This window comes from Actinomycetospora cinnamomea (assembly GCF_003096675.1).
GTDB lineage: Bacteria > Actinomycetota > Actinomycetes > Mycobacteriales > Pseudonocardiaceae > Actinomycetospora > Actinomycetospora cinnamomea.
The window spans coordinates 226,470-281,605 of sequence record NZ_QEKW01000007.1; the positions used below are offsets into that span (position 1 = coordinate 226,470).

The window sequence follows — 55,136 nt, forward strand, 5'->3', positions numbered from 1 at the left end:
TCTCTTCATCGAAGGAGACACGATGACCCCGACATCGTATGGCGGACCCGGCCGCGAGGCGGCCCCCGTGAGCGGCTTCTCCGACGCGGCACGTCAGTACCTCGCGGACCGCGCGGTCGACGAGGAATCGGCCCCGTCGCTGGGCATCGAGCCCGTCGCCGACGTCACCGATCTCCCCGAGGGACTCGGGAACTACCCGACGCCCGGCTTCACCGCCCGCTGGGACGACCCGCACGGCGAGGAGCCGCCGGTGATCCAGTACCACGCCGACGAGCCGGGCGACTTCCCGAAGTACGGGTTCGTCCGGGGTGAGGGCCCCGGGCTCGGGCTGGTCCGCGAGGCCACCGGCCGGCCCCGCCTGATCGCCATCGTCGAAGGCACGAGCCAGGCCCGAGCGCTGGCCCGCTACGCGCCCGACGACGTCACGGTGCTCGCCATCCCCGGCTGCTGGGGCTGGTCGCACGAGGGCACGCCGACGCCACGGCTGCGGTACGTGAAGGGCCACGACGTGCTCGTGATCCTCGACGGCGACGCCGCGAGCAACCTCGACGTCTACGAGGCGGGGATGGCGCTCGCCGCGGCGCTGCGCAGCTACGGCGCCGCGTCGGTGTACTTCCCCCGGTTGCCCGTGAGCGGGAAGTGCGGGGTCGACGACTACCTCGCCTCGATTCCGGAGGGCGACCGTGGGTGAGCGCGCCGAGCACGTCGCACGCCTGCTCACCCTGCCGGACACCGCCCGTGAGCTGACGCGACTGGAGAAGCCGGCCGACCGGCGGCCGAAGCCGAAGCGGAAGACGGTCACGCCCGTCGGCGACGACGGCCTGCCGTTCCACGACGACGACCGTCTCGCCGAGGCGTGGGCCAAGGGCCACGCCGACCGCTTCCGGTGGCTCGACGGGGAGGATGTGTGGCTGCGCTACCGGCTCGGCCGGTGGGAGCGCTGTGGCCCCTCCGCGGTCAACCTCAGCGTCCGCGAGCACATGCGGGCCGTCGCCGAGGCGTACGAGGCGCGCGCCGAGATCGCCGGGGACGACGAGGACGCCGAGAAGCTGCGCGCCGTGGCGACCGGGCTGCGCTCACACCGCCGCGTCGGCAACGTCCGGGCGATGGCCGAGGGCGCCGCGCCGCTGCTCGTGCGTCCCGAGCAGCTCGATGCACACCCGCGGCTGTGGGCGGCCGGCAACGGCGTGGTCGACCTGCTCGACTTCGAGTTCCGCGAGCCCGACCCCGACCTTCTGCTCACCAGCGGCTCCGACGTGATCTACGACCCGACCGCGACGTGCCCGCGCTTCGACGCCTTCCTCGACGAGGTGCTCCCGGACCCCGGAGTGCGCGAGTACGTGATGCGCCTGTTCGGCGTGGCGCTGTTCGGCGAGGTGCGCGCCGACGCGCACGTCTTCCCCGTGTTCATCGGCGAGGGCCGCAACGGCAAGGGCGCCCTCATCCGGATCATGGAGCACCTCTTCGGCGCTGCCGCGGTGAAGGTCGAGGCCGCCGCCCTGCTGGAGCGCAAGTTCGACAAGCACTCGCAGGAGGTCGCGAAGCTGCGCGGCAAGCGACTCGCGACCGCCGAGGAGACCGACAAGCGCGTCCGGCTCAACGTGGCTCGGGTGAAGTCCTGGACCGGCGGCGACCGGCTCGTCGGCCACTTCATGCGGGAGAACGACATCGAGTTCGTCCCGAGCCACGTCCTGATCATGGCGACGAACAACCGGCCCGAGGTCGACCCCGACGAGCGCGCCTTCTGGTCTCGCTACCGCGAGGTGCCCTTCGAGGTGTCCATTGAGGGCCACGAGGACCCGACGCTGGAGCCCCACATTTCCGACCACGAGCTGCCCGGCGTGCTGAACCGGGTCCTCGCCGGGGCTCGCGACTACCTGGCCCGCGGCCTCGCCGCGCCCGCGGCGGTCAAGGTGGCGACGGCCGAGGCGCGCTCGGAGTCGGACTACCTCGCCCGCTTCGTCGAAGAGTGCCTGACCTACACCGGCGACGACGACGACCGGCCGACGAACGCCGAGGTGCGCCGCGAGCTGGTCCGCTGGATGGCCGTCTACGAGCGCGGGGTCGAACCCCCGAAGGATCACCAGCTCACCTCGACACTGCGCGCGCTGCTCGGTGTCAACACCGACGACCTCCCGAAGCGGGGGCGTGCCCTCGGCGCCGGTCGGACGGGGCGCATCGAGCGCCGATGGTTCGGCGTCCGGCTGGTCGGTGTTGCCGGCAAGGCCACCGGTGTTGACGGCGTGTTGCCGGGCCTGCCGGGCGACCACGCCGACGAAACCGCAGTTCAGGGCGACGGTGTTGCCGGGCCGCGACGTAATCGCGGTGGCGAGCGTGAGCGTGATGGCTCTGCGTCGGATGTGACTCGACCATTCGATGACAGAGGTGTGCCCCATGCCCCCCATGCTCACGACCACCAACGGCACGGGCGCGATCCTGCCGGCCGACGTCCGCGAACTGATCATTCTCCCGCTGCGGGAGCAGTCGGTCGCGATGCAGTGCGCGACCGTGATCACGACCGGCGCCCACGAGGTCCACTTCCCCCGCCAGACGAGCGAGATCGAGGCTCAGTGGGCCGAGGAGGGGGCCGAGCTGGCCGTCGACGACATCTCGTTCGACGAGGTGACGGTGCGCCCGAGCAAGGTCGGCGCGATCACCAGCGCCTCGAACGAGCTCATCGCCGACTCCTCGCCCGAGGCCGCGGCGCTCGTCGGCGACTCGATCGCGGCGGCGCTCGTGAACGCGGTGGACAAGGCGTTCTTCGGCGCCCTCCCGGCCCCGGCGCCGTCCGGGCTCGGCGCGCTCGCCGACGACGACGTGATCCTCATCGGCACCGACCACTCGGGCCTCGACCCGTTCGCGAAGGCCGTCAGCGACGCCGCGCAGGTCGGCGCCACGCTCACGAGCTGGGTGATGAACCCGGCGACGGCGCTGACCTACGCGCTGCTGCGCGAGGGCGAGGGCTCGGAGCGCACGCTGCTCGGTGTCGACCCCGCGATGCCCACGCGCCGGCTCATCGAGGGCCGGCCGATCCTCGAGACCCGCCACGTCCCCGAGGGGCTCGTGTGGGGCGTCCCGGAGGCTCGGGCGTACGTGGTGCTGCGCGAGGACGTCCAGGTGGACACGAGCCGGGACGCCGCGTTCTCGCGCGACGTGACACTCCTGCGCGGGACGCTTCGGATCGGCTTCGCCCTCGACACCGCGCCCGGCCTGGTCAAGATCGCCGACATCTCGGGCTGATCGAAGTGCTACTCGGCGTCGCCGACCTGGAGGCGTACCTCGGCCAGGAGGAGATCGATCAGTCACGGGCCGCGCTGCTGCTGACGATGGCCGAGCAGGCGGCCGAGACGATCGTGCGCCCGCTCCCCGAGGGCGCGGCGTGGGTCGTGCTCGACGTGGCGGCCACGGCCTACTCGGCCCCGACTGGACCCGGTGGCGCTGCTGCTGTCGGTCCCTTCTCGGGTCAGGTGGCGCCGGGCGGTGTGTTCCTCTCGAAGCGACAGGCCGAGGCGCTGCGTCGTCTCGCGAACCGTGAGTCGGCTCGCGCCTTCACGATCGACACGACGCCGGTCGTGAGTCGCTGGCCCCGAGCACGACAGCAGTGGGGCGAGCGAGCCATGCGCTCGCGATGAGGGCCGCTCGTCGTGGTCCTTGCGCGGGGATGCCACGACGAGCCACGTCGGGCCGCACACCCGACGACCCGGTGGCCGCGGTGAGGCGAAGCGCCGCGGCCACCGGGACCCCTGGGGAGGGACCCCCTGGCCCGGGGGACCGAGATCGCCGGGAGGCATAGCCCGGCCCCTTGTGCGTGCAGCACGCCTTGAGAATCGACAGGAGATCGACGATGCCGGATCAGACGGCGCCGAAGGCGCCCAAGGCGCTCGCCAGCGCCGGCCGGGCACTCTGGCGCGCGGTGACGGGCACCTACGAGCTGCGTCCCGACGAGCTGCGCACCCTGGAGGACGCCGCCCGCGAGTGCGACCTGATCGAGCGCCTGGAGGAGGCGCAGCGCGACGCGCCGCTCACGGTGAAGGGCTCGCAGGGTCAGCAGGTCGCGAGCCCGTTCGTCTCCGAGCTTCGTCAGCACCGCGGCGTCCTCGCCGGGCTGCTGCGCGGGCTGCACCTCCCCGACAGCGATTCGAGCGGCGGGCTCTCGACGGAGTCGGTGTCGGCGGCGGCGCGCCGGTCGGCGCGTGCCCGATGGGACGGGAAGCGTCGTGGCACGGCTTAGGGGCGACGACGGCGGCGGGCCGGTGCTCCCGCGGCACCTCGCCGAGTACCGCGAGGTCGACTGGCTCGACGTCCCCACGCCGGGCAACTTCGGGACCGATCAGCACCGCTACGTCGACCAGAAGCGCCGCTCGGCGTGGACGGCGGCGCGGCACCGGTGGCTCATCGATCACGGGCTGGTCGACGCATGAGCACGCCGATCGATCCGTCGACCACGTCGACCAGCGCGCCGACCGGCCTCGACCGGGCGCTGCTGGAGTGGCTCGGCTTCGACCTCGACGACGTCGCCGAGTGGTGGGCCGGCCGGGAGTCGTGGCCGTCGCCGATGCGCGTGCTGGTCGACGATCTCGCGTTGCGCGGCGTCGACACGGTCGACGAGATGTCCGAGCAGGACCGGCACCGGCTGCGCGTCGCGGACCGCGTGAGCGAGGTGCAGGAGGGCTACCGACGGCGCTTCGTCACCGGGATGCGTCGGCCTGGCCCGGGTGGGCGGTCGGTCGCTCGCCACCACGACGAACGACGGTTGTGACCAGCGAGATGAAGACCGAGATGTTCCGCGGCACCTCGGCGCTGTCGGGGGTGCGTGCGAAGCTCACATCCCTGACGATGCGCCATGTCGAGGCGCGCGTGGTGACCGATGGAGAGCGCTGTGGCACGGGACCCGTTCTGGATCACTGACCTCCATCGAGATCGCGACATCGAGATCACTGTGCCGCTGTCCGAGGAGGCCGTCGACTTCTTGCGTGAGGTGCACACCCGCGGGACAACGTCCAAGACGGCTGAGGGGCGGCGGGTGGAGTGCCGAGCCCACGACAACGACGGGCGGCTCGCCGAGTTCCGAGACGCTGATGGCCGCGTGCACGACATCTGGATGTACGTGAAGGAGCGGAACGGTCGACTGCTGCTCTGCCACTACCCCTTCGATCGCAAGGACGTGCGCCTCGCGGACCACGACTTGACGGACGTGGAGGGTCCGGCCCACCGGCTCCTGAAGGACATCTGGCAGCAGGCCTACGAGGACGGCGGATGCACGGTCCAGCAGGAGCGCCGCCTTGGGAATCGCCAGTTCGACGTCTGCGCAGAGCGGAACGGAAATCTCTACGTCGTCGAGAGCGACCACACCACCCGCAGCCTCGCGACCGCGCGACGCAAGTGGGATTCGGACCGCGCCCTGGGCGTGGCCGCCACCCTCTTCTGCGCCGACCGCCCGAACCCCCCGTATGCCAACCGAGTCCCGCACACCGAGGTCAACGAGCTGCCGATCAGGCGGCCGCACCCTCGCCACCTGCCGATCGCCCGAGGCCCTCGGGTGATCGAGTTTCTTCGCTGCCGGGCCGGCGGTCCGTGGCAGCGCTGCCCGGAGCTACCCAAGGGCAGCAGGGCTACGTACTGCGGCAAGGAGCACCCTTGGTTCACCCCCTGGGTGGAGCGCGGCTCCTTGACCGTCGGGGATGTCGGGGAGCGACTTCCGATCGGTGACCTGGTCATCGTTCGCCCGGGAAGGCAGCGGATTGAGGCGTGCGTAGTCAGCGCCGAGGACGGGCGCGCGCTCGACGAGTACCTCGATGGCGCCATCGCTCCTCTGCACGATGATCCCGCGACCCGCACCAACCCGCACACGCGCGTCGTCACCGCTGAGGAGATGGCAGCGCGTGTGGCGGTGCCAGCACCGCGACAGCCGAGTTGGGGCGAAGACCGGCCGCCGGCCACCGTCGGCGCCCACCCGAACCCTCCGCTCGCCGGGCCCCCGTCTCGCGCCACAGGCCAATGTGAGAGGTGCGGACGGCCAGGGGTGCCAGACGCGCCTCGCGGGGCAGACCGACTCATTCACGGTCGGTGCGTGAGGTGCGCGTACCCCGGCGGCGACGCGCCAGACTGACCACAAGTGCGCGCCCGGAGGATCAACACGAGGCGAGGTCAGCGGCCTGCCCAGGTGTTCTCGATCAGCCTGGCCGTCTTCCTCTTTGGGGTTGCAGCGCCCCGCCCGTCGGAGCCCAGGGTCAGCACCACCGACGCCTTGAGCAGAACCGCGACTCGCCGTCGTCATCGTCTTCCTCCACCTCCACGTAGGTGTCGCCGTTTGGCTCGGACGACGCCGACGTGGGGGGTGTGCTCGAGACCGTCGGCAGAGGACACGCGGCGAGACGGTTGTCAGCTCGTTGGTTGACGAACACGTCGGCGTAGTTCTCGCCCCGCGGGGTGTAGACGTCAGCCTCTACGAAACCGGGGGGTGCGGTGCCGGGCGCATCGCGAGTGAGCGCGCGAGTGGCCGTGATCGTCTTCCCGAGCACCAGCCGGGTGGCCAGCGCCAGGTCGGCGTCGTGTTCACACTGGTCAGTAGCCGGAGAGCCGTTCATGCGGGTGACGTGAGCCCGCCGGCCGTCCGCGAACACGAGGTTGGCAGGCGATAGGACCTGGGTCACAACAGCAGTCGGTGATGGTGGCGCCGCGGTTGCGCTGTTCTCCACGATGGGGCGTCCCGTGGCGCAGCTCTTGACCCATAGGGCGATCAAGAGGATGACGATAATGATGGCGGCCCACTTCAGCCCGCGACCGGTGCTCACTTGACTTGGCCGTGGAGGCGGATGGACGCCGTTGACCATGTGTCACTGCTCCCCCCGAGCTTGGCGGCTGCGACCGCAGCTGCATTGACTGAGGCATCGGTCGTTGGGACGCGCGCATTACGGCCCGTTGTTGTGGGCCGGGTCGGCAACCGAGTGAAGATTGCCCACCCGGAGGGCCGGTGCCGGGCACGGCAGGATCGTCGTCGTGGACGAGGACAAAAGGTGCCAGTCGGTCGTGTTCGTGTGTTCGGGCAACATCTGCCGCTCCCCGGTCGCCGAGAAGATCTTCCGCGCCCGGCTCGCCGAGGCGGGGCTGGAGGACGCGGTGACCGTGTCGAGCGCGGGCATCGGCGACTGGCACGTCGGCGAGCCCATGGACCGACGCGCGGCCTCGACGCTGGAGCGCGCCGGCTACGAGACCACCCACACCGCGCGGCGGATCGACGCCGGGCAGCTCCGCGCCGACCTGCTCGTGGCCGCCACCGAGGACCACGTGCGCGACCTCGTCGCGAACGGCGCCGACCCCGAGCGCGTCGTCCTGCTGCGGGCGTTCGACCCCGAGGCGCCCGAGGGCGCCGAGGTGCCCGACCCGTACTACGGCGGACCGGGCGGGTTCGACGAGGTGATCGCGATGGTCGAGGCCGCGATGCCCGGGCTGGTGGAGCGGGTGCGGTGAGCTCGGTCGAGTCGCTGCTGGCGGGTCCCGCTCGCCGCGGCGTGCAGATGACCACGCTCGACGACGGCACCGAGGTGGTCGTCAAGTCCGGCGAGCCGTCGGCGATCGCCGCCGAGGCCGCGGGCCTGCGCTGGCTGGCCGAGCCCGGCACCGTGGGCGTGCCGTCGGTGCTGGGCGAGGCCGAGGGGCGGATGGTGTCGACCCGGGTGCCCGAGGCGCGCGCCGACGACGCCGCTGCGGAGCGCTTCGGACGTGGGCTGGCCGCGCTGCACGCCGCCGGCGCCCCGGCCTTCGGCTCCCCGCCGCCCGGCGGGCCGGTGCACGCGTGGATCGGCGAGGCGCGGATGGTCAACGAGACGGGCGCGGACTGGCCCGCCTGGTACGCCGCGCACCGCGTCCTGCCCTACGCCCGCCAGGCCTTCTCCGGCGAGGACCTGGCGCTGGTCGAGCGGGCGTGCGCCCGGTTCGGCGACGTCGCCGGCCCGCCCGAGCCGCCCGCGCGCCTGCACGGCGACCTGTGGACCGGGAACGTGCTGTGGGTCGGTGACACGGCGTGGGTGATCGACCCCGCGGCGCACGGCGGGCACCGCGAGACCGACCTGGCGATGCTGGCGCTGTTCGGCGCGCCCGGGCTGGAGAGGATCCTCGCCGCCTACGACGAGGCCGCCCCGCTCGCCAACGGCTGGCGCGACCGCGTGGGCCTGCACCAGCTCTTTCCGCTGCTCGTGCACACGGTGCTGTTCGGCGGCGGTTACGGGGCGCGGGCGCTGTCCGTCTGTGAGCGGATCTCACGTTCATGACCGCGACATCCGCTCACGTAACCTGAGCCCGTGCGGTTCCTGCTCCGGCCCGGGTGGATCGCGCTGACGCTCGCCGTGGCCGCGTTCGCCTTCGCCTGCTACTACCTGCTCGCGCCGTGGCAGTTCCACCGCGGCGACGAGCGCGACAGCGTCAACGCGGCGCTCGCCCGCGGGGTCGCGACGGCGCCGGTCCCCCGCAGCGACCTCGTGGCCCCCGGCACCGCGCCGCCGGCCGAGGCGGCCTGGCGCCAGGTCGTCGTCACCGGCACGTACCGCCCCGAGGGCGAGGTGCTCGTGCGCCTGCGCAGCGTCGACGGCCACCCCGCGATGGAGGTCATGACACCGCTGACCACCACCGCCGGCGAGACCGTGCTCGTCGACCGCGGGTACGTGCGTACCGACAGCGCCGGCACCCTCCCGCCGATCCCGCCCCCACCCGGCGGCACCGTGACCGTCACCGGCTACCAGCGCCTCGACGAGGGCGCGCCCAGCCGGCCCATGGTCGTCGACGACGGCCGGCGCCAGGTCTACGCCGCGAACGCCGCGGCCGTGTCCGAGGCCGGCGGCGTCCCGGCGAGCCCGGGATACCTCCAGCTGCTCCCCGACCAGCCGGGCGTGATCACCGCCGTCCCGCTGCCCCCGCCCGACCCGAACCCGTCGTACTCCTACGCCTGGCAGTGGCTGATCTTCGGGCTGATGGCCGTCGGGGCGTGGATCTACTTCGCGCGCCTGGAGTACCGGCGCGCCCGCGGCCTCGACCCCCGCCCCCGGCGCGACGACCAGGACCCCCGCGACGCCGCCGACGGGACGCCGTGGGACGCGCGCCCGACGAGCACGGAACAGAAGCTCGCCGACCGCTACGGGCGGCGCTGAGCGGGGGCTCCCCCGATGTCCGACGCGAGCGTGGCAACCACGCCGAGCAGGGCCGTGGCGAGCCCGACGAGGCGGGACAGGCGGACGGCACGGGCGAGGTCGGGGACGGCTGGGGGGCGGCCGTCGCCGAGCACGGGCCGGTCCTGCACGCCGTAGGGGTACACGGTGCGCCCGCCGAGGCGCAGGCCGAGCGCGCCGGCGAACGACGCCTCCACGGGCCCGGCGTTGGGGCTCGGGTGGGCCGGGGCGTCGCGGCGCCACGCACGCCACGCCGCCGCGGGACGCCCGCCGACCAGCGGGGCGCACGCCGCGGTGAGCAGCGCCGACACCCGCGCGGGCACCACGCCGGCGATGTCGTCGGCCCGCGCCGAGGCCCAGCCGAAGCGGGCGTACCGCGCCGAGCGGTGCCCCACCATCGCGTCCAGGGTGTTCACCGCCCGGTGTCCCAGCAGGCCCGGCACCCCGGCGAGCGCACCCCACACGAGCGGCGCGACCACCGCGTCCGCGGTGTTCTCCGCGACCGACTCGAGCGCCGCGCGGGCCAGGCCGTCGGCGTCGAGGGCGGAGGGGTCGCGCCCGCACAGGTGGGGCAGCCGGTGACGGGCGGCGGCGACGTCCCCACGGTCGAGCGAGGCGCCCATCGCCGCCCCCTCGGCCGCCAGCGACGTCCCACCCAGCACGGCCCAGGTGGCGAGCGCGGTGAGCCCGGCGTGCACGGCGGGGCGTGCCCGGCGTTCGGCCAGGACGCCCAGGCCGACCGCCCCGCCCACGAGCGCCGCGGCGTAGGCGACGCCGGGGCCGCGTCGGTCGGCCCACCACCGCCGCTCCAGCCACGTCGCCACCCGGCCGAACGCCGCCACCGGGTGGCCCCGCCGTGGGTCGCCGAGCAGCGCGTCGGCGAGGACCCCGAGCGCGAGGCCCAGCGCCCGCGTGCGCGCGAGGGGCACGCTGCGCAGGGGCCGGCGCCCGTCGATCATGCGCACCGTGCCCCTCGCGAGCGCGCTGTGACGACGTCGACCCCGCACGCCGCCATGATCGCAGGCGGTCGCGTGACAGGGTGGTCGCCGTGGGTTTCAGCGACGAACTCTGGACCTCGGGCGCCGGGGTGTACGAACGGGTCCGCGAGCACCCCTTCCTCACCGGGCTGGCCGACGGGACGCTCCCCCACGCGGCGTTCCGGCACTTCGTCGTGCAGGACGCCCACTACCTACGCGGGTTCGCGCGGGCGCTCGCCCTCCTGGGGGCCCGCGCGCCCGGCGAGGCCGACACGGTGATGTTCGCCCAGCACGCCGCCGGCGCGATCGCGGCCGAGCAGGACATGCACGCCGAGCTCGCCGACGCGCTCGGACTCACCGCCGAGCAGGCGGCCGCCGAGCCGGTGGCCCCCACGACGACGGCCTACACGAGCTATCTCCTCGCCACGTGCCACGGCGGGTCGTTCGCCGAGGGCCTGGGCGCCGTGCTGCCGTGCTACTGGATCTACGCGCGCGTCGGCGAGGCGCTGCTCGAGGGGTCGTCCCCCGACCCGCTCTACGCCCGTTGGATCGCGATGTACGGCGGCGAGGAGTTCCAGGCCGTCGTCGACGCCGTGCTGGCGCTGACCGACCGCCTCGGGCCGGCCCTCGGCGACGCCGAGCGCGAGCGCGTCCGCGAGCACTACGTGACGACCTGCCGCTACGAGTGGATGTTCTGGGACGCCGCGTGGCGCCAGGAGACCTGGCCGGTCTGAGCCGTCACCCCGCGGGTCGCCGCAGCACGAACCGCGTCTCGACGACGTGGGGGGCCGTGCCGACTCCGAGCCCCGGCGCACTCGGGACCAGCGCGTTCTGCGGGCCGGCGAACGCGACGACCTCCCAGCCCTGCTTCCCGAGGCGGTTGAGCTGCTCGGCGTACACGCGGGCCCAGGCCACCCGGTAGGGCCGGTACTCCTCGAGGATCAGCTCGCCCGAGGGCCCGATCGCGTAGATCTGCCACTCGGCGCTGTCGCCCCGCTCGCCCGCCGCGGCGTCGCCGTCGTCGAGCCCCACCGCGGAGATCTCCAGCGTCGCGTACTCCCAGCAGGCGTCCACCGGCCGACCCTAACCGCGCCCTCGGCTCAGGACGCGCGCCGACCGCGGCGCCCACGCGGCGCGCCCTCGAGGGCGGCGGCGCGCGCGGTCTCGGTGGCCCGGACGGTGGCCCGCGCCGCGCGGGCCGTCCGCGCCCGTCGCAGCGCCGACGTCCGTCCCGCCGCCGGTCCCCCGCGGACGCGCTCCGGTGCCGTACCCAGCGTGGTGATCGTGCGCCCCGACCCCGCGGGCGGCGTGGGGCCCGGGTCGGTCAGCAGGACGCCGGCCATCTTGACCAGGAGACCGCCGACGATGAGGGCCGGGCCGAGGACGAGCGCGCCGGGCACCCCGAGCGCGAGCACCGCGATACCGGCGGCGAGGAGGAGCAGGCCCCCGAACAACAGGAGAGCAGACCGCACCCCGCCACGCTACGTGGTACTCGAACGCTCAGCAGGGGGCCGATCGGGGCAACGCACCCGCGCCGGCGGCGATGACGATCGCACGACGGGGTCGTAGGCTGGCGCGAACCGTCTGGGAGGACACATGGAGTTCGCGGTCCGCTACGTCAACGGCCCCCTGCAGGGCCAGGGCGCCATCACGGTGCCCGACGACGCCGGGGAGGAGCCCCCGCTGCTCCAGCGGATCCCGCTGCCGAGCCAGGAGCACGGGCTGCGGCGCACGGTGTCGGACAGCGTCGGCGCGCAGCAGCACGTCATCTACGAGCGGACGAACTACAACGAGGCCGGCGAGTGGGAGTTCACGCTGGTCCGCATCGAGTAGGGCAGGATCGCCCACCGTGTCCACCGAGCGCACCGGCACCGGCCCCGAGACCGAGACCCCGGGCGTGCTGCGTCCAGCCGTCGCCGACGACGCCGGGCGGGTCGCCGCGATCTTCGCGGGCTACGTCCTGCACTCGATCGCCACGTTCGTCGAGGACCCGCCGCCGGACGACGTCTGGCGCGAGCGCATCGCCGACGCCGGGCGGGGGCGGCCGTTCCTCGTGGCCGAGGTCGACGGCCAGGTCGAGGGCTTCGCCTACGTGGCGCGGTTCCGCCCGCACGCCGCCTACCGCTACACGGTCGAGGACTCGATCTACATCGCGCCGGAGGCCGCCGGGCGCGGGCTGGGCTCACGCCTGCTCGCGGGCCTCCTCGAGGCGCTGCGCGGCACCGAGGTCCGCCAGGTCGTGGCGGTGATCGCCATGCTCGCGGGCGCCCGGCACGACACCCCCTCGACGGTGCTGCACCGCCGGCTGGGGTTCGTCGAGGTCGGGCGCATGCCGTCGGTGGGCTACAAGACCGGCCAGTGGGCGGACACCGTGCTCATGCAGGCCGACCTGCGCCCGGACGGCTGAGCCGGGGCGCCCGCGGGCCGCACCCGGTGTCGGGCGCCCGCGACCGGGATACGGTCTCCTCGTGGCGGCATCCCAGGCACCCGAGGCACCCGAGGCCCCCGACCCCATCGTCTTCGTCCTGTTCGGGGCGACCGGCGACCTGGCCCGGCGCCTGGTCCTGCCGTCGTTCTTCCGCCTCGCACTGGAGGGCCTGCTGCCGGCGGAGTGGCGCCTGATCGGCAGCGGACGTCGCCGCAAGACCGACGACGAGTTCCGCGACGACGTGCACGCCGCGCTCGAGGAGTTCGGCTCGACGAGGCCGGCCGACGGGCCGTGGCACGCGTTCTCCGCGCGGCTGCGCTTCGCCGGCGGCGGCTTCACCGCCGACGACCCGGGCGACCTCCTCGACCGCATCGGCGAGGCCCGCGACGAGATCGGCGCGGACGCGCGCCTCGTGCACTACCTCGGCCTGCCGCCGCAGACGTTCGCCGACTACACGCGGGCCATCGGGGCGCACGGCGTCGCCGAGGGCGCCCGCGTGGTGTACGAGAAGCCGTTCGGGACGTCACTGGAGGGCTTCCGGGCCCTCGACGAGGTCGTGCACGACGTGCTCGACGAGTCCCAGGTCTTCCGCATCGACCACTTCCTGGGCAAGGAGGCGACGCAGGAGCTGCGGGCGCTGCGCTTCGCCAACGGGCTGTTCGGCAGCTCCTGGGACCGCCACCACGTCGCCGCGGTGCAGATCGACGTGCCCGAGACCCTCGACGTCCGTGACCGCGCCCAGTTCTACGACAGCACCGGCGCCGCGCTCGACATGCTCGTGACCCACCTCTTCCAGGTGGCCGCCGAGGTGGCGATGGAGCCGCCGGCGTCGCTGGACGCCGACGACGTCTCCGAGGCCCGCGCCGAGGCGGTGCGCGCCTTCCGCCCGCTGACGCGCGACGAGGTGGTCCGGGGGCAGTTCGACGGCTACCGCGACATCCCCGACGTCGCCGCCGACTCCACCACGGAGACGTTCGTGGCCGCCCGTCTCTGGATCGACAGCGAGCGCTGGCGCGGCGTGCCGTTCCTCCTGCGCACGGGTAAGCGGATGGCCGCGAGCCACCAGAAGGTCAACCTGGTGTTCCGTGACCCGGAGGACTGCCCGCTGCCCGAGGGCGGGCTGCCGCACCGCGGCAACGTGCTGTGCTTCGACCTCGCGGGCGACGGCGCGCTGGCGCTGTCGATGAACGTCAAGACCCCCGGCGCCACGATGGAGCTGGGCACCGCGTGGACCCAGATCCCGCTGGACAGCCTCTCCGGCGGCGACCCGCTGCCGCCGTACACGCGGTTGATCCACGACGTGCTGCTCGGCGACCGGGCCCTGTTCACCCGCCCCGACGGGCTCGAGGACGTGTGGATCGCGGCCGCCGACGTGCTCGACGACCATCGGCAGCCGGAGCCCTACGAGCCCGGCAGCTGGGGACCGAAGGACGCCCAGCGCCTGGCCGAGCCCGTCGGCTGGGTGCTCCCCGGCTGACCCCACGTGCGTGATCTTCCGAGCTATAGCTCAGAAGATCACGCACGTGGGTCGTCAGTGCTGCGACGCCGGCTCGCCCGCGTACTCGGGGCCGGCGGCCTGGCGCTCGGCGGGGTCCTCCGCCGTCTGGTCCTGGGACGCGCCCTGGATCGCGCGCCACACGGCCTCGGGGGTCAACGGCATGTCGATGTGCCGCACGCCCAGGTGCGACAGGGCGTCGACGACGGCGTTGTGCACCGCCGGCGTCGAGCCGATCGTCCCCGACTCCCCGATGCCCTTCGCGCCGATCGGGTTGAGGTGGGTCGGGGTCTCGGTGTTCGACACCTCGAACGAGCACAGGTCGGCCGCCGACGGGATGACGTAGGACGCGAGGTTGCCCGAGGTCGGGTTGCCGTCCTCGTCGTAAGTCACCCGCTCGTAGAGCGCCTGCGCGATGCCCTGCGCGATGCCCCCGTGTTGCTGGCCGGCGACGAGCATCGGGTTGAGGATGCGCCCCGCGTCGTCGACGGCGACGTGGCGACGCTGGCGCACCATGCCGGTGTCGGTGTCCACCTCGACGACGGCGATGTGCGAGCCGAACGGGAAGCTCGACTGGCCCTGCTTGAAGTCGAGCTCCTCGAGCAGCGGGCCCTTCGCCCCGTCCTCGGAGCCCGTCCCGTCCTCGGCCGCGGTGGCCACCTGCGCCCAGGTGATCTCCCGGTCGGCGATGCCGCGCACCCCGAAGCCGCCGTCCGTCTGCTCGATGTCCTCGACCGCGGCCTCGAGCAGGTGCGCGGCGATCTCGCGGGCCCGCCCGACCAGCTGCTCCGAGGCGTTGTGGATCGCGCTGCCGCCGGTCTGCAGCGAGCGCGAGCCCAGCGTCCCCGCCCCGCTGCGCACCAGCGCGGTGTCGGACTGGACGACCTTGACCTTCTCCATCGGCACCCCGAGCACCCCGGCGGCGAGCTGCGCGTACGCGGTCTCGTGGCCCTGCCCGTGGGCGCTCGTGCCGGCCATGACGGTGAAGGTGCCGTCGGGGTGGGCCTGCGCCGAGCCGTACTCGCCGTCCAGGCCGAGCGGCGCGGTGACCTCGACGTACGACGCGACGCCGATGCCGAGCACGGTCGGCCCGCCCGCGGCGCGGCGGCGCTCCTGCTCGGCGCGGAGGTCGTCGTAGCCCGCGGCCCGCTTCACCGCCTCCAGCGCCTTCTCGTGCTCGGCGTTGTCGTACTCGGCGCCGGTGAGGCTGGTCATCGGGAACGCGTCGGGCTGCAGGAAGTTCTTCCGCCGCATCTCGAGCGGGTCGACGCCGATCTCGTCGGCGGCCATGTCGATGATCCGCTCGAGGAGCTGCGTGGCCTCGGGGCGCCCGGCGCCGCGGTAGGCGCCCGTCGTCGTGGTGTTGGTGGTGACCGTCCTCCACGAGAAGTCGATGGCGGGGATGTCGTAGACGCCCTGGGCCATCAGCTGCGTGAGGCTCGGCAGGATCGTGCCGACGGCCGGGTACGCGCCGCCGTCGCCGGTGACCGACGCGCGCAGCCCGACGATGCGCCCGTCGCGCTTGACGCCGAGCTCCACGTGCTGCACCTGGGCGCGGCCGTGGACCATCGAGAGCATGTTCTCCGAGCGGGTCTCGGTCCAGCGCACGGGGCGGCCCAGCACCATCGCCGCGCGGGCCGCGATCGAGTACTCCGGGTACGCGGTGGCCTTGGGGCCGAACCCGCCGCCGACCCGGGGGGCGATGACGCGGACCTGCTCGGCGTCCAGCCCCAGATCCGACGCCAGGGCGTCGCGCGCCCCGTGCGGGGTCTGTACCGAGAGCCAGAGGGTGACGCCGTCCTCGGGCTCACCGGGCACGGCGACGCAGGCGTTGGGCTCCATCGGCACGCCGGCGAGGCGCTGGTTGTGGAAGGTGCCGGACACGACGACGTCGGCGGTGTCGAAGATGCCCTCGACCTCGCCGGTCCCGGCACCGGCGACCACGTTCGACCCGTGCTCGGAGAAGACCACCGGGGCGTCCTCGGCGAGCGCCTCCTCGATGCCGACGACCGCGGGCAGCGGCTCGATGTCGGGGAACACCGCCTCCGCGGCGTCGAGCGCCTGCCCGGCGGTCTCGGCGACCACCGCGGCGACGATGTCGCCGACGAAGCGCACGCGCCCGCGCGCCAGCGGCGGGCGCGACATCGCCTCGGGGACGACGCCGGGCAGGCCGGGACGGTCGGCGATCTCGAGGTCGCCGTCGGTGTAGACGCCGACCACGCCCGGCTTCGCGCGGGCCTCCTCCACGTCGACGCTGTTCAGCGTCCCGTGGGCGATGGGGGAACGCACGAAGACGACGTGGTACGCGCCCTCGATCGGCAGGTCGCCGGTGTAGCGCTCCGCGCCGGTGATGAGCCCCTGGTCCTCGGTGCGCTTCACCGAGTGACCGAAGATCGAGCCGGACCTGGGCGGGGTGATGGTCATCGCCGGTGCTCCTGGGTGTCGAGAGTGATGGTGGCGGTGATCGAGGGAGGTGCTCCGGGGACACCGCCCGCGACCCGGAGGGCGGTGCCGCCGTCGGCCGTGCCGTCGGAGGGGGCGGGGTCCGGGAGGTGGTCGGCGCGGACCGTCGCCCCCGCGAACGCCGGCCGCGCGAGGCGGTAGTCGCACCGGGCGAGGCCCCGGCCGGCGCGGTGTCGGCGGGGCACCTCGGCCAGCATGAGCGCGAGCAGCGGTCCGTGCACGACGAGACCCGGGTAGCCCTCCACGGCCGTCGCGTACGGCGCGTCGTAGTGGATCCGGTGCGGGTTGTGGGTCAGCGCGCTGAAGCGGAACAGCAGCGTCTCCGACGGGAACAGCTCGACGGCCTCGGGGCTCGGGTCCGGCGCCGGGCCGGGCTCCTCGTCCGGGACCGTCCCCCGCGCCGTGCCCGGCGGCTGCGCGCGGTAGACGACGTCCTGCTCCTCGACGACGAGCACCTCGTCACCGGTGCCGTCCCGATCGAACTCGTGGCGCAGGGTCACCAGCAGCATGGCCCCGCTGCGGCCGTGCTTGACCTCGCGGCGGACCAGCGAGGACGTCTTCCGCAGCGTCTCCCCCACCCGCATCGGGCGGTGCACCGCGAGGCGCCCGCCGGCGACCATGCGACGCCGGTGCGGGATCGGCGGGAGGAACGTGCCGGCGGCGGGGTGGCCGTCGTCGCCGAGCTCGTCCTGGCGGGGGTGGTCGAGGAAGCCGAACCAGTGCCAGAAGGGCGGCAGCTCCTCGCCCTCGGCGGCGACGGGTGGCAGGTCGAGCAGGCTCGAGAACGCGGCGACGGCCCAGGCCGTCGTCGCACCCGTCGTCGACTCCGGCGCCGGCGACCAGTCGGCCGCCACCGCCGCGAGATCGACCTCGCCCACGCGTCCTCCTCGTCGCCCCTGTCGGCGACGACAGAAGATCAGATGCGCACGGCCGCGTCGAGTCCGGTTCCGGTGTGCGGGAGCGCTGGACGCGCGGCCGCGTGCCCGACGACGATCCCGCCCGTGGCACCGACGTCTTCCGGCGCGCTCAGCGCTCAGGACTCGGGGACGTGGTCGTCGATCTCCTGCAGCCAGATCGTCGCCGAGGAGTCCGACGGGGCCCGCCAGTCGCCGCGCGGCGAGAGCGACCCGCCGGCCACGACCTTCGGCCCGTTGGGCTGGGCCGAGCGCTTGAACTGCGCGAACCCGAAGAACCGCTGCGCGAACACCTGCAGCCAACGCCGGATCTCGCCGAGGTCGTAGGCCCGCCGGTCGGCCTCGGGGTAGCCCGGCGGCCACACGCCGGCGTCGAGCTCCCGCCACGCGTGCCAGGACAGGAACGCGATCCGCGAGGGCCGGAACCCGTGGCGCAGCACCCAGTAGAGGGTGAAGTCCTGCAGGTCGTACGGCCCGATCTGCTGCTCGCTCGACTGGATCTCCTCGTCGGAGTCCGCGGGGACGAGCTCGGGACTGATCTCGGTGTCGAGCACGTCCTGCAGCACCGTGGCGACGTCGTCGTCGAACTGCTCGGAGCTGATCACCCAGCGGATGAGGTGCTGGACCAGCGTCTTCGGCACCCCGCTGTTCACCGTGTAGTGCGACATCTGGTCGCCGACGCCGTAGGTCGACCACCCCAGCGCCGCCTCGGACAGGTCGCCGGTGCCCACCACGATGCCCCCGCGCTGGTTGGCCGCCCGGAACAGGTAGTCGGTGCGCAGGCCGGCCTGGACGTTCTCGAACGTCACGTCGTACTGCGGCTCGCCCTGGGAGAACGGGTGCCCGAGCTCGCGGAGCATGATCCGCGCGGTCTCGGTGATGTCGATCGTCTCGAACGTGCAGCCCAGGGCCTCGGCCAGGCGCTGGGCGTTGGACTTCGTGCGTTCGCCCGTCGCGAAGCCGGGCAGGGTGAAGGCGAGGATGTCCGAGCGCGGGCGCCCGGCGCGGTCCATCGCCCGCGCCGCGACGATCAGCGCGTGGGTGGAGTCCAGCCCGCCCGAGACGCCGATGACGACCTTGGCGTCGCCGATCGCCCGCAGCCGCTGGAGCAGGCCCGCGACCTGGATGTTGTAGGCCTCGTAGCAGTCCTGCTCGAGGCGGGCGGGATCGGCGGGCACGAACGGGAAGCGCTCGACGTCGCGGCGGAAGCCGATGTCGCCGGTCGGCGGGTCGAGGGTGAAGTCGACGGTGCGGAACGCCGGATCCCACGTGCGCCGGTTGTCGTCGAACGTGCCCATGCGCAGGCGTTCGGAACGGATCAGGCGCAGGTCGACGTCGGCGACGGCGTGCTGCTCGCCGGCCGGGAAGCGCTCCGTCTCGGCGAGCAGCCGCCCGTTCTCGTGGATGCTGGTCTGCCCGTCCCACGAGACCTCGGTGGTCGACTCGCCGTCGCCGGCGGCGGCGTAGACGTAGGCCGCCGAGCAGCGCGCCGACGCCGACTGCGCCAGCAGCTGGCGGTCGTCGGCGCGACCCACCGTGATCGGGCTGCCCGAGATGTTGGCCAGCACCGTGGCCCCGGCCAGCGCCGCCTCGGCGCTCGGCGGGATCGGGACGAACATGTCCTCGCACACCTCGACGTGCAGGACGAACCCGTCGAGGTCGGCGGCCGCGAAGAGGAGGTCGGAGCCGAACGGCACGTCCTCGCCGAGCAGGGCGATCGTCCCGCCCTCCCCCGCGCCCGACGCCATCTGTCGGGGTTCGTAGAACTCGCGGTAGTTCGGCATGTACGTCTTGGGCACCACGCCGAGGATCCGACCGCGGTGCACGACGACCGCGCAGTTGTACACGCGGTGGCGGTGGCGCAGGGGCGCGCCGAGCACCAGCACCGGGGTCAGCTCGGCCGACGCGGCGACGACGTCGTCCAGGGCGGCGACAACGGTGTCGAGGAGCGTGTCCTGCAGCAGCAGGTCCTCGATCGAGTAGCCCGACAGCGTCAGCTCGGGGAACACCGCGAGGCCGACGCCGTCGTCGTGGCACTGCCGCGCCACCGCGAGCAGCGACGCGGCGTTGGCCGCCGGCTCGACGATCGTCGTGCGCAGCGTCGCGGCGGCGACCCGCACGAATCCCTGGTGGTAGACCGAGGTGAAGGGCGGGTGGGGCACGTGACCTCCTGACGGGACGGCGCGGGCGAGCCTAGATCGCCCGCCCGCGCCGGACCGTCAGGCCGTACTCGTCGGGTCGGTCGGCGTCGGCCCCGACGGCGGGGCCGTCGGCGCGACCTCCGCACCCTCCTCCGGCACCAGCGCCCAGGCGGCCAGGTAGGCGATCAGACCCACCAGGTGCCCGAAGACGGCCAGCAGTACCGCGAGGACACGCACGAGGTTCGGATCGAGGCCCGTCCGGGCGGCGATGCCGCCGCAGACACCGGCGATCCACCGGTCGGAGCGGCTGCGGCGGAAGCCGAGGACGGGGCCGGACGGGGTGGGAGTGGTCTCCGGAGTGGTCATGGCCCCGAGCGTGCCGTCGCCGGGGACGCCCGACCTCGGGGTCGATCCCCGGTCTCACCCCGATCCGCGGCCCCGACCTTCTCGGGGGCGATCCGCGCGCGCACCCGACGGCCGCTCCCGCGGTTCGTCCGCGGGCGGCGGGGCACCCCGGGAATCCCCGTCCCCGAAGCCGCGGGAGCGTCGTGTCCGTCTCCTCCTGCCCGCCCGCTCCCCGCCGGCTGGCCGTCGTACCCCCGCCTGCCCACGACCGTTCCGGCGACGCCGTCGCGCGGTCGGCCGACCTGGGCGCGGACGGCGCCCGCCCGCTACCGGCCTCGCTCGCGCAGGCGGTGGTCGAGGAGATCGTCGAGGCCGCGGTGACCATCGGCGAGGACGTCGAGGAGATCGTCGAGGAGGCCGTCGGCGAGGTCCTCGCGGCGGGTGGGCGCTCGCTGCGCGCCCTGCGCGAGGCGGCGCGCCGTGTCGACGAGGGCCACCCGCTGGACGCGGCCGGCGACGCCCTGGCGGCCCTGCGCGGCGAGGTCGTCCGGACCGCGGGCGCGGTCGCCGGCACCTCCGCGACGGCCGGGCGGCACGCCGTCGGACGGGCCGCCGTCGCGGTGAGCCGGGTGGCCACGGCCCTGCTCCGTCCCCTCGGGTAGCCGTCCCTCACCCCGGCGCGCGTGCACGAGGTCGACGCGAGGCGCGTGGCCGTTCCCACAACGACCCGGGGTGGGACCACCGCCGTTCGGCGGGATACTGGTCGGTAACCACGTGGTCCGACGGACCGCCGGGAGGTGACCGACCGATGACCGCACCCACCACCACGCCCGCCGAGCCCTGGCTGCTCGCCCACGCCACCGCGTGCGCCGAGGCCGTGGCCACCGCGCTGGACCTGCTCGACGACGACGACGTCGAGACGGTTCCGGAAGGCGCCGGGAGCGGATTCGCGCTGCTGGTGCACGCCGACCCGCCCCGTCGCGTCCGGGCGCTGCGCTGGTCGCCCGACGGCGGGTGGGAGGCCACGGCGGACACGGCCCGCCGGCAGTCGCCACGCTGGGCGGCGCTGCCCGTCCCGGCCGACGCGGACCCGCTCGCACTGTGCGAGGTGCTGAGCGAGGTGCTGCGCGCGGCGTCGTGAGCGACGTCCCGGGCCGATGCCGGTGCGGGCCCCTCGTCCGCACCGGCGGCCCTGCTGACGGAACGTACCGGGCGGTCGCCCGGCCCGGAAGATCGCGTCGCGAGGGCCGCAGGTACGCACAAAGACGTACAGCGCGGCGCCGTCGGGGAGTCCTAGCCTTCGGGGCGGGACCTCCACCGTCGGACGCACGGGAGGGCACGATGCGAGGCCGCTCGCAGGACCACCTGATCCATGAACCCCGCATCCGGCGGGTCGCCCGCCGGCCGGCGGCAGACGCAGCGCCGAGCTCGACCGACCGGACCCCGTCACCGGCCGTTCCGGCGCCGCGACGGGACGAGCCGCCGTTCCCGCGGGTGCCGGCGCCGCGCACCCCCGCCCGGGAGGAGCGCCTCGAACGGTCCCGTCATGAGGGGCGCCATCACGAGGAGCGTCGTCACGAGGAGCGCCGGGGAGCCTGACCGGCCCGTCGGATCAGCCGTCGCGGCCGCCGCCCCGGCCGCGGCCCCGGCCCTCGTTGCCGTTCCCGTTGCCGTTCCCGTTGCCGCGCTCGGCGCGCGCCTGGTCACGCCAGCGCTCCCACCAGCGTTCCCAGGACGCCGCGGCCCTCCGCGAGGCCTCGCGCTGGCGCTCCGCGCGGGACTCCGACGACCTCGACGACGCCGCCTCCTCCATCGGGGTCGAGGTCACGGTGGTGCGCGACGTGGTGCTCGGTGTCGCCGAGGGCGCGGCCGGGATGACCGGCGGCGCGGCCACCGGGACGGGCGTGGCGGCCAGGGGCACGCCGGCCTCGGGCGCGGCCACCGGGACCGGGTCGGCCGTGTCGGAGCGCGCGGCGACCGCCCCGGCGACACCTGCGGCACCGAGCACGCCGACGAGCCCGGCCCCGACCGCGACCGCCCGCCGTCCGGGTCGGCGCCGGGTCGTCCCCGACGGGGCGGGCGAGGTGACCGGACGGGTCCGGGTCGGACGCGCCGGCACGGGGAGGGCGATCGGGCCGGTGGGGGCGGCATGATCCGCCCCGTCCACCTCGTCGTCAGCCCCGTCGTCCGCCCCCGCGCGGGAGGGGTCCTCGGGGTCGTGCCCCGTGCCCGGCAGGGCCGTCGCGGCGAGCTCCTGGGCCGAGACGTCCTCGCCGGCCAGCAGCCGGGCCGCCACCGCGGCGAGGGGTCGGCGCGCCGGGTCGTGGTCGAGGAGCATCCGCACCACCGGCGTGAGGTCGCCGGCCCGCCGCGTCGGCTGGACGAGGCCGGTGGCGACGCGCGAGAGCACCTCGAGGGCGTTGCCACCCTCACCGGCCGGCGGCCGGCCCTCCAGCGCGGTGTACAGCGTCGCGCCGAGCGAGAACACGTCGGCGGCGGCGGTGGCGGTGCCGCCGCGGGCGAGCTCGGGTGCCATGTAGTGCGGTGTCCCGGCGACGAGCTGGTCGGACGTCCCCGGGTCGGTGTCGACGACCGCGATGCCGAAGTCGGTGACCGTCACGACGTCGCCGGCACCGATCATGATGTTGGCGGGCTTCACGTCCCGGTGCACGATGCCCCGGTCGTGCATGGCCGCGAGACCCTCGGCGATCTGCGTGCCGATGGCCGCGACCCGCGCGGGCGGCAGCGGCCCCTCGTGGTCGAGCAGATCGGCCAGGGACGGCGCCGCGACGTACTCCATGACGAGGCAGATCTCGCCGTCGAGCTCGATCATGTCGAAGATCGCGGCCAACCGCGGGTGGTGCAGGCGGGCGGCGACACGACCCTCCCGGTGCGCCCGCTCGCGCACCTGGCGCGCGCGGGCGGGGTCGAGGGCGCGGCCCCCGTGCAGACGCTTGATCGCGACGTCCCGATCGAGGAGCTCGTCGTGGGCCCGCCACACCGCGCCCGACCCGCCCCGGCCGACGGGCGCGAGCAGGAGGTAGCGCCCCGCCACCCGGCGTCCCGGCTCGATGGTGGCCCGTCCGTCCCCGAGGGCGCTCGGCACCGAGGTCGGTGTCGACATGCCCCTCCTCCCCACTCGCCGTGGTCGTCGCGCTCTGCTCCGTGACGGCGTATCGGCGGCCGTGACCAATCCGTTACCCGGACCTCACGGCATCCTGGCTGATTCCCCCGACGGAGCGACGCCCGGCCCGCCCTCGCCGGCCGTGACCGCCACCACGTCACCCGCCGTGCCCAGCGACACAGCGCTCCCAGCAGCCGGCGTGCGTTCCGATCGGTACCGTCGGTACCGCGTACTTCAGGTACTCGATTCCACCCGGAGGGACCCGCCGACATGGCCATCTCGGACATCAAGGAGTTCACGCACCTGAGCGAGGCCGACGTCGCCGCCATCGGGCGTGAGTTCGACGCGATCCGCCGTGACGTCGAGGCGTCGCGCGGCGAGGAGGACGCCGCGTACATCAAGGGCGTCATCGCCCTCCAGCGCCGGCTCGAGATCGGCGGACGCGTGGCGCTGGTGGGCAGCGTCCTGCCCCCGCTGTGGCTCGCCGGCACCGCCGCGTTGGCCGCCTCCAAGATCCTCGAGAACATGGAGATCGGCCACAACGTCATGCACGGCCAGTGGGACTGGATGCACGACCCGGAGATCCACTCGTCGACCTGGGAGTGGGACAACGTCTGCCCGGCCGAGCAGTGGAAGCACTCCCACAACTACCTGCACCACACGTACACGAACGTGATCGGCAAGGACAAGGACGTCGGGTACGAGATCCTCCGCGTCCGCTCCGACCAGCCGTGGCACCCCCACTACCTGGGCCAGCCGCTCTACAACGCGCTGCTGATGGTCCTGTTCCAGTGGGGCGTCGCGCTGCACGACCTCGACATCGAGGGAGCGGCGAAGATGGACGCCGACCCCGAGGAGATGAAGGCCAAGCTGCGCCAGATCGGGCGCAAGGCCGGCAGGCAGGCGCTCAAGGACTACGTGTTCTTCCCGGCCCTGTCCGGCCCGTTCTTCCCGGCGACGATCGCGGCCAACGCGACCGCGAACCTCGTCCGCAACGTGTGGTCCTACGCGATCATCTTCTGCGGGCACTTCCCCGACGGCGCCGAGGTGTTCACGGAGGAGGAGCTCGAGGGCGAGACGCAGGGCGAGTGGTACCTGCGCCAGCTGCTGGGCTCGGCGAACTTCACCGGCGGCAAGCTCATGCACCTCATGAGCGGCAACCTCGGCTACCAGATCGAGCACCACCTCTTCCCCGACCTGCCGTCCAACCGGTACCCGGAGATCGCGGAGCGGGTGAGGGACATCTGCGCCCGCTGGGACCTGCCCTACACGACCGGCCCGTTCCCGAGGCAGTTCTGGCAGTCGACGCGGTCGATCTGGAAGCTCTCGCTGCCGGTGGCGGGCGAGCTGAGGCGTTTCGTGGACCGGCTGACCGGGCGGGAGAAGCCGGCCCCGCAGCCCGGGGCCGATGCCCCGACCCCGCGGATGACCGGGGAGCCGCGCGTGCCGGAGCCGGTCGCGGCGTGACCCCACGTGCGTGATCTTCTGAGCTATAGCTCAGAAGATCACGCACGTACGTCAGGAGTCCGGCGAGACCATCACGAAGTCGTCGGGCAGGGGACGACCGTCGACATGGGCCTCGAGCATCTCCCGCACGCCCTCGGCGATGCGGTCCTGGGCCTCCCGGGTCATGCCCGAGCAGTGGATCGTCATCGCCTCGGAACCCTCGGGCAGCGAGCGCCACGGGTGGTCGGCCGGCGCGGGCTGGGGGTACCAGGTGTCGCCGGCGTAGCCCGCCAGGTGACCGGACTCGATCGCCTCGACCAGCGCGTCCCGGTCGACGATCGCGCCGCGGGCGGTGTTGACCAGCCACGAGCCCGGCTTCATCGCCTGCAGGCGTTCGGGTCCGAACAGCGCCTGGCTGCCCTCCATGAGCGGCAGGGCCAGGCAGATGACGTCCGACTCGCGCACGAGGGTGTCGAGCCGCGCGTAGCGCACGCCGAGCGTCTCCTCCTCGGCGGGCGAGCGGCGGTGGTTGGCGTAGTAGAGCGTCCGCACGTCGAAGCCCTTGAGCCGCAGCGCGGTGCGGGCGCCGATCGCGCCGAGCCCGACGATGCCGACGGTCTTGCCCTCGAGGTCGTGCGACGGCGCCGACACCCCGGCGACGTCCCACCCCCTGTCGGCGTGCTCCCCCGTCATGCGCGCGTTCGCGTGGGCCGGGACGAAGTTGCGGACCAGCGCGAGGATCTGCAGGACGTTGTGCTCGGCGACGCTGACGACGTTGCTGCCGGTGACCTCGGCGACGGTGATGCCGTGCTGCCGCGCGGTCTCGGGGTCGGTGTGGTCGGAGCCCACGCCGGCGGTGATCACCAGCTTGAGGTTCGACGCCTTCGACACCCTGTCCTCCTCGAGGTAGACGGGCCAGAAGGGCGTCGTGATCAGCACCTCGGCGTCGCCGAGCTCGCGGTCGAGACCCTCACCGGTGTCGGTGGTGGTGACCAGCTCGTGGCCGCGCTCGGACAGGAACTCCTGCAGGCCGAGGGCCTGGTCGGCGCTCGCCGGGACGTCACCGTCCACGGCGTCGGACGGCGGGTAGGACACGTAGACCACCTTCATGGAATCGGCTACCCCGCAGCCCGCGCCGCGGACACGGATGTGACTCAGCCGGGCAGGGTCTCGCCTCCGGTCGGGGCCAGCACCTCGCCGCTGTAGTACGACGAGAGCTGGTTCGCCGCGAAGAACACGTACGACGGCGCGATCTCGTCGGGCGAGGCGGCCCGGCCGATCGGGGCCTGCGCGCCGAAGGAGTCGACCTTCTCCTCGGGCATGGTCGCGGGGATCAGCGGGGTCCACACCGGGCCCGGCGCCACGCAGTTGACCCGGATGCCGCGCGGCAGCAGCTGCTGGGCCAGCGACATGGTCAGCGCGTGGACGGCCCCCTTGGCCGCCGAGTAGTCGAGCAGCGACTTGTTGCCGCGCAGCCCGTTCACCGAGCCGGTGTTGATGATCGCGGCGCCGTCGGGCAGGTGCGGCAGCGCGTCCTTGGTGACCCAGAAGAAGCTGGACACGTTGGTGGCGAACGTGCGGTCCCACTGCTCGTCGGAGAGCTCCTCGGGGCCGCCCACCGGCGTCTGCACCGCCGCGTTGTTGACGACGATGTCCAGCCCGCCGAGCTCGTCGACGACCCGCTCGACCATCCGCCGGCAGTGATCGCGGTCGGCGATGTCGCCGGGCACCCTGACGCAGCGCCGGCCCTTGGCCTCGACGAGCGACTGGGTGTGGGTGGCGTCCCCGTCCTCCCGGCTCTCGGAGAGGTAGCTGAGCGCGACGTCGGCGCCCTCCTCGGCGAAGGCGATCGCCACGGCGCGCCCGATGCCGGAGTCACCACCGGTGATCAGCGCCTTGCGGCCGGCCAGGAGGTCGCGCCCGGCGTAGCCGCGCATCTCGTCGTTCGGCTCGGGGTCCATCGCCCCGGTGCTGCCGGGATAGGTCTGCTCCTGCGGAGGTGGCTGCGTCATGGTGCACGGTCTTGCCGACCCCCGGCCGCGGGCAAACCGCCGTCTGCGCTGAGCGCCCGTGTGCGTGCTCGTCCGTGCCGGGGCACGGACGAGCACGCACGAGCGCGCACGAGCGCGTCAGCGCAACGCGGCGATCCGGTCGAGGATCGTCTTGCGGTTCTTGGTGCGGCGCTCGTAGGCGTCGACCTTGCCGAGGTCGGTCGCGGACATCCCGTCGAGCTTCGCGACGACGTCCTCGACGCGCAGCGAGTCGTAGTCCGCGATCGGGAGGTCGTCCTCGACCGACACCGCGCCCTTGGCCTCGCCCTCGGCGGTGGCTGCCCCCGGCACGCGGCGGGCCTGCTGGGCCGCGGCGCCCGCCGCCCCGCCGATGCCCGTGCCGAGGCGCTGGAGCAGCGCGGGGAAGGACTCCGCCAGCTCGCGGGTGAACTCGGCCTGGGCGCGCGCGAACGCCTGCACCCATTCGGCCGTACGGTTGCCCGCCGCCTCCTCGGCCTCGGCGACGTTCTCGAGCAGCTGCCGGTAGGCCCGCAGCGACTCCTCCCCGCCCTGCCGGGCCCTGCTCACGATGCGCTCGTTGAGGTCCCGGACCTGCTCCACCACCGATTCGACCGTCGGATTGCCCGCCATCGCTCCTCCTCGTCCTCGTGCGCCGATGCACGTCGGGTGCTCGTCCCTTCCCGGACGAACACACCCCCAAACAGGTGAGCGACGACTGCTCCGCACGGTTGTGCGCGATCGATGTCGTTCCACTTGTGTGACGCCGGTCGCAACGACACCTACGATGGTGAGCGGAGCAACGACGACGCCGATCACGAGGTCGACACCATGCGCAAGCCCCGCCACGTCCGGCTGACCGAGCCCCTGGTCCGCGAGCACGGCGTGCTCCGGCCGGCGAGCTGGGACGAGGCACTCGACCGCGCCGCGGAGGGCCTGCGCGGCGTCCCCGCCGACGCGTTCGGCATGTTCAGCTGCTCGAAGGCCACCAACGAGATGAACTACGCCGCGGAGAAGTTCACGCGGGTGGTGATGGGCAGCAACAACGTCGACAGCTGCAACCGCACTTGACACGCTCCCAGCGTCGTCGGTCTGACGACGGTGTTCGGTGCCGGCGGCGGCACCTCCGCCTACGTCGAGGCGGAACACGCCGACCTGCTCGTCCTCTGGGGCTCCAACGCGCGTGAGACCCATCCGATCTTCTTCCACCACGTGCTGCAGGGGCTCCGCAACGGCGCGCGCATGTACTCGGTCGACCCGCGCCACACCTCCACCGCGCGGTGGGCGGACGCCTGGTTGGGCCTCGACGTGGGCACCGACATCGCGCTGGCCAACGCGATCGGGCGGGAGATCATCCACGCGGGCCTGGTGAACCGGGCGTTCGTCGAGCGCGCCACCACCGGGTTCGACGACTACGCCGCGACCGTCGAGCCCTACACGCTCGAACGGGCCGAGGAGATCACCGGTGTGCCGGCCGCCACGATCCGCGAGCTCGCGCACGCCTACGCCCGCGCCGACCGCGCACAGATCTGCTGGACGCTCGGGATCACCGAGCACCACAACGCGGCCGACTACGTGTTCGCGCTGATCAACCTGGCCCTGCTCACCGGGCACGTCGGCCGTTACGGCTCGGGGCTGGTGCCGCTGCGCGGGCAGAACAACGTGCAGGGCGGCGGCGACATGGGTGCGATCCCGGCCAAGCTGCCCGGCGGCTACGACGTCGGCGACGAGGAGGCCCGCGCCCGGTACGCCGCGGTGTGGGGCAGCGACGACTACCCGCGCGAGCCCGGCATGCACCTGTCGCAGATGTTCGAGGCGATGGAGCGCGGGGAGATGCGGGCGCTGTACTGCATCGGCGAGAACCCCGCCGAGTCCGAGGCCAACGCCGCCCACGCCCGCCACCTGCTCGAGGGCCTGGACACGCTGATCGTGCAGGACATCTTCCGCACGGCGACCGCCGAGCTCGCCGACGTGGTGTTCCCGGCGACGGCCGACTGGTGCGAGTACGAGGGCACGGTCACCAACTCCGAGCGGCGGGTGCAGCGCGTCCGCAAGGCGATCGAGCCGCCCGGGCAGGCGCGCCCGGACACCCACATCATCTGCGCGCTCGCGACACGACTCGGCCACGACTGGGGCGAGCCCACCGCGGAGGAGGTGTGGGACGAGCTGCGGTCGGTGTCGCTGAACTGGCACGCCGGCATGAGCTACGCCCGCCTCGACGCCCTCGGCGGCATCCAGTGGCCGTGCCCGTCGGAGGACCACCCGGGCACGCCGCTGATGCACGCGCGCCTGTGGGCCGACGACCCCGCCGAGCGGGGCCGCCCGGCGCCGTTCACGCCGGTCGAGCACGTCGCGCCCGTCGACGCGCTCGACGACGAGTTCCCGATCCGGCTCACCACGGTCCGGCTGCTCGACGCGTACAACTCGGGCGTGCAGTCGGGCGGCTACTCGTCCCCGCTGCGCGTGCCCGAGTCGCTGCGCATCGACGCAGGAGACGCCGCGCGGCTCGGGATCGCGAACGGCGAGCGGGTGCGGGTCGTGTCGCGCCGCGGGGCCGTCGAGGCGCCCGTGGGGATCGACCCGTCGCTGCGCCCGGGGCTCGCGTCGTTCACCCCGCACTTCACCGAGGAGGTCGACGTCAACGTGCTCACCAACGACGCCTGGGACCCGAAATCGGGCACCTCGGAGTTCAAGGCGACGGCGATCCGGGTGGAGAAACTCGCTCCCGTCAGCAGCCCGATGCCCAGCCCGATGCCCGTCGCGGGGGCCTGACGCGTGGATCTGCACCTCTCCGGCGCGCAGCCCACCGACCTCGAGCGCGAGACGATCGACGCGGCGTTCGCGCGCGCGGTCCCGCCACCGGGCACCAACGGCGACCGACCGATGCGCTCGCACCACGCCGGCCACGACGCCCGGGCCCGGCGGCACCTGCTGCTGCCGGTGCTCCACGCCGTGTCCGACGCCGTCGGATGGATCTCGCCGGGGGCCCTCGACCACATCGCGGTCACGCTGTCGGTCCCCCCCGCGGAGATCTACGGGGTGGCGACGTTCTACGCGATGTTCGCCGTCGAGCCCCGGGCCCCGCGCGTGGTGCACGTCTGCGACGACGTCGCCTGCGGGCCGAACGGCGGCGAGGAGATCGCCGCGCGTCTGACCGACGAGCTGGGTGAGGAAGGAGCCGGACAGGACGTCTGCTGGGTGCGCAGCCCCTGCCTCGGGCTGTGCGAGCGCGCGCCCGCCGTGCTGCACCAGCGCACCGGCGAGCCCGATCTCAGCCAGGCGCCCGCCGGTCCCGACGACGTGGTCGCGGCGGCGCGTTCGGACGACCCGGCGCTGGCCGACGAGGCCGACGCCGCGTTCGCCGACAGCCGCACCAGCGCCCCGCAGACGCCCGGCGGGCGCATGCCGTCGGGCGGGCCCCTGCGGTTGATGCGCCGCATCGGCGTCGTCGACCCCACGAGCCTCGACGACTACCGCGCCCACGGCGGCTACGCCGCGCTGCGCCGCGCGGTCGACCTCGGTCCGACGCGTGTGATCACCGAGCTCGAGGACTCGTCGCTGACCGGCCGCGGCGGCGCCGCGTTCCCCACCGGCGTGAAGTGGAAGGGCGTCGCCGGTGCGCCCGAGCGCCCGCACTACCTGGTGTGCAACGCCGACGAGTCCGAGCCCGGCACGTTCAAGGACCGGGTGCTCATGGAGGGCGACCCCTTCGCCCTCATCGAGGCGATGACGATCGCCGGGTACGTCACGGGCTCCGAGGTCGGCTACCTCTACCTGCGCGGCGAGTACCCGCTGGCCACCCGCCGGCTGGAGAACGCCATCGCGGCCGCGCGCGCCCGGGGGTTCCTCGGCGCGGACGTCATGGGTGAGGGCTTCACCTTCGACATCGAGCTGCGCCGCGGCGCCGGGGCCTACATCTGCGGCGAGGAGACCGCGATGCTGGAGTCCATCGAGGGATTCCGAGGCGAGCCCCGCAACAAGCCGCCGTTCCCCAGCGTCAAGGGCCTGTTCGGCAAGCCCACCGCGATCAACAACGTCGAGACGCTCTACAACGTGCTCGGCATCCTGGAGGTCGGCGGGCAGGCGTTCGCCGAGGTCGGCGGCGGGCGCTCGACGGGCACCAAGCTGTTCTGCGTCTCCGGCGCGGTCCGCACACCCGGGGTGTACGAGGTCGAGTTCGGAACGACGCTGCGCGAGCTGCTCGACCTCGCCGGCGGGACCCGCGGATCAGGGGAGCACGCCGATAGGCTGCGCACCGTGCTGCTCGGCGGCGCCGCGGGCGGGTTCGTCATGCCGGAGAACCTGGACGTCGCGCTCACCCTCGAGGGCGCGCGCGACATCGGCGCCACCCTCGGGTCGGGGGTGGTGCTCGTGTTCGACACCGACGCCGACCTCACCGGCACGCTGCGGCGGATCGCGGCGTTCTTCCGCGACGAGTCGTGCGGGCAGTGCGTGCCCTGCCGTGTGGGCACGGTGCGCCAGGAGGAGGCGCTCGCCCGGCTCGAACGGGACGCCCCGATCGGGTCGCGGGAGACCGAGATCGCGCTGCTCGACGACCTGGCGCGGGTCATGCGCGACGCCTCGATCTGCGGCCTGGGCCAGACCGCCCCGGCCGCGGTCACCTCCGCCCTCGACCTCGGCCTGCTCGACCGGCCGACCACCACCTCCGTCAACGGCTCCCGCAACGGGAAGGTGCCCACCCCATGACCACCACGGGCAAGGGTCCGGCCGGCCCCGGCGGGGGCTCCACCGCCCCGGCCGACCTGCCGGTCGACGGCGCGAGCGAGGCCGCGGGCAGCACCGCGCTCCACGACGGGCCACCGCCCGGCGAGCGCACCGACGGCGACACCCGCGTGCCCACGGCGGTCGGGCCGACCGTCGTCGACCCCGTCGCGCCCGCCCGCGGGCCCGAGGAGCGGCTCAGCAGCGGGCCGGTGATGCTCGGCCCGATCCGCCGGCGGGTGAGCCTGACCCTCGACGGCCGCGAGGTCCGCGTCCCCGAGGGCGCGACGATCCTCGACGCGCTGCACGACGAGGGCACCCCCGAGCAGGCCGACACCCCGACCATCTGCTGGGCGCCCAACATGGACCCCATCAACGCCTGCCGGGTGTGCGTGGTGGAGGTCGAGGGCTCCCGGGCGCTCGTCCCCTCCTGCGCGCGCCAGTGCGAGGACGGCATGGCGGTGCGCACCGACACCGAGAAGGTCAAGCACAGCCGGCGCATGGTGCTCGAGCTGCTCGCGTCCTCGGTGGACATGGACCGCGCGAGCGCCGACGTCCAGCGCTGGATGGACGAGTACGGGGTCGACGCCCAGCGCTACGGACCGCCCGCTCCCCCGGCCGCGGCGGGCGAGCGCGACCGCCGTCACGCCGGTCACCACCACGCCCCGGACGGGGCCACGGCGGCCACCGTGCACCAGCCGGTCAAGGTCGACAACGACCTCTACGTGCGCGACTACTCCCGCTGCGTGCTCTGCTACAAGTGCGTCAACGCCTGTGGCAGCGACGCCCAGTTCACGTTCGCGATCACCGCGGCGGGGCGGGGCTTCGACGCCCGCATCGCCACCGAGTACGACAACCCGCTGCCCGAGTCCGCGTGCGTCTACTGCGGCAACTGCATCGGGGTGTGTCCCACCGGCGCACTGATCTCCCGACGCGAGTACGAGCTGCGGGAGGCCGGCGACTGGCACCCCGAGGAGCAGACGGTGTCCACCACCGTCTGCTCGTTCTGCGGGGTCGGCTGCAACCTCGAGCTGCACGTCCAGCAGAACGAGATCGTCAACGTCACCAGCCCGGCCGACCACTCGGTGACCCACGGCCACCTCTGCATCAAGGGCCGCTTCGGCTTCCAGCACGTCCAGAACCTCTGACCGCGGCCTGGGCCGGGCGGGTCAGGTGGCCCGGTCGAACGGCCGAACCCGCCCCGCCGTCGGACGCCACCTGGCGTGGCGTCCTTCTCGGGGGCCGTCACGGCTGGTTGGTTGTCCACGACGGGGTGTGTCCACCGCCCGCATCCGACGACGAAGGAGGTCCGCCGTGGCGAAGGCGTCGCAGGACGGGACCGACCGCACCGACCAGGTCCTGCAGGGCCTGCACCAGCTGGTGGAGGCGGGTCGGGTGGCCGAGGTCGAGGCGGTGCTGACCACGCTCATCGAGAGCGAGCCCGCGTCGGACCCGACGGTCGAGGACCGCGAGACCCGGTCCTACGCCGAGGGCATGCGCGACGGCATCGCGCTGGCCCGCCGGATCGGCGAGACCCAGGGCGACCAGGGCTGACCTGCGGGACCCCGCGCCCGGGCGGTCCACCAGGGGGCCGCCACCACCTCACGAGGAGCACACCATGACGGCTGCGGCCGCCACCCCCCAGGTCGACGACCGACCGCCGGCGCCGGCGCTCGGGACCGTCGCCGAGGAGGGAGGTACACCCTCGGCCTCGGAGCGTCTCCGCGCCCTGGTCGTGGTCGCCGTCGACCGCCTGGCCGCGGCGGCCACCGCGAAGGTCGACGAGGTCGCCGACCGCCTGGGCGACGTGGCCGCGGACGCCGCGAAGGGCGCCCTCGGGGGCAGCGGCGCGGGTCTGGGCGTCGGCGCGAACGCCGCGCTGCAGGCCGGGCTGGCCAAGATGCAGGGCCGCAATCCGGTGTGGGCGGGGATCAAGGGCGGGTTCTCGGCGATGAGCCCGGGCACCAGGGTGGCGGTAGGGCTCCTGCTGATCCTGCTCGCGGTGCTCTCGCCGGTCCTGCTGCTGGTGCTGGGGCTGGTCCTGCTGATCGCCGCGATCGTGGGGGCGGTACGGGGCTGAGCCGCGGGGCTCAGGTCCCCTCCGGGGACGACGAACCGCTCGTCGACGCGGCCGACTCCGCGGGCGACTCGCCGTTCGGGCTGTGGGCCCCGTTGGTGCGGTCGGTGACGTCGCCGGCCTGGTCGTGGGAGTGCTGCTCGGGACGGTGGGGCGGGCGGAGTCCTTCGTAGATCGCGGGCTGGATGTCCCAGGTGTTCCAGTACTGGGCGCCGGTCAGGTCGGTGTAGTGCACCGTGACCTGGAAGTCCTCGCCGTCGAGCCCGTTCTCGCGCAGGAACGCCATCTGGTCGTCGAGGTGGTCCCACCAGCAGGTGATGCGTGCGCTCGGCGACAGCGAGGTCAGGCCGATGGAGAACAACGGCAGGCCGGACACCACCACGCCGTCGGAGCTCTCGATCGGGTGGGAGAACGCGAAGCTGATGGACTTCGCCGGACCCTGACCGACGTTCTCGACGGCGAGACTCAGCGCGCGGGTGGCGTGGTCGTACTCGTCGTGGACCGCGACCACCGGCCGGCCGCCGGCGAGGAACTCCTGGCGGACCTCCTGCACCGATTCCCGCGCGGCGCGCAGCTGGAACCAGATGACGACGATGAACGCGCCGTAGAGCAGCGGCGACACCGTCTGCGCGATGGTCGAGACCACCTGGAGCACCTGCACGGGCGAGACCACCTCCGGGAGACACGCGAACGGCCGGGTCCCCGGAAGGGACCCGGCCGAACCACCGAGCGTCCGCTCAGCGGATGCCGGCGACCTCCTGGGCCAGCGCGGCGTGGCGCGTCTGGGCCGCGGAGATGATCCCCGAGCGGTTCTTGTTCGCCTCTTCGTAGACGATGACCTTGTTCAGGTCCTCGACGTCGTCGAGCTGCTTGATCTTCGAGACCGCGTCGTTGACACCGAGCTCGTCGTAGCGCTGGATCGGCAGCTCCGACGGGTGCAGGGCGCCGAGACGGGCCCGGGCCTCGTGCAGGGCCTCGGCGGTGTCGCCGGCGCCCTCGCGGCGGCTGACGCGCTCGGCGCGGTCGAGAGCGGCGTCGCGGCCGGTGGTCACGACCTCGCGGGCGTCGTCACCGAAGCGGGCAGCGCGGTCGGCGGTGTCCGCCACCACCGTGCGGACCTGCTCGCCACCCTGCTGCACGCGGGCGGCCCAGCGGCTGATCTGCTCGCGGGCGAAGTTGACCGGCAGCCGCACGGCGCGGGTGGCGCCGCCGACGACCATCTGGACCGGCGTCGGCTTCAGCGCGGGCGGGCCGCCGAGCGCGTGCTCCGCGAGCACGGTGGTCAGCCACTCGATGGTGGCGGCGTGTGCCTCCTCGAGGCGGTCGGCCAGGCGGCGGACGTCGTCGTCCTTCGCGGCCTCGGCGAGCGCCCGCAGGTAGACGGCGCGGTCACGCAGCTGGTGCTCGAGGGTGAGGTCGCCGAGCAGGGCCTCGTCGACCGGGCCCGCCTGCTCGACGGTGCTCTTCACGACCGCGCCGACGCGCCCGACCAGCGGCGACACGACGTCGGCCACGCCGCCGAGGCGCTGCAGCTCGCGGGTGATCTCCGCGGTGCGCTGCTCGGCGTTCAGGGAATTCTCGACCAGTTCACGGCGCACCGCGTCCGTCCGCGCCTGCGCGACCCGGATGCGGGCGACCTGGACCTCGGTCTGGGTCAGCTGCAGCATCGAGCGGAGCTGGGCGATGAGGTGGGCCTGAGTGCTCACACTTCTCCTCGTGATGATTCCGGTTGCGTGCGTGTGGTTCGCTGTCCGGCCTCCCGGCCGGTCACGCTTCGGCTACCCGTGCCCCGGCGCCACGTATTCGTCGGAAACGGGTGTGACCCGTGCGACGCCGGTGGTGTAGGGCTCGACCGCCGACGTCCGGACCACGCTCGGGCCGGGGGTTCCCGGGCGGGGGTCGGCTGGGCATCCCGGCGGGCATGACGCAGCCGGCGAACCGCAGAGGCGAACCCCCGCAGCCCGACGCCAACGACACCCCGCAGCAGCACGACCAGCAGGGTCGGGCGGCGGGCCCGTACGCCCCGCCGGGACGGGACGAGCAGGGCAACCCGGTCCCCTCGGTGCCCCACGAGGGGCTGCTGGGCCGGATCGGGGTCGCGATCGTCCTCGGCGAGGCCGTCGTGCTCGCCGCGGTCGGCATCGCCGGCCTGGTCACGAGCTGGGGTGCCGGTTTCACCGAGCAGGTGCCGAACACCGTGCTGGCCCTGCGGCTCAACCCCGCGCACTCGGTCCTGCTGCTGGTCACCGCCGTCGCCGGCGCCGCGTGCACGCTGAAGCGCAGCTCCCTGCGCGCGTTCGCCATCACGCAGGCGGTCGTCTACATCCTGCTGTTCGTCTTCGGCTCGGCGTTCAGCGTCAGCACGGGCGGCTCGACGTTCCTCGCGCTCAACACCCCCGACCACGTCCTGCACGGGGTGCTCGCGATCCTCGGGTTCATCGTGCTCATGGTGTCGAGCGCGCGCATCGTCGAGCCCCCGCCCGGGTCGCTCCCCTACCCCGGCGCCATCGAGCGCGAGGACGGGCAGCAGCCGGAGGGCCCGACGCCGGCGTCGCCGGAGCCGGACCGCAGCGAGGGGTCGAGCGGCGAGTGGGGCGGTCCCCAGGGACCGCAGGGCCAGGAGCGCGCCGGGGACCGCGGCTGATCTCGCGGTGCTCCGGGCCCGCGTCAGGCCAGCGGGCGGCGGCCGTGGTGCACGAACCGGTCCTTGAGGAGGACCACGGCCCCGCCCAGCACCACCACGAGGCCCATGTCCGCAGCGGTGCGCTGCAGGCCCTCGAGGGCGAGCGGGACGTCCCCGGAGACCACGCCGACGCCCACCAGCGCCGCCGCGGGGACGAGCGCCAGCGCGATCAGCGCGCCGGCGAGGACCGCCTCGCGGAACGACGTGACGATGAGCAGCCCGGCCAGCGCGCCGCACGCGCCGACGAGCCAGTCCGCCGCGGTCGGATCGACGACCATGTGCACACCCTGGCTGGAGGCGAGCACACCGGGCCCGGCCAGGCCGAGGGCCCGCAGCACGAGGAACGCGACGCCGCCGCCGGCCGCGAGGAGGGCGTACCCGACGACGACGGAGACCAGCGCGCGCCGGATGCGGTAGAGGCTGCCCCGCAGCAGCGCGAGCGCCAGCTTCGCCACGGGCTCGAACGCGGGCGCGATGATCGCCGACGCGGCCAGCGCGAGCGCCTGCGGCACGGCCGGGGACAACAGTCCCGCGACCGCGAGCCCACCGCCGAGGCCCATGAGGGCGAGGTAGTTGAGGCTCGTGCGCCCGTGGTGGCGCAGCGTGCGCTCGAACTCCTCCCACGGGGACTCGTCGGCGTCGTCCTCGATCGCGCGCTCCGCGCCCGTCGACACCACGGTCTCCGTGCGCCACGTCCCCACGGTGAGCGGGCCGTGCTCGCGGGCCCGCTCCACGACGGACAGGACGGAGTCGACGGAGCGGTTGAGCACGTGGGCGGTCAGCACGTCACCGGCCGGCTTCACCGAGCCGCCGCGCTGCAGGGTCAGCGAGAGCACACCGTCGTGCTTCTCCAGCTCCGCGACCAGCTCGTCGGTGGCCCCGGCGGGAACCGTGACGTCGATCTGGTGGTGCACCCGCCGCTCCTCAGCGCTCGGTGGGGGACGACGAGGGCCGCACCGCGCGGACGACCACCAGCTCCTCGGTGTCCTGGTCCTCGCGGACGAGCCCCCGCTCGCGCAGCAGCGCGCGGCGCGCGGTGAGCACCGGGCCGAACGGGTGCTCGTGCCGGAGCACGACCTCCGCGTGCATGCCCCGCTCCTGCAGCCGCCGCACCGTGAGCGCGGGGTCGTTGAAGGCGGAGTGCACGACGAGCAGCCGGCCGCCGGGCCGCAGCACGCGCGACGCCTCGGCGCACACGCGGTCGAGCACCAGCCGCCCGTCGCACCCGCCGTCGAAGGCCCGCGCGAGACCGTGCTCGGGCAGGTCGTCGGTCGCGGTCGGGACGTAGGGCGGGTTGGAGACGACGACGTCGAACTGCTCGCCGGCCACCGGTGCGGTGAGGTCGCCCCGCAGCGTGCGGACCCGGCGGCCGTGGCGGGCGGCGTTGACGCGCGTGGAGAGCAGGGCGCGACGCGACAGGTCGACCGCAGTGACGTCGGTGTGCGGCACGCGAGCGGCGACCACGGAGAGCGCGCCCGCGCCGGCGCCGAGCTCGAGGACGCGGCACGGGCGGTCGGCGCCGCAGCCGTGGTCGGTGAGCTCGCGGCGCAGGACGTCGGCGAGCAGCCAGGTGTCGCGCTGCACCGGATACACGCCCGGGACCCGGAAGACGCGGTGGTGCGGGCGGATACCGGGCACCGGGGTGTGGCGGGGGTCCGGGGCGACGGTCGTCATCGGGCTCCTCGTCGGGCTCGGGGGGCGAGTCGGGTCGCCGAGTGCCGGCGGCACCGATCGGCCCGGCCGCGAGGCGGCGGGGCGTCGTCGACCCGGCGGAGGCGTTACCCGATCGCGGGCAACCACCGATCCCCCGCGTGCCGCCCGTTCAGCGTCGTGCACGTCACGCCGCACGGCGGGTCTCGCGGCGCGGTCGACCGGGTACCACCGGATCTCGCCACGTCCACGACACGCCGCATGGCGCCTGCTCCAGGGAGCGATCCGTGCCCGTCCTGCCCCGTGCCCGCGGCCCGGTCTCGGCCGCCGTGCTCGACGTCCTCGCCGGCCGCCGCGCGGCCGCGGACCTCGACCTGACGGGACACGTCGAGGACCCCTTCGGCGACGACCTCCAGCTCGCCCTCTACCTCTGCTACGAGCTCCACTACCGCTCGTTCGACGGCGTGGCCGACGACCTCGAGTGGGACCCCGACCTGCTGGCGCTGCGCGCGCGTCTCGAGGGCCCGTTCCTCGACGCCGTACGCGCGCGGGTCGCGGGCGGCGACGACGTCGACGCGGCCGTCGAGGCCCTGCTCGTCGAGCCGGCCGACGGGACGGGCCCGTCCTGGCACCTGGCGCGCGTCGGCGAGCGGGCCCAGCTCGACGAGTACGTCGCCCTGCGATCGCTGTACCACCTCAAGGAGGCCGACCCCCAGGCGTGGGTGATCCCGCGGCTGGACGGCGTCGCCGGGCGGGCCAAGGCCTCGCTGATGACCGTCGAGCACGACGAGTACGGCGCCGGGCGACCCGAGCGCGTCCACGCGCGCATCTACGCCGACATGATGGAGGGCCTCGGGCTCGACACCACGTACGGCGCCTACCTCGACGTCGCGCCGGCGCCCGTCCTCGCCACCGTCAACATCATGTCGCTGTTCGGGCTGCACCGGCGCTGGCGCGGTGCGTCGGTCGGCCAGTTCGCGCTGATCGAGATCACGTCCCCGCCCGGGGCCGCGCGGCTCGTGACGGCGATCGAGCGGCTCGGGCTCCCCCCGGAGGTCAGCGAGTTCTACGCCGAGCACGTCGAGGCCGACGCCGTGCACGAGCAGCTCGTGCGCAAGGACCTGCTGGCCGGGCTGCTCGAGCGGGAGCCGGAACTGGCCGCCGACGTCGTGCTCGGCATCCAGGCCTCGACGCTGCTCGAGGACGACCTCGCCGATCACCTCGTGCGCTGCTGGTCGGCCGGGGAGTCGGCGCTGCGGACCCCGCCGGCCGCGCCTCAGTCCCCCGTCGGGTCCTCCGCGGCCTGACCCTTCGGGGTCTGGTCCTTCGGGGCCCCCGCCCGGCGCTCCTTGCGGCGGTGGCTGGTGTCGCAGAACGGGTAGCGCTTGGTGCGCCGACACGCGCACAGCGCCACCACCGGCCGCTCGCTGGTCACCCGGGTGCCGTCCGGCAGCTCGAGCTCGACCGGGCCCTCGACCAGCACCGGACCACCCTCGGTCAGGGTCACGCGGGTGGGTCGCGAGGGTGCCGCCATGTCGGGCCTCCGGGAGCGGTGACGGGACGGGGATCGGGACCGGCTACCCCGCGGCACGGCGGGGCGACACGGTGCCCGCGTCACAGTGCGTCCGCCGCCCAGCACCGCACCCGGCGCGCGACGTCGACGGGGTGGGTCACCGGCACCATGTGCGCACCGCCCGGCAGGGTCGCGACCTCGATGCCCGGCCGCGTCCGGGCCAGCTCGGCGAGCCACGCGGAGGGGGCGATGTGGTCGTGCGGGCCGCGCAGCACGAGCACCGGGACGCGCGAGCCGGCGAGGGTGGCGCGCAGGTCGTGGAACCGGGCCCGACGCATCGTGCGCAGGAACCCGGCGAGGCGCGTCGTGAGGTACTCCCGCAGGATCTCCGGGAACCGCCGCGGGTCCTCGTGCGCCGCGGTCGCCAGCCACCGCCCGATCAGGCGCGGCCAGGGCACGGCGTGGGGGTCGGTCGTCGGCCCGACCAGGACGAGTCCGCGGACCGTAGAGGGGTGCCGCCGAGCCGTCTCGGCCACCGCCTGACAGCTCGCCGAGTGGCCGAGCAGCACCACGGGCCCGGCGTCGAGCAGCCCCCGCTCGGCGAGGCGGCGCGCCAGGCGGTCGGCCTGTGCGACGGGGGTGACCGGACTGTCGCGGTCAGCCGGGAGCCCCGCCGACGGGATGCCGAGCACGGCCGTGGGCACGGCAGCGGCGAGCCGTTGCGCGACGGCCCGCCACGCGTCGACCGTGAGGCCCAGGCCGGGCACGGCGACCGCCGTCGGAACGTCGGGCGCGGGCAGGAGCTCGGGCGCGCGCAGCAGGGGCACGGTGGGGCCTGTACCCGCTAGCGTTCCCGCCGCGCGCCGGCGGCCGGGTGCACCGCACGCGTCACGGGTTCGGGGTGCCCGTCGGCGGCGGCGCGCCGCGTCACCGCCTCCGTGATCTCCCCGACCGCGTCGACCGGCGCGAGCACCAGGACGGACCCGCCGAACCCGCCACCGATCAGGCGGGCACCGAGCGCGCCGTGCCCGCACGCGGTCTCCACGACGGCGTCGAGGGCCGGGACCGAGACCTCGAAGTCGTCGCGCAGCGAGGCGTGGGAGGCGGTGAGCTCGGGTCCGACGTCGGCGGGGCGCCCGGCGCGCAGGTGCTCGACGACCCGGTGCACCCGGGCCTGCTCGGTGACGACGTGGCGGGCGCGCCGCCGGAGGTCGTCGTCCAGCACGTCGAGCATCTCCGGCGTCGCGTCCCGCAGCGCCGGCACGCCCAGTGCCGCGGCCGCCGCGACGCACGCGGCGCGGCGGTCGGCGTAGCCGCCGTCGGCGAGGTCGTGGCGCACCCGGGTGTCGACGACCAGGGTGACCAGGCCGCGGTCCTCCAGCCCGAGCGCGACGTCCCGCGCCTCCAGCGTGCGGCAGTCCAGCAGCAGCGCGCTGCCCTCGCGGCACAGCAGCGACGCCGCCTGGTCCATGATCCCGACCGGGGCGCCGACGACGTCGTTCTCCGCGCGGCGCCCGGCGCGGGCGAGGGCTGCTCGATCGAAGGGTGGGCGATCGAAGGGTGGGCGATCGAAGGGTGGGCGGTCGAGGTCGGCGCCGGACAACTCGGCGACGGCCAGCGCCACCGCGCACTCCAGGGCCGCCGACGACGACAGCCCGGCGCCGAGCGGCACGTCCCCGGCCACCACGAGGTCCCACCCGGCACCCGCCGGGCCCTCCTCGCGCAGCGCCCAGAGCGTCCCCAGCGCGTACGCCGACCAGCCCCGGGCCCGGTGAAGCGCGTCGAGGGTGGTGGTGACGGGCGCGTCGGGCGCCTGCGCGGAGCGCACGGTGACGACGTCGTCGTCGCGGTGACCGGCGGCGACGCGGCAGCGCCGGTCGATCGCGAAGGGCAGGACGTGGCCCTCGTTGTGGTCGGTGTGCTCGCCGATGAGGTTCACCCGGCCGGGCGCGGAGAACACGCCCTCGGGGTCGCGGCCGACCGTGACGCGGAAGGCCGCGGCCAGGGCCTCGGCGGGGTCGGTCACGCCGGTACCTCCACGTTCGCGCACCCCGCACGCAGGCGCTCCGCGGCGACCTCGGGCGCGACGTCGGTGAGGAACGCGCCGCCGAAGGTCTCCGAGCCCGCGAGGTACTTCAGCTTGCCCCCGCCGCGGTGCGGCGGGCAGATCTCGACGTGCAGGTGGGAGACGTCGCGGTCGGTGCCGTCGGTGGGCGCCGCGTGCACGCCGAGCAGGTATGAGGTGGAGACACCGAAGAAGCGGTCGTATCCGGCGAGGACCCGCGCGAGCACGCGGGCGAGGTCGCCGCGGGCATGCGCGGAGAGCTCGGGCAGTGACGGGACGTGCGCGCGGCTCCAGACGTCGACCTCGTACGGGAAGCGCGCCCACGGCGGCACCCCGGCCACGAAGTGCTCCCCGGCGACGACCTCGCGCACCCCGCCGGCCTCGGCGGCGACGACGTCGCAGAACACGCACCGCCCGGTGCGGTCGTGGTGGCGGCGGGCGGCGGCCAGCTCGCGGGACGGGCGCGGCGGGACGTCGGGGTAGGCGAAGATCTGGCCGTGCGGGTGGTGCAGCGTCACGCCGACCGCCTCGCCCTTGTTCTCGAACGGCAGGACGTAGCGCACGGCGGGGTCGGCGCCGAGGTCGGCGACGCGGCGGGCCCAGGTCTCGATCAGCAGGCGCACCCGGGTGACCCCGACGTCGGCCAGGGTCGCGTGGTGGTCGTCGGTGAACACCACGACCTCGCAGTGCCCATAGGCCGGCTCCACCGGCACGAGCGCGGTGCCCTCGACGTCGGGCTCCGGCGGGCGGGTCGACAGCGACGGGAACCGGTTGGCGAACACCGCGATCTCGTAGTGCTCGCGCGGGACCTCCGTGGGCTCGTGCCCCGGGCGCGTGGGACACAGCGGGCAGGACGCGGCCGACGGCTGGTACGTGCGGTCCTGGCGGTGGGTCGCGACCGTGACCCACTCGCCGTGCGTGGGGTCGAAGCGGCGCTCGCTCACGAGCCCTCGGTGACCGGGTCGATGGTCGTCACCCAGGAGTAGAACCGGATCGGCCGCCCGTCGGGCAGCTCCTCGACCTCCTCGCGCACCGCCGGACCGTCCGGCCGGTCCGGGCCCTCGTGATCGCGCTCCTCCACCGCACCTCCCCTCGACGGCGGGAGGCTAGCGGCCCCCACCGTCGGCGAGGTGGTGCAGCGACGCGGCGAAGGCGTCGGCGGCGCGGCGGCGGGCGGCCAGGGACCGCGTGCCGGTGTCGGTGAGGCGGTAGCGGCGGGGGTCCTGGGACGGCCGGCTCACCAGGCGGTTGCGTTGGAGACGGTGCAGCGTCGGGACGATGCGCGAGAACGGCAGGTCGAGGGCGTCGCCCACCTGCGAGCGCAGCACGTCCGCGATCTCGTCCTGGCGCAGCGGCCCGTCGGCCAGGGCCGCGAGGACGATGGCGTCCACCTGCCCGCGGTCACGGATGCGGGCGCGCGAGCCGGTGGCGCGGCGGGAGGCCGTCGTGGTCATGGTCAGCAGGATCGCCCCGCGGCCCGGTGCCACAAACGACGCCGATGGGCCCACCCGGCCGTGGCGGCCGGAGCAGGCTCACCCCGCGGTCGGCGGTGGGCCGACGGCGACGAGCGGCGCGCGGCCCGGCCGCTCCGCCCGGGCCAGCACCTCGCGGTAGAGGTCGAGGTAGCCACGGGCCATCACGGCGGGGGTGAAGCGGCGTCGCGCCGCGTCCCGGCAGGCGTCGCGGTCGAGATCGCGGTCGGCGCCCGCGGCGAGCAGCCCGGCGAGCGCGTCCTCGTCGTCCGGGCGACCGAGCAGGCCGGTGCGTCCCGGGTCGAGGAGCTCGGGCAGGCACCCGCGGGCGTACCCGACGACGGGCGTGCCCAGCGCCAGGGACTCGACGACGCCCGTGCCGCCCGGCTCCTCCCACTGCAGCGGGCAGAGCTGGGCGGACGCCGAGGCGACCAGGCCGTCGCGTGCGGCGCCGTGCAGCGCGCCGACCCACCGGACGCGGTCGCCGTCGAGCAGCGGCGCGACCTCGTCGAGGAACCAGGCGACGTCGGGGTGCTCGCGTGCCCGCGGGTCGGTGGCCAGCGCGTGCTCGAGCGCCGCCGCGTCGTGGTGCGGCCCGACGGGTCCGGCGAGGACGACGCGGCGGCCGGTGCGCCGGGCCAGGCGGGCCGCGACGTCCTGCCCCTTGGCCGCGGTGAGCCGGGCGAGGACGACGAGGTGGTCGCCGCGCGCCACGGCGGGCGGCGGGTCGTCGGCCAGCGGCGTCGCGAGGTGCACGTGCCCGAGGGCGTGGCGACGCAGCGCCGGTGGCGCGCCGGCGAGCTGGGCCGCGGACACGCCGTTGACGAACACCCGCCCCCGCCCGTCGAGCCCGCCGTAGAGCTCGGGGTGCTTGGCGAGATCCCAGTGCAGGGTGTGCAGCACCGGCACGCCCGCGTCGGCGTAGGCGACGAGTCCCCACGCCTCGAGGTGCGAGTGCACCAGGTCGACGTCGTCCCGGCCCCGGAGCTCGCGGAGCACCCGGTCCACGTGCGCGGCGGCCACGCCCATCACGCGGTTGTAGGGCGCGGCGATGTCGGCGAAGCGGGGTTCGGCGAACGTCGTGACCCGCTCGTCCACCGCGAGCCGGCTGGCCCCGACCGTCGCCAGCACCACGCGCACCCCGAGGCGGCGCAGCTCCGGGACCAGCGTGGCCAGCACGGCCTCGATGCCGCCGTAGCCCGACGGCGGCACCGGCAGCCACGGCCCCGCGTCGACGAGCACCGTCAGCGGACCGGCTCCGCCGGGAGGGCCCATCACGCCACCGGCCGGGACCGGTCGAGGACCTCGCGCAGCGGCGGGCGCTCGTCGACGGCCACGTCGGTGACGACCACCTCGCGGTCGAGTCCGCCCGGACCCGGGACCGACGGCCGCCGGTACTGCACGATCGTGGTGGCCGTGGGCACGCGCGTGAGGACGCCCTGGCGCGCGAGGCGGGCCGACGCCGCGAGCTGGATCTGCGCGGACATCCGCCCGAGGGTCTGCAGGTCGTGGTGCCGGTGGACGCGCACGCCGAGGTCGACCTGGGCCATGGCGTCGAGGCCCGCGTGCTCGAGGACGTCGACGAGCATCGCCAGCTCGACGCCGTAGCCCGTGGCGAAGGGGATGGCCTCGAGCAGGTCGCGGCACGCGGCGAACTCGCCGGCCAGCGGCTGCACGAAGCCCGCCAGCCGGGGCCAGGCGAGGTTGAGCAGCGAGCGGGCGACGAGCTCGCTGACCCGTCCCCCGCCGTCCACGTCGACGGTGCCGTCGCCGACCAGCGGCCGGTGGTAGAAGCCCTTGACGAACGCGAGGTCCGGGTCGTCGAGCAGCGGCCCGAGCAGCCCGGTCACGAAGGCGGGCGCGACGTCGTACAGGTCGGCGTCGACCGCCGCGACCAGGTCGCCCGTGCTCGCGGCGAGGCCCTTCCAGAGCGCCTCGCCCTTGCCGTGCGCGGGCGGCACGTCGGCGAGCACCGCGTCCTGGTCGACCACGGTCGCCCCGGCGGCGGCCGCCACCTCGGCGGTGGCGTCGCGCGAGCGCGAGTCGACGACGAGGATCTCGTCGACGAGCCCGGTGCGCTCGACGAGGGCCTCGCGCACGACGGTGACGATCCGGCCGATCGTCGCGGCCTCGTCGCGGGCGGGCAGCACGACGGTCACCCGCCGGCCGCCCTTCTGGGCGGCCATGCGGTCGACCGGCCAGTCTTCGGTGCGGCTCGTGCGGTGGGAGAGCCAGCGGCGGACCTCGGGGAGCACGCTGCGTGGTGCCCGATCCGCGCGACCGGGTACCAGCGCGCTCGTGATCGATACGGAGAGCGGCGGCGGGCTGCGGGTGGGGATCGTCGGGGCCGGCGGGGTCGCGCGCCGCCACGCCGGGACGCTGGCGGTGATGCCGGACGTGGCGCTGGTCGGCGTCACCGATCCGGACGCCGAGCGCGCCGAGGACCTGGCGGGAGCGGTGGGTGCGACGCCGGCCCGCGACCTCGACGCGCTGCTGGCGCGGGGCCTCGACGCGGTGTGGGTCTGCGTGCCGCCGTTCGCGCACGGCGAGGTGGAGGAACGGGTCGCGGCCGCCGGCGTGGCCCTGTTCGTCGAGAAGCCGCTCGGGCTCGACGTCGCGGCCGCGGAGCGCGTGGCCGCGGCCGTGGCGACGGCGGGGGTGCCGACGTCGGTGGGCCACCACTGGCGCTCGTCGACCGCTGTCGCCCGGGCCCGCGGGCTGCTCGCGGGCCGGACGGTGCGGCTGGTGAGCGCGACCTGGTTGGACAAGGTGCCGCCGGTGCCGTGGTGGGCGCGGCGTGGGTCGTCGGGCGGGCAGGTGGTCGAGCAGGCCGTCCACGTCCTCGACCTCGCCCGCCTGCTGGCCGGCGAGGTCACCGCGGTGCACGCGGTGGCCGACGACGCGCCACCCGACGGCGGTGACGTCGACTCCGCCACCGCCGGCACCCTGCGCTTCGCCGGCGGCGCCGTCGGCACGCTCGCCGCCACCTGCCGCCTGGGCTGGAAGCACCGCGCGGGCGTGGAGCTCTACGCCGACGACCTGGCCCTCACCGTCACCGAGGAGCAGCTCGCGGTCCGCGACGGCGAGGGCTCCTGGAGCGTCGAGGTGGACCCGGCCGAGGCCCGCACCGCGGCGGACCGGGCGTTCGTCGACCACGTCACCGGGCGCGAGCCCTCCGGCTCCGGCGTGCTCGTCGACTACGCCGAGGCCCTGCGCACCCACCGGCTCGCGTGCGCGCTGTCCGAGTCGGTGGCCTCCGGCGCACCGGTGGTGCTCGGTGCGTGAGGCGCAGGTGCTGGTCGTCGACGGCCCCGGTCGGGTGCGGTTCGTGCCCGACCCGCCGTCCGGTCCGCTGCCCGCCGCGGGGTTCGACGTGACGACCCGGTTCTCGGGGCTCTCGGCCGGCACCGACCTGAGCTGGGTCAAGGGCACCAACCCGATGCTCTCCCGCGCCTGGGACGCGGAGCTGGGGCTGTTCGACGAGACCCGCCCGGGCGCCGGCTATCCCGTGCGCAAGGTCGGCTACATGCAGGTCGGCGAGGTGACCGCGGCCGGCCCGTCGTCGGGGCGTGCGGTCGGCGACCTCGTGGCGATGACCTACGGGCACCGCACCGCGCACCGTGTCGAGCCGGCGGCCGAGCGGGTCGTACCCCTCCCCCGCGACCTCGACCCGGTGCTCGGCATCTACGCCGCGCACATGGGCCCGATCTGCGCCAACGGCGTCCTGCACGCGGCCGCCGAGGAGGGGTCGGACGACCTGGGCGCCGGCGTCCGCGACCGGATCGTGGCCGTCGTCGGCGCCGGCGTGGTCGGCCTGCTGACCGCGCTGTTCGCCGCCGAGCTGGGCGCCGCCTCGGTGACGGTCCTCGACCCGACCCCGGGGCGCCGGGCCGTCGCCGAGGCGCTCGGGCCGGCCACCCGGGACCCCGACGATCCCACGGCCGTGGCCGATCTCAAGCGCGGCTGGCGCCACGGACCCGGCGACCACGGCGCCGACGTCGTCTTCCAGTGCCGCGGGCGGGCGGCGGCGCTCGCGACGGCGCTGCGCCTGCTGCGGCCTCAGGCCACGGTGATCGACCTGGCGTTCTACGCCGACGGCGCCGAGGCGGTGCGCCTCGGCGAGGAGTTCCACCACAACGGGCTCGGGGTGCGGTGTGCCCAGATCGGCCGTGTGCCGCGGGCGCTGCGCGGGGCGTGGGACCGCGACCGGCTCTCGGCGGCGACCCTGGATCTCCTGACCGCCCGCGGCGACGACCTCGTCGCCCATGTCGTCACCGACCGCGTCCCGCTGGCCGACGCGCCCGCCCACCTCGTCGCCCTCGCCGACGGCGGGCGCCACACCGGGATCCAGACGGTCTTCACGGCCTGACCGGGATCCCGCTCGCGGGCCGGTCGGGCGCCCCCTAGCCTCCGCGCCGTGGAGACGACCACGGGCCGGGAGGCCGTCCGACGGGCGCTGGAGGCGGCCGGCGCGCCGCGGGAGATCCGGACATTCGACACGCCGGTGCCCTCGGCAGCGGCGGCCGCGGAGCAGCTGGGCTGTGCGGTCGGCGCGATCGCCAACAGCCTGGTCTTCACCGCCGGCGAGGGCGTCGTGCTCGTCCTCGCCTCGGGCGCGCACCGCGTCGACCCCGGGCGCGTGGCCGGACACCTCGGCGTCGCCAAGCGTCGGGTCAAGCGCGCCGACCCCGACACCGTCCTGCGCGCGACCGGGCAGCGCGTCGGCGGCGTGGCCCCGGTGGGCCACCCCGCCCCGCTGCCCTGCGTCGTCGACGTGGCGCTGACCGCCCACCCGACCGTCTGGGCCGGGGCCGGCGACGAGCACTCGATGTTCCCGACCACCGCCGACGAGCTCCTCGCCCTCACCGGCGGGACGCTGCTCGAGGTCGCGGCGGGCTGAGCGGGACACGGCGGCGCCGAGACCCGGGGTGATCAGTGCCCGTGGTACGCGTGCACCACGGCGTGACCGCGGCCGCGGCCGATCATCCACCGGTTCACCGGCAGCGTGACGACGAACGCGACGAGCAGGGCGAACGCGAGCGCGCCCCAGAAGACGACGCTGGTGACGCCGGCCTCCATCGCCCCGGGGACGCTCACCATGACCGCGTTGTCGACGATCTCCATGACCGCGATCGACAGGGTGTCGGCGGCCAGCGCGACCCGCACCGCCTGCCGGAACCCGACGCCGGCGCGCAGCACCCCGCGCATCGTCAGCGCGTAGCCGAAGAGGAACGCCAGGGCCACGGCCAGGGCGACGGTGGCCCACGTCGACAGCCCGAGCGCGGTGCCGATGACCATGCCCAGGACCTCGCCGATCGCACATCCGGTGAGGCAGTGCAGCGTGGCCTGCGCCGCGGTGGACCAGGGCACCGAGATGCGGCCGGACGGGTGGACGTGGGTGTCGGACACGGTGACCTCCTGGAACGGTGACGTGGTCGGTATACCCCCTGGGGGTATACAGGACAAGCCCGTTCCACGACAGGGATTTTGCGGACACGACGTCCTTATCGTGGTGTATATGTCCAGTTCGTTCACATCGGCAGCGGAGGGACACGATGAGCAGCAGCGAGACACCCCCGTACCGCGCTCGTCACCGGGGGCTCGGGCGGGATCGGCCGCGCCGTGGCGGAGCGGCTGGCGCGCGACGGCATGGCCGTCGGCGTGCACTACGCGGGCAACAAGACGCGGGCGCAGGAGGTCGTTGCGACGATCGAGGCCGCGTCGTCCCCCGCCGGCCCGGGCCGGCGATCTTGTCGGGGGCGACGTCGCCGACCCCGAGCAGATGGCCGCGGCGTTCGCCGGACCCGGCCGCTGGGTCAACGGCCAGACCCTCTTCGCCAACGGCGGGCTCGCGTGAGCCGGCCCGTTCCGGATGCACGTCGATCCCGCCGGGGACGGCGCGGAGGTGGTCGACCGCGTGGGCGACCGCGCCCGGGCGGAGTCCTACCGGCGCACGGGCGCCGGTAGGACTCCTGCCGCACCCCCGTCGACCCGAGCAGCCCGGCGCGTGACCGTTAGCGTGACCGCGGTGACCGAGCAGCAGGCCCGGCGGCGCGGGCGTGGCCGTCGCCCCGCCGACGAGGTGCGGGGCGAGGTACTCGCCGCCGCCGGGGAGCTGCTGCTCGGCGAGGGCATGGGCGGCTTCACCTTCGAGCGGGTGTCGGCCCTGTCGGGGGCGAGCCGGACGACACTGCACAAGTGGTGGCCGTCGCGCGGCGCGCTCGCGGCCGAGGCCTACTTCCGCACCGTCGAGACCACGCTCGCCTTCCCGGACACCGGCGACATCGCCGCCGACCTGACCCACCAGCTCACCGCCTTCGTGCGGCTGGTCACGGGGACGGCCGCGGGGCGGGTGATCGCCGAGCTCATCGGGTGGTCGCAGACCGATCCCGAGCTGGCCGCGGCGTACCGCGAGCACTACTCGGCGCCCCGCCGCGCGCTCGCCGTGACGGCGATCGAGCAGGCGCGGGACCGGGGCCGGCTGCGCCCGGACGTCGACGCCGAGGCGGTCGTCGACCAGCTGTGGGGCGCCTGCTACCACCGCCTGCTGATCCCCGACCAGCCGCTGACCGAGGCCTTCGCCCGGACCGTCGTGGACCAGCTCGTGCGCGGGTTGCGGCCGGCGTGAGTCAGCGGAAGTCGGCGGCGTGGTCCCACGCCCACCGGGCGTAGGTCCGGGCGGGGCGACCGAGCAGCCGCCGGACGTCGGTGGTGACGGGCTCCGGGTCGTCGATCATCGCCATCTGCGCCCGGACGATGCCCCGCGCCAGGTCGGGCGGCACGCCGTCGAACAACGCCGGCGCCTTCTCCTCCCCACGTCGACGAACCGCAGCGGCCGCCCGAGCGCCGCGCCGATCGCGGCCACCTGCTGCTCGTGGGTGACCCGCTCGGGACCGGTGATCTCGTACACCGCACCCTCGTGCCCTTCCTCGAGCAGGGCCCGCACCGCGACCTCGGCCAGGTCCGCCTCGTGCACCAGCGGTCGGGCGATCGACCGCCCGAACCACCGGACCTCGTCCCCCCGGCGCACCTGCTCGGCCCACGCGAGCGTGTTGGTGGCGAAGCCGCCGCCGCGCACGAACGTCCACTCCTTCGCCGCGTCCCGGACGAGCCGTTCGAGGAGGGCGTGCGAGGCGAGGATGCCGCTCGCGGTGTCGTCGGGTCGCGGCGGGACCCCGATCGCCGACAGGTACACGAGCCGCCGCGCCCGACTGAGCGCGGCGATCGTGTCCGCAGCGACGCCGTCACCGGCCACCGAGGGATACACCAGGAACACCGCTTCGGCGCCCTCGACGGCGGGCGCGAGGGTCTCTGGGGCGGTGAGGTCGGCGACGCACGGCTCGACTCCGTGGCGGCGTGCCAGATCACCGAGCGCCCGTGCGTTGCGGGCGACCGCCCGCACCTCGACACCGCGGCGGCCCGCGAGCTGCGCCACGACCTGTCCCCCGACACTGCCCGTCGCCCCGGTCACCACGATCGTCGTCATGACGGCGACGCTAGGAACTCGACGAAGGTCGAGGTCAAGCGATCGCTGCTACGTGGCAATGCGGTCGTCCGCCGGGTCTTCGTTGTCGTTCGGGGTCGATCGAGGGTGGGGGCGTGAACCACGGCAGCCCGTCGAGGATCTCGACGGTCCAGTGTCGGTGGTGGATCAGCTGGTGGCGGCAGAGCAGCACGCAGTTCAAGAGGCCACGCTATTGGTACCTTCAGCGCCCAGCCCCGGTCGCCGAGGCTTCAATAACGTGGCGGTGGTTCTGGCCACGACCGGTGGCGTGCCTCGTGGAGCTGCGGGGCGGGATGGGGCGCCTGGCCCGGAACTTCACCCCACGCCGCCAACGCTGAGCTGGGCGCGCACCGTTTCGGTTAGCTTCTGCGTGGCGCGGGCGAGCGCGGCCCGGTCCGTCGTGGACAGGCGGACCTCGGCGTCAGGCTGCTCGCGAGCGGACACCGGCGCGTGCAACACGACCGCGGCTTCGGCGCTGGTCAGCTCGACGATCACATGATCGCGCGGCGTGTAGACCTCGGCGCCGGCTACCTCCACCGGCCGGGTCGGGGTGTGCGGTCGTCCGAGCGGGTCGGCCATGAGTTCCGGGTCTCCGTTGCGTCCTGGTATCCGGCGGCGGGATCGTCACACTTCGGGCGACTACTGGCACACCACTGTGCGTCACTACCTCACGCCGCGTCGCGGCGTGGTCGGCGGTCGTCGACCGGGCCGTGTGCGGTTAGCGGTTGCGCGGGTCGGAGCCGGGGAGGTGTTCCTGTCCGGTGGCCCCGGCCGCGGCCTCACCGACGCTCGCGTGCCCGGTGCCGATGTGGGCCTCTGTCCGCAGCCGTTCGGTCATGTGTGGGTAGTGCAGCTCGAACGCGGGGCGCTCGGAGCGGATGCGGGGCAGCTCGCTGAAGTTGTGCCGCGGCGGCGGGCACGACGTCGCCCACTCCAGCGAGTTGCCGTGGCCCCAGGGGTCGTCGACCTCGACGGGACGGCCGTAGCGGTAGCTGTGGAACACGTTCCACAGGAACGGCAGCGTCGAGGCGCCGAGGATGAACGCCCCGATCGTCGAGATCGTGTTCAGCACCGTGAAGCCGTCGGTGACGGCGTAGTCGGCGTAGCGGCGCGGCATGCCCTCGTTGCCCAGCCAGTGCTGGATCAGGAACGTCAGGTGGAAGCCGATGAACGTGGCCCAGAAGTGGAACTTGCCGAGGCGCTCGTCCATCATCCGGCCGGTCATCTTGGGGAACCAGAAGTAGATGCCGGCGTAGGTCGCGAACACGATCGTGCCGAACAGCACGTAGTGGAAATGCGCCACCACGAAGTAGGTGTCCGACACGTGGAAGTTCAGCGGCGGGCTGGCCAGCAGCACCCCGGTGAGGCCACCGAACAGGAACGTCACCACGAACCCGACCGCGAACAGCATCGGGCTCTCGAACGTCAGCTGGCCCCGCCACATCGTGCCGATCCAGTTGAAGAACTTGATGCCGGTCGGCACCGCGATGAGGAACGTGGTGAACGCGAAGAACGGCAGCAGGATGGCCCCGGTGGCGTACATGTGGTGCGCCCACACCGCCATCGAGAGCGCGCCGATCGCGAGCGTCGCGTAGATCAGCGTCTTGTAGCCGAAGATCGGCTTGCGGCTGAACACCGGGATGACCTCGGTGATGATGCCGAAGAAGGGCAGCGCGACGATGTAGACCTCGGGGTGGCCGAAGAACCAGAACAGGTGCTGCCAGAGCACGGCGCCGCCGTTGGCGGGGTCGTAGATGTGCGCGCCAAGCACGCGGTCCGCGAGCAGTCCGAACAGGGCCGCGGTGAGGATCGGGAACACCATCAGGATGAGGATCATCGTGACGAGGATGTTCCAGGTGAAGATCGGCATCCGGAACATCGTCATGCCCGGGGCACGCATGCAGACGATGGTGGTCACGAAGTTGACCGCACCGAGGATGGTGCCCAGACCGGCGACGGCCAGGCCCACGATCCACAGGTTGGTGCCGAGCCCGGGCGTGAACTCGACGTCCGAGAGCGGGGTGTAGGCGAACCACCCCGCCGAGGCCGCACCGTCCGGGGTGAAGAACCCGGAGATCACGATGGTGCCGCCGAAGAGGAACAGCCAGTACGAGAAGGCGTTCAGCCGCGGGAACGCGACGTCGGGAGCCCCGATCTGCAGCGGCATGATGTAGTTCCCGAAGCCGAACACGATCGGGGTCGCGTAGAGCAGCAGCATGATCGTGCCGTGCATGGTGAACAGTTGGTTGTACTGGTCCACCGACAGGATCTGCAGCCCGGGCCAGCCGAGCTCGCTGCGGATGAGCAGCGCCATCAGCCCACCGAGCAGGAAGAACACGAACGACGTGACCATGTAGAGGATCGCGATGTCCTTGGGGTCGGTCGTCCGCAGGTACTTCGCGAGGCCGGAGCCGCGCCGCGTCTGGCGCGGCGGATAGGGCTTGGTGGTGATGGGCTTGGGGGTGGTGGCAGTCATCGTGATCACCTCGCAGGCGTCGACATCACTGAGCGTTGTGGCCGCGTCTAGCTGTCGCAGGTACACCATCGGGATGGCCGTAGTGATGCGACCGGCCGTGACCACCGGACATGTCCCACCTCCCCACGCCGTGCCCGAGATTTCAGCGGGTCACCGTCAGCGCCAGACAGAGCTTCCCGGTCTCGGGTGGCCATGGCCAGGTCGGCGGGTCGGCGCGTCGGCGGGTCGGCGCACCGACGCCCACCTCCACCCCGTCGGCGCTGGGACTGTCCAACGTCCGTTGCACCTGGCGTGGATGGGTCAGGATGGTGCGGTCGTCTCGGTCGCTGACCGGTGGGCCGCCGGGTTCGGTGCGGTTCATGAATCCACCCCGATGCGGCTGGTGTCCAGGACCAGGGATTGCCGGCGTTGGTGGACGGTGAGATAGCGCAGGCCTTCGGGGCCGGCGTCGAAGCGTCGCTGGGAGCGGCGGGGCAGCCACAACAGCGCACCCGGTCGGAGGTCGAGCACGCCACGTTCGGTGGTGAGTTGCCCGCTCCCGGTCAGGACGTGGATCAGGACGTCGAGGTCGGGACCCGCGTGCGCGTCGATGACCCCGCCGGGCGCAAGGGCGATGATGTTGGAATCCAGGTCACGATCGCGCACCGCGAGCTTCCAGACCGCGCCGGTGACGTCCGGGTCGTCGGGCTGGGCGCCGATCGCGGTGCTGTCGGCGAGGATGCGGGGCAGGGGGGTGGAGGTGAGCTTGGTGATCTCGATCCGCCAGTCCCTCGGTTCGGTGCTCAAGTACTCCCACCGGTAGCTGCCGGCATGGTCGGCCTCGAACTCATCGCGCAGGTGCTTGGGGTCGTGATCGTTGACCAGCACGAACGACGCCCCGACCGGCAGGCTCGCGTACGTGGCGAAGATGGCGGGATGTTTGTCGGGCTTGCGCAGCGGCCGGACGTCCAGCTCCCGCGCCGTCTCGGCATCGGATCCGTGGGAGGCCATCGTGGTTCTCCTGCGTCGAGTTTCTCCAAGTCCCTGTGGTGTAAAATTTAGCGCACGGCGGACCGTCCGGGCAGTGGTGTCAGGACGTCAGGGCCGGCCACCGCGGACCGAGCCCGTTGCCGAGGGAGTTTGATCATCGTGTCGGGTCAGCACGACGGGGGGCTGGCGGTGGGTCGGCGATTGGCCGTGCTGCGGGCCCTCATACGGGCACCGGGCCCATTGAGTATCAGCGATATCGCCGATCAGCTGGGCGTGCATGCGAACACGGTGCGTTTCCATCTGGCCACGCTCGTCGAGAACGGTCAGGTGGAGCAGGTCGAGGCAGATCGACGCCCGGAACGCCCGACCGGTCGGCCGCCGCTGCGGTTCCGGCCGGTCCCAGGGATGGACCCGACCGGCCCCCGCCAGTTCCAGCTGCTGGCCGAACTCCTGGGAGACGGCCTGGCGAACGCTCCGGGTGGGAGTGCCCGTGCCGTCGAGGCCGGTCGCGCCTGGGGTCGTCGGCGGGCCGCGACCTCGAGCGAGGGCGAGACCGCCACCGCGGGCGGTTCCGGAGATTCCGTCCCTCGTCTGATCGGGCTGCTCGCCGAGATCGGCTTTGCGCCCGAAGAGCAAGGAGACGGGGCGCAGCGGCGGATCGGACTGCGGCACTGTCCGTTCCTGGAGCTCGCGCAGACCCGATCGGCGATCGTCTGCCCGGTACACCTCGGGTTGATGCAGGGTGCGATGGAGGCGTGGCGGTCACCGGTGGCGGTCGAGGGTCTCGAGCCGTTCGTCGAACCAGACCTCTGTCTGGCTCACCTCACGACCGAAGGGGCATCGTGATGGACGCTGCGCCACCCGCCGCGCCTGTCGACAAGCAGACCGATGTAGCGCGGTTCATGGTCGCCGGCGGTGCGGGTTGTGTGATCCTGGGCGGCCTGGTTGCCGCGATCACCGGGCCGCTCGGCCTGGAGAACGGCAGTTGGCTGGCGGCCTATCTTGTGCTCGTGTGCGGCGTGGGCGCGTACGCGATCGGCACCATGCAGGCACGCCCCGCACCGACGCCGATGCCCCAGGCCTGGAGCCTGACTCAGCTGGGCTGTTGGAGCTTGGCCAACGCCGCCGTGATCACCGGAGCGATGACTGGAATTGCGATCATCGTCGACGTGGGCGTGCCGCTCCTCGTGATCGCCCTGGCCGTCGCCCTGGCCGACGCGCTGCGCCATGACCGGCCCACCGAATCCCGGGAGACCGCCGGCTACCCGGTACCCGGCTCGAACCGGCTGGCCGCCTGGGCCTACCACAGCCTGCTGGTGGTCCTGATGATCAGCGCCCCGGTCGGTGCGGTGCTGGCCCACCTACGAAACGCCGCCTGACGCGGGCCCGACCCGGCGGGCCATCAGCAAGCGGGGCCAGGACACTTGGCCAGCACCCGGTGAGTGATGGTGGCGCCGACCTGGGTAGCCAGTGCTCCGCGTTCCGTGGGCCACGACCCCGGC

61 protein-coding genes and 1 pseudogene are annotated in these 55,136 nt (G+C 74.0%); 33 read left to right on the top strand and 29 right to left on the bottom strand.

Features of this window, described 5'->3' with window-relative positions; genetic code table 11:
* Positions 1 to 22: 22 nt before the first annotated feature.
* From C8D89_RS15630 to C8D89_RS15655, 9 genes and pseudogenes are all read left to right on the top strand, one after another.
* Positions 23 to 691, top strand: a complete 669-nt coding sequence (locus C8D89_RS15630) for a DUF3854 domain-containing protein (protein ID WP_133251922.1) — start codon at positions 23 to 25, stop codon at positions 689 to 691.
* Positions 692 to 905: 214 nt separating this feature from the next.
* Positions 906 to 1,925 (top strand): annotated as a pseudogene (locus C8D89_RS31145) (DNA primase family protein); the annotation flags it as partial.
* Between the two features lie 469 nt (positions 1,926 to 2,394).
* A complete protein-coding gene (locus C8D89_RS15640; protein ID WP_165825729.1) occupies positions 2,395 to 3,240 on the top strand; it encodes a phage major capsid protein in 846 nt (281 codons plus the stop codon).
* A gap of 5 nt (positions 3,241 to 3,245) precedes the next feature.
* Positions 3,246 to 3,632, top strand: a complete 387-nt coding sequence (locus C8D89_RS29270) for a hypothetical protein (RefSeq protein WP_165825709.1) — start codon at positions 3,246 to 3,248, stop codon at positions 3,630 to 3,632.
* Between the two features lie 212 nt (positions 3,633 to 3,844).
* Positions 3,845 to 4,231, top strand: a complete 387-nt coding sequence (locus C8D89_RS15645; protein WP_116709030.1) for a hypothetical protein — start codon at positions 3,845 to 3,847, stop codon at positions 4,229 to 4,231.
* A complete protein-coding gene (locus C8D89_RS28745; RefSeq protein WP_133251923.1) occupies positions 4,218 to 4,421 on the top strand; it encodes a hypothetical protein in 204 nt (67 codons plus the stop codon). Before C8D89_RS15645 ends, C8D89_RS28745 begins: the two co-directional genes overlap by 14 nt.
* The gene (locus tag C8D89_RS15650; RefSeq protein WP_116709031.1) at positions 4,418 to 4,759 is read left to right on the top strand and encodes a hypothetical protein; all 342 of its coding nucleotides are present in this window, start codon (positions 4,418 to 4,420) and stop codon (positions 4,757 to 4,759) included. The genes C8D89_RS28745 and C8D89_RS15650 overlap by 4 nt, the downstream gene beginning before the upstream one ends.
* On the top strand, positions 4,756 to 4,908 hold the full coding sequence (locus C8D89_RS29275; protein WP_165825730.1) for a hypothetical protein: 153 nt from the start codon (positions 4,756 to 4,758) through the stop codon (positions 4,906 to 4,908). The genes C8D89_RS15650 and C8D89_RS29275 overlap by 4 nt, the downstream gene beginning before the upstream one ends.
* Entirely contained in the window at positions 4,880 to 6,109 is a 1,230-nt protein-coding gene (locus C8D89_RS15655; protein WP_116709032.1) for a hypothetical protein, read from the top strand. Before C8D89_RS29275 ends, C8D89_RS15655 begins: the two co-directional genes overlap by 29 nt.
* 121 nt (positions 6,110 to 6,230) lie before the next feature.
* On the opposite strand, the gene C8D89_RS15660 is transcribed toward C8D89_RS15655, so the two are convergent.
* Complete coding sequence (locus C8D89_RS15660; RefSeq protein WP_116709033.1) at positions 6,231 to 6,794, bottom strand: hypothetical protein; 564 nt, start codon at positions 6,792 to 6,794, stop codon at positions 6,231 to 6,233.
* A 205-nt stretch (positions 6,795 to 6,999) separates the two neighbouring features.
* Here C8D89_RS15660 and C8D89_RS15665 point away from each other — a divergent pair, with 205 nt between their 5' ends.
* From C8D89_RS15665 to C8D89_RS15675, 3 genes are read left to right on the top strand one after another with little or no spacing between them, the layout of a single operon-like run.
* On the top strand, positions 7,000 to 7,470 hold the full coding sequence (locus tag C8D89_RS15665; RefSeq protein WP_116709034.1) for a low molecular weight protein-tyrosine-phosphatase: 471 nt from the start codon (positions 7,000 to 7,002) through the stop codon (positions 7,468 to 7,470).
* Between the two features lie 47 nt (positions 7,471 to 7,517).
* Positions 7,518 to 8,270 (top strand): fructosamine kinase family protein, encoded by a 753-nt coding sequence (locus C8D89_RS15670; RefSeq protein WP_116709127.1) that lies wholly within the window; start codon positions 7,518 to 7,520, stop codon positions 8,268 to 8,270.
* Between the two features lie 30 nt (positions 8,271 to 8,300).
* A complete protein-coding gene (locus C8D89_RS15675; RefSeq protein ID WP_116709035.1) occupies positions 8,301 to 9,143 on the top strand; it encodes an SURF1 family cytochrome oxidase biogenesis protein in 843 nt (280 codons plus the stop codon).
* Here the strand turns inward: C8D89_RS15675 and C8D89_RS15680 are convergent.
* Positions 9,128 to 10,120, bottom strand: a complete 993-nt coding sequence (locus tag C8D89_RS15680) for a cobalamin biosynthesis protein (protein ID WP_116709036.1) — start codon at positions 10,118 to 10,120, stop codon at positions 9,128 to 9,130. The genes C8D89_RS15675 and C8D89_RS15680 overlap by 16 nt on opposite strands.
* Before the next feature lie 89 nt (positions 10,121 to 10,209).
* Between C8D89_RS15680 and tenA the strand changes: the two genes are divergently transcribed.
* Positions 10,210 to 10,872: a thiaminase II gene (gene tenA / locus C8D89_RS15685; protein WP_116709128.1), complete on the top strand. Its 663-nt coding sequence runs from the start codon at positions 10,210 to 10,212 to the stop codon at positions 10,870 to 10,872.
* Between the two features lie 4 nt (positions 10,873 to 10,876).
* Here tenA and C8D89_RS15690 read toward each other — a convergent pair whose 3' ends face one another.
* A complete protein-coding gene (locus C8D89_RS15690; protein WP_116709037.1) occupies positions 10,877 to 11,212 on the bottom strand; it encodes a DUF4177 domain-containing protein in 336 nt (111 codons plus the stop codon).
* Positions 11,213 to 11,238: 26 nt separating this feature from the next.
* On the bottom strand, positions 11,239 to 11,610 hold the full coding sequence (locus C8D89_RS15695; RefSeq protein ID WP_133251924.1) for a hypothetical protein: 372 nt from the start codon (positions 11,608 to 11,610) through the stop codon (positions 11,239 to 11,241).
* 124 nt (positions 11,611 to 11,734) lie between these two features.
* Here C8D89_RS15695 and C8D89_RS30290 point away from each other — a divergent pair, with 124 nt between their 5' ends.
* From C8D89_RS30290 to C8D89_RS15705, 3 genes are all read left to right on the top strand, one after another.
* The gene (locus C8D89_RS30290) at positions 11,735 to 11,971 is read left to right on the top strand and encodes a hypothetical protein (protein WP_243418133.1); all 237 of its coding nucleotides are present in this window, start codon (positions 11,735 to 11,737) and stop codon (positions 11,969 to 11,971) included.
* A gap of 16 nt (positions 11,972 to 11,987) precedes the next feature.
* Positions 11,988 to 12,545 carry a GNAT family N-acetyltransferase gene (locus C8D89_RS30295; protein WP_243418134.1) on the top strand — a complete coding sequence of 186 codons (558 nt, stop codon included), beginning with the start codon at positions 11,988 to 11,990 and terminating at the stop codon, positions 12,543 to 12,545.
* Between the two features lie 61 nt (positions 12,546 to 12,606).
* A complete protein-coding gene (locus C8D89_RS15705; protein WP_116709040.1) occupies positions 12,607 to 14,043 on the top strand; it encodes a glucose-6-phosphate dehydrogenase in 1,437 nt (478 codons plus the stop codon).
* A gap of 54 nt (positions 14,044 to 14,097) precedes the next feature.
* Here C8D89_RS15705 and C8D89_RS15710 read toward each other — a convergent pair whose 3' ends face one another.
* From C8D89_RS15710 to C8D89_RS15725, 4 genes are all read right to left on the bottom strand, one after another.
* Positions 14,098 to 16,485: a xanthine dehydrogenase family protein molybdopterin-binding subunit gene (locus tag C8D89_RS15710; RefSeq protein WP_116709041.1), complete on the bottom strand. Its 2,388-nt coding sequence runs from the start codon at positions 16,483 to 16,485 to the stop codon at positions 14,098 to 14,100.
* Entirely contained in the window at positions 16,482 to 17,402 is a 921-nt protein-coding gene (locus tag C8D89_RS15715) for an HTD2 family dehydratase (protein WP_116709042.1), read from the bottom strand. Before C8D89_RS15715 ends, C8D89_RS15710 begins: the two co-directional genes overlap by 4 nt.
* A gap of 155 nt (positions 17,403 to 17,557) precedes the next feature.
* Entirely contained in the window at positions 17,558 to 19,600 is a 2,043-nt protein-coding gene (locus C8D89_RS15720; RefSeq protein ID WP_116709043.1) for an NAD(+) synthase, read from the bottom strand.
* Between the two features lie 57 nt (positions 19,601 to 19,657).
* Positions 19,658 to 19,945: a PspC domain-containing protein gene (locus C8D89_RS15725; protein ID WP_116709044.1), complete on the bottom strand. Its 288-nt coding sequence runs from the start codon at positions 19,943 to 19,945 to the stop codon at positions 19,658 to 19,660.
* A gap of 182 nt (positions 19,946 to 20,127) precedes the next feature.
* Between C8D89_RS15725 and C8D89_RS15730 the strand changes: the two genes are divergently transcribed.
* Both C8D89_RS15730 and C8D89_RS15735 read left to right on the top strand, forming a co-directional pair.
* On the top strand, positions 20,128 to 20,586 hold the full coding sequence (locus C8D89_RS15730) for a hypothetical protein (protein ID WP_116709045.1): 459 nt from the start codon (positions 20,128 to 20,130) through the stop codon (positions 20,584 to 20,586).
* Between the two features lie 146 nt (positions 20,587 to 20,732).
* Positions 20,733 to 21,065, top strand: coding sequence for a hypothetical protein (locus tag C8D89_RS15735; protein WP_116709046.1), 333 nt, complete (start codon positions 20,733 to 20,735; stop codon positions 21,063 to 21,065).
* A gap of 471 nt (positions 21,066 to 21,536) precedes the next feature.
* Here the strand turns inward: C8D89_RS15735 and C8D89_RS15740 are convergent, their stop codons facing one another.
* On the bottom strand, positions 21,537 to 23,048 hold the full coding sequence (locus C8D89_RS15740) for a serine/threonine-protein kinase (RefSeq protein ID WP_116709047.1): 1,512 nt from the start codon (positions 23,046 to 23,048) through the stop codon (positions 21,537 to 21,539).
* A gap of 270 nt (positions 23,049 to 23,318) precedes the next feature.
* Between C8D89_RS15740 and C8D89_RS15745 the strand changes: the two genes are divergently transcribed.
* Positions 23,319 to 24,515 carry a fatty acid desaturase family protein gene (locus tag C8D89_RS15745; RefSeq protein WP_116709048.1) on the top strand — a complete coding sequence of 399 codons (1,197 nt, stop codon included), beginning with the start codon at positions 23,319 to 23,321 and terminating at the stop codon, positions 24,513 to 24,515.
* 51 nt (positions 24,516 to 24,566) lie between these two features.
* On the opposite strand, the gene C8D89_RS15750 is transcribed toward C8D89_RS15745, so the two are convergent.
* The 3 genes from C8D89_RS15750 to C8D89_RS15760 form a co-directional block, all read right to left on the bottom strand.
* Complete coding sequence (locus C8D89_RS15750) at positions 24,567 to 25,604, bottom strand: NAD-dependent formate dehydrogenase (RefSeq protein WP_116709049.1); 1,038 nt, start codon at positions 25,602 to 25,604, stop codon at positions 24,567 to 24,569.
* A gap of 44 nt (positions 25,605 to 25,648) precedes the next feature.
* Positions 25,649 to 26,506: an SDR family oxidoreductase gene (locus C8D89_RS15755; protein ID WP_116709050.1), complete on the bottom strand. Its 858-nt coding sequence runs from the start codon at positions 26,504 to 26,506 to the stop codon at positions 25,649 to 25,651.
* Between the two features lie 117 nt (positions 26,507 to 26,623).
* On the bottom strand, positions 26,624 to 27,136 hold the full coding sequence (locus C8D89_RS15760) for a hypothetical protein (RefSeq protein WP_116709051.1): 513 nt from the start codon (positions 27,134 to 27,136) through the stop codon (positions 26,624 to 26,626).
* 198 nt (positions 27,137 to 27,334) lie between these two features.
* Here C8D89_RS15760 and C8D89_RS15765 point away from each other — a divergent pair, with 198 nt between their 5' ends.
* The 5 genes from C8D89_RS15765 to C8D89_RS15785 all read left to right on the top strand — a co-directional run bounded on the left by C8D89_RS15765 (position 27,335) and on the right by C8D89_RS15785 (position 33,305).
* On the top strand, positions 27,335 to 29,275 hold the full coding sequence (locus C8D89_RS15765; RefSeq protein WP_116709129.1) for a molybdopterin oxidoreductase family protein: 1,941 nt from the start codon (positions 27,335 to 27,337) through the stop codon (positions 29,273 to 29,275).
* A gap of 3 nt (positions 29,276 to 29,278) precedes the next feature.
* Positions 29,279 to 31,210: an NAD(P)H-dependent oxidoreductase subunit E gene (locus C8D89_RS15770; protein ID WP_116709052.1), complete on the top strand. Its 1,932-nt coding sequence runs from the start codon at positions 29,279 to 29,281 to the stop codon at positions 31,208 to 31,210.
* Positions 31,207 to 32,373, top strand: coding sequence for a 2Fe-2S iron-sulfur cluster-binding protein (locus tag C8D89_RS15775; RefSeq protein ID WP_243418135.1), 1,167 nt, complete (start codon positions 31,207 to 31,209; stop codon positions 32,371 to 32,373). Before C8D89_RS15770 ends, C8D89_RS15775 begins: the two co-directional genes overlap by 4 nt.
* 166 nt (positions 32,374 to 32,539) lie before the next feature.
* The gene (locus C8D89_RS15780; protein ID WP_116709053.1) at positions 32,540 to 32,779 is read left to right on the top strand and encodes a hypothetical protein; all 240 of its coding nucleotides are present in this window, start codon (positions 32,540 to 32,542) and stop codon (positions 32,777 to 32,779) included.
* A 64-nt stretch (positions 32,780 to 32,843) separates the two neighbouring features.
* A complete protein-coding gene (locus tag C8D89_RS15785) occupies positions 32,844 to 33,305 on the top strand; it encodes a hypothetical protein (protein ID WP_116709054.1) in 462 nt (153 codons plus the stop codon).
* A gap of 10 nt (positions 33,306 to 33,315) precedes the next feature.
* On the opposite strand, the gene C8D89_RS15790 is transcribed toward C8D89_RS15785, so the two are convergent.
* The gene (locus C8D89_RS15790; protein WP_116709055.1) at positions 33,316 to 33,963 is read right to left on the bottom strand and encodes a hypothetical protein; all 648 of its coding nucleotides are present in this window, start codon (positions 33,961 to 33,963) and stop codon (positions 33,316 to 33,318) included.
* Positions 33,964 to 34,039: 76 nt separating this feature from the next.
* Positions 34,040 to 35,008: a ferritin-like domain-containing protein gene (locus C8D89_RS15795; RefSeq protein WP_116709056.1), complete on the bottom strand. Its 969-nt coding sequence runs from the start codon at positions 35,006 to 35,008 to the stop codon at positions 34,040 to 34,042.
* Positions 35,009 to 35,223: 215 nt separating this feature from the next.
* Between C8D89_RS15795 and C8D89_RS15800 the strand changes: the two genes are divergently transcribed.
* Positions 35,224 to 35,946, top strand: a complete 723-nt coding sequence (locus C8D89_RS15800) for a DUF4383 domain-containing protein (protein WP_116709057.1) — start codon at positions 35,224 to 35,226, stop codon at positions 35,944 to 35,946.
* Positions 35,947 to 35,969: 23 nt separating this feature from the next.
* On the opposite strand, the gene C8D89_RS15805 is transcribed toward C8D89_RS15800, so the two are convergent.
* Together C8D89_RS15805 and C8D89_RS15810 are read right to left on the bottom strand one after the other, a co-directional pair.
* Positions 35,970 to 36,899: a DUF389 domain-containing protein gene (locus C8D89_RS15805; protein WP_116709058.1), complete on the bottom strand. Its 930-nt coding sequence runs from the start codon at positions 36,897 to 36,899 to the stop codon at positions 35,970 to 35,972.
* A gap of 10 nt (positions 36,900 to 36,909) precedes the next feature.
* Positions 36,910 to 37,659 (bottom strand): HemK2/MTQ2 family protein methyltransferase, encoded by a 750-nt coding sequence (locus C8D89_RS15810; RefSeq protein WP_116709059.1) that lies wholly within the window; start codon positions 37,657 to 37,659, stop codon positions 36,910 to 36,912.
* A gap of 263 nt (positions 37,660 to 37,922) precedes the next feature.
* On the opposite strand from C8D89_RS15810, the gene C8D89_RS15815 reads away from it, so the two are divergent.
* Complete coding sequence (locus tag C8D89_RS15815; protein WP_116709060.1) at positions 37,923 to 38,942, top strand: iron-containing redox enzyme family protein; 1,020 nt, start codon at positions 37,923 to 37,925, stop codon at positions 38,940 to 38,942.
* On the opposite strand, the gene C8D89_RS15820 is transcribed toward C8D89_RS15815, so the two are convergent.
* The 8 genes from C8D89_RS15820 to C8D89_RS15850 form a co-directional block, all read right to left on the bottom strand.
* Complete coding sequence (locus C8D89_RS15820) at positions 38,912 to 39,169, bottom strand: CDGSH iron-sulfur domain-containing protein (protein WP_116709061.1); 258 nt, start codon at positions 39,167 to 39,169, stop codon at positions 38,912 to 38,914. The genes C8D89_RS15815 and C8D89_RS15820 overlap by 31 nt on opposite strands.
* Positions 39,170 to 39,249: 80 nt before the next feature.
* Positions 39,250 to 39,975, bottom strand: coding sequence for an alpha/beta fold hydrolase (locus C8D89_RS15825; protein ID WP_116709062.1), 726 nt, complete (start codon positions 39,973 to 39,975; stop codon positions 39,250 to 39,252).
* Between the two features lie 17 nt (positions 39,976 to 39,992).
* The gene (gene galK, locus C8D89_RS15830; protein ID WP_116709063.1) at positions 39,993 to 41,174 is read right to left on the bottom strand and encodes a galactokinase; all 1,182 of its coding nucleotides are present in this window, start codon (positions 41,172 to 41,174) and stop codon (positions 39,993 to 39,995) included.
* Positions 41,171 to 42,157 carry a galactose-1-phosphate uridylyltransferase gene (galT, locus tag C8D89_RS15835; protein ID WP_116709064.1) on the bottom strand — a complete coding sequence of 329 codons (987 nt, stop codon included), beginning with the start codon at positions 42,155 to 42,157 and terminating at the stop codon, positions 41,171 to 41,173. Before galT ends, galK begins: the two co-directional genes overlap by 4 nt.
* A complete protein-coding gene (locus tag C8D89_RS29280) occupies positions 42,154 to 42,294 on the bottom strand; it encodes a hypothetical protein (protein ID WP_165825731.1) in 141 nt (46 codons plus the stop codon). The genes galT and C8D89_RS29280 overlap by 4 nt, the downstream gene beginning before the upstream one ends.
* Before the next feature lie 25 nt (positions 42,295 to 42,319).
* Complete coding sequence (locus tag C8D89_RS15840; protein WP_133251925.1) at positions 42,320 to 42,667, bottom strand: PadR family transcriptional regulator; 348 nt, start codon at positions 42,665 to 42,667, stop codon at positions 42,320 to 42,322.
* Positions 42,668 to 42,745: 78 nt separating this feature from the next.
* Entirely contained in the window at positions 42,746 to 43,960 is a 1,215-nt protein-coding gene (locus C8D89_RS15845; protein ID WP_116709066.1) for a glycosyltransferase, read from the bottom strand.
* Positions 43,960 to 44,940, bottom strand: a complete 981-nt coding sequence (locus tag C8D89_RS15850; RefSeq protein WP_243418136.1) for a glucosyl-3-phosphoglycerate synthase — start codon at positions 44,938 to 44,940, stop codon at positions 43,960 to 43,962. Before C8D89_RS15850 ends, C8D89_RS15845 begins: the two co-directional genes overlap by 1 nt.
* Before the next feature lie 43 nt (positions 44,941 to 44,983).
* On the opposite strand from C8D89_RS15850, the gene C8D89_RS15855 reads away from it, so the two are divergent.
* From C8D89_RS15855 to C8D89_RS15865, 3 genes are read left to right on the top strand one after another with little or no spacing between them, the layout of a single operon-like run.
* Positions 44,984 to 45,970: a Gfo/Idh/MocA family protein gene (locus C8D89_RS15855; RefSeq protein ID WP_243418137.1), complete on the top strand. Its 987-nt coding sequence runs from the start codon at positions 44,984 to 44,986 to the stop codon at positions 45,968 to 45,970.
* Positions 45,963 to 47,054 (top strand): zinc-dependent alcohol dehydrogenase, encoded by a 1,092-nt coding sequence (locus C8D89_RS15860; RefSeq protein WP_207787244.1) that lies wholly within the window; start codon positions 45,963 to 45,965, stop codon positions 47,052 to 47,054. Before C8D89_RS15855 ends, C8D89_RS15860 begins: the two co-directional genes overlap by 8 nt.
* Before the next feature lie 48 nt (positions 47,055 to 47,102).
* Positions 47,103 to 47,585, top strand: a complete 483-nt coding sequence (locus C8D89_RS15865; protein ID WP_116709067.1) for a YbaK/EbsC family protein — start codon at positions 47,103 to 47,105, stop codon at positions 47,583 to 47,585.
* A gap of 32 nt (positions 47,586 to 47,617) precedes the next feature.
* On the opposite strand, the gene C8D89_RS15870 is transcribed toward C8D89_RS15865, so the two are convergent.
* Positions 47,618 to 48,094, bottom strand: a complete 477-nt coding sequence (locus C8D89_RS15870; RefSeq protein WP_243418138.1) for a DUF4396 domain-containing protein — start codon at positions 48,092 to 48,094, stop codon at positions 47,618 to 47,620.
* A gap of 292 nt (positions 48,095 to 48,386) precedes the next feature.
* On the opposite strand from C8D89_RS15870, the gene C8D89_RS30305 reads away from it, so the two are divergent.
* Complete coding sequence (locus C8D89_RS30305; RefSeq protein ID WP_165825732.1) at positions 48,387 to 48,542, top strand: hypothetical protein; 156 nt, start codon at positions 48,387 to 48,389, stop codon at positions 48,540 to 48,542.
* A 150-nt stretch (positions 48,543 to 48,692) separates the two neighbouring features.
* Positions 48,693 to 49,313: a TetR-like C-terminal domain-containing protein gene (locus C8D89_RS15880; RefSeq protein WP_243418139.1), complete on the top strand. Its 621-nt coding sequence runs from the start codon at positions 48,693 to 48,695 to the stop codon at positions 49,311 to 49,313.
* Between the two features lie 105 nt (positions 49,314 to 49,418).
* On the opposite strand, the gene C8D89_RS15885 is transcribed toward C8D89_RS15880, so the two are convergent.
* The 4 genes from C8D89_RS15885 to C8D89_RS15905 all read right to left on the bottom strand — a co-directional run bounded on the left by C8D89_RS15885 (position 49,419) and on the right by C8D89_RS15905 (position 53,655).
* Positions 49,419 to 50,171, bottom strand: a complete 753-nt coding sequence (locus tag C8D89_RS15885) for an SDR family oxidoreductase (RefSeq protein WP_207787245.1) — start codon at positions 50,169 to 50,171, stop codon at positions 49,419 to 49,421.
* Between the two features lie 333 nt (positions 50,172 to 50,504).
* Positions 50,505 to 50,768: a hypothetical protein gene (locus C8D89_RS15890; protein WP_133251926.1), complete on the bottom strand. Its 264-nt coding sequence runs from the start codon at positions 50,766 to 50,768 to the stop codon at positions 50,505 to 50,507.
* A gap of 139 nt (positions 50,769 to 50,907) precedes the next feature.
* Entirely contained in the window at positions 50,908 to 52,665 is a 1,758-nt protein-coding gene (gene ctaD, locus C8D89_RS15895) for an aa3-type cytochrome oxidase subunit I (RefSeq protein ID WP_116709135.1), read from the bottom strand.
* A gap of 357 nt (positions 52,666 to 53,022) precedes the next feature.
* Positions 53,023 to 53,655 carry a DUF2249 domain-containing protein gene (locus C8D89_RS15905; protein ID WP_116709071.1) on the bottom strand — a complete coding sequence of 211 codons (633 nt, stop codon included), beginning with the start codon at positions 53,653 to 53,655 and terminating at the stop codon, positions 53,023 to 53,025.
* Between the two features lie 138 nt (positions 53,656 to 53,793).
* Here C8D89_RS15905 and C8D89_RS15910 point away from each other — a divergent pair, with 138 nt between their 5' ends.
* Positions 53,794 to 54,480, top strand: a complete 687-nt coding sequence (locus C8D89_RS15910) for a helix-turn-helix transcriptional regulator (protein ID WP_243418148.1) — start codon at positions 53,794 to 53,796, stop codon at positions 54,478 to 54,480.
* Positions 54,480 to 55,013 carry a hypothetical protein gene (locus C8D89_RS15915; RefSeq protein WP_207787246.1) on the top strand — a complete coding sequence of 178 codons (534 nt, stop codon included), beginning with the start codon at positions 54,480 to 54,482 and terminating at the stop codon, positions 55,011 to 55,013. Before C8D89_RS15910 ends, C8D89_RS15915 begins: the two co-directional genes overlap by 1 nt.
* Positions 55,014 to 55,136 lie beyond the last annotated feature (123 nt).

What these genes read in the sequence shown, in the direction of transcription:
- C8D89_RS15630 (WP_133251922.1), top strand. Translation starts at nt 23, where the DNA reads ATGACCCCGACATCGTATGGCGGACCCGGCCGCGAGGCGGCCCCCGTG.
- C8D89_RS15640 (WP_165825729.1), top strand. Translation starts at nt 2,395, where the DNA reads ATGCCCCCCATGCTCACGACCACCAACGGCACGGGCGCGATCCTGCCG.
- C8D89_RS15645 (WP_116709030.1), top strand. Translation starts at nt 3,845, where the DNA reads ATGCCGGATCAGACGGCGCCGAAGGCGCCCAAGGCGCTCGCCAGCGCC.
- C8D89_RS15650 (WP_116709031.1), top strand. Translation starts at nt 4,418, where the DNA reads ATGAGCACGCCGATCGATCCGTCGACCACGTCGACCAGCGCGCCGACC.
- C8D89_RS15670 (WP_116709127.1), top strand. Translation starts at nt 7,518, where the DNA reads ATGACCACGCTCGACGACGGCACCGAGGTGGTCGTCAAGTCCGGCGAG.
- C8D89_RS15680 (WP_116709036.1), bottom strand. Translation starts at nt 10,120, where the DNA reads ATGATCGACGGGCGCCGGCCCCTGCGCAGCGTGCCCCTCGCGCGCACG.
- C8D89_RS30290 (WP_243418133.1), top strand. Translation starts at nt 11,735, where the DNA reads ATGGAGTTCGCGGTCCGCTACGTCAACGGCCCCCTGCAGGGCCAGGGC.
- C8D89_RS15710 (WP_116709041.1), bottom strand. Translation starts at nt 16,485, where the DNA reads ATGACCATCACCCCGCCCAGGTCCGGCTCGATCTTCGGTCACTCGGTG.
- C8D89_RS15725 (WP_116709044.1), bottom strand. Translation starts at nt 19,945, where the DNA reads ATGACCACTCCGGAGACCACTCCCACCCCGTCCGGCCCCGTCCTCGGC.
- C8D89_RS15735 (WP_116709046.1), top strand. Translation starts at nt 20,733, where the DNA reads ATGACCGCACCCACCACCACGCCCGCCGAGCCCTGGCTGCTCGCCCAC.
- C8D89_RS15740 (WP_116709047.1), bottom strand. Translation starts at nt 23,048, where the DNA reads ATGTCGACACCGACCTCGGTGCCGAGCGCCCTCGGGGACGGACGGGCC.
- C8D89_RS15745 (WP_116709048.1), top strand. Translation starts at nt 23,319, where the DNA reads ATGGCCATCTCGGACATCAAGGAGTTCACGCACCTGAGCGAGGCCGAC.
- C8D89_RS15750 (WP_116709049.1), bottom strand. Translation starts at nt 25,604, where the DNA reads ATGAAGGTGGTCTACGTGTCCTACCCGCCGTCCGACGCCGTGGACGGT.
- C8D89_RS15755 (WP_116709050.1), bottom strand. Translation starts at nt 26,506, where the DNA reads ATGACGCAGCCACCTCCGCAGGAGCAGACCTATCCCGGCAGCACCGGG.
- C8D89_RS15760 (WP_116709051.1), bottom strand. Translation starts at nt 27,136, where the DNA reads ATGGCGGGCAATCCGACGGTCGAATCGGTGGTGGAGCAGGTCCGGGAC.
- C8D89_RS15775 (WP_243418135.1), top strand. Translation starts at nt 31,207, where the DNA reads ATGACCACCACGGGCAAGGGTCCGGCCGGCCCCGGCGGGGGCTCCACC.
- C8D89_RS15785 (WP_116709054.1), top strand. Translation starts at nt 32,844, where the DNA reads ATGACGGCTGCGGCCGCCACCCCCCAGGTCGACGACCGACCGCCGGCG.
- C8D89_RS15800 (WP_116709057.1), top strand. Translation starts at nt 35,224, where the DNA reads ATGACGCAGCCGGCGAACCGCAGAGGCGAACCCCCGCAGCCCGACGCC.
- C8D89_RS15810 (WP_116709059.1), bottom strand. Translation starts at nt 37,659, where the DNA reads ATGACGACCGTCGCCCCGGACCCCCGCCACACCCCGGTGCCCGGTATC.
- C8D89_RS15820 (WP_116709061.1), bottom strand. Translation starts at nt 39,169, where the DNA reads ATGGCGGCACCCTCGCGACCCACCCGCGTGACCCTGACCGAGGGTGGT.
- C8D89_RS15840 (WP_133251925.1), bottom strand. Translation starts at nt 42,667, where the DNA reads ATGACCACGACGGCCTCCCGCCGCGCCACCGGCTCGCGCGCCCGCATC.
- C8D89_RS15845 (WP_116709066.1), bottom strand. Translation starts at nt 43,960, where the DNA reads ATGGGCCCTCCCGGCGGAGCCGGTCCGCTGACGGTGCTCGTCGACGCG.
- C8D89_RS15885 (WP_207787245.1), bottom strand. Translation starts at nt 50,171, where the DNA reads ATGACGACGATCGTGGTGACCGGGGCGACGGGCAGTGTCGGGGGACAG.
- C8D89_RS15890 (WP_133251926.1), bottom strand. Translation starts at nt 50,768, where the DNA reads ATGGCCGACCCGCTCGGACGACCGCACACCCCGACCCGGCCGGTGGAG.
- ctaD (WP_116709135.1), bottom strand. Translation starts at nt 52,665, where the DNA reads ATGACTGCCACCACCCCCAAGCCCATCACCACCAAGCCCTATCCGCCG.
- C8D89_RS15905 (WP_116709071.1), bottom strand. Translation starts at nt 53,655, where the DNA reads ATGGCCTCCCACGGATCCGATGCCGAGACGGCGCGGGAGCTGGACGTC.
- C8D89_RS15915 (WP_207787246.1), top strand. Translation starts at nt 54,480, where the DNA reads ATGGACGCTGCGCCACCCGCCGCGCCTGTCGACAAGCAGACCGATGTA.